The organism is Chloroflexota bacterium (assembly GCA_016875875.1).
In the GTDB taxonomy this organism is placed as follows: domain Bacteria; phylum Chloroflexota; class Dehalococcoidia; order GIF9; family UBA5629; genus 9FT-COMBO-48-23.
Map to the genome: position 1 here is coordinate 1 of VGOP01000006.1, position 57,671 is coordinate 57,671.

46 protein-coding genes and 1 tRNA gene (1 of these 47 running past the window's edge) are annotated in these 57,671 nt (G+C 48.4%); 27 read left to right on the top strand and 20 right to left on the bottom strand.

What is annotated here, in order from left to right; translation table 11 throughout:
- Together FJ023_05500 and FJ023_05505 are read left to right on the top strand one after the other, a co-directional pair.
- Positions 1-1,811, top strand: a 1,811-nt coding sequence (locus tag FJ023_05500) for a tetratricopeptide repeat protein (GenBank protein ID MBM4446792.1), incomplete at its 5' end; no start/stop codon positions are given.
- 285 nt (positions 1,812-2,096) lie between these two features.
- The gene (locus FJ023_05505) at positions 2,097-2,318 is read left to right on the top strand and encodes a hypothetical protein (GenBank protein MBM4446793.1); all 222 of its coding nucleotides are present in this window, start codon (positions 2,097-2,099) and stop codon (positions 2,316-2,318) included.
- 740 nt (positions 2,319-3,058) lie between these two features.
- Here FJ023_05505 and FJ023_05510 read toward each other — a convergent pair.
- The 6 genes from FJ023_05510 to FJ023_05535 all read right to left on the bottom strand — a co-directional run bounded on the left by FJ023_05510 (position 3,059) and on the right by FJ023_05535 (position 8,195).
- Positions 3,059-3,298: a TM2 domain-containing protein gene (locus FJ023_05510; GenBank protein ID MBM4446794.1), complete on the bottom strand. Its 240-nt coding sequence runs from the start codon at positions 3,296-3,298 to the stop codon at positions 3,059-3,061.
- A gap of 653 nt (positions 3,299-3,951) precedes the next feature.
- A complete protein-coding gene (locus FJ023_05515) occupies positions 3,952-4,419 on the bottom strand; it encodes a hypothetical protein (protein MBM4446795.1) in 468 nt (155 codons plus the stop codon).
- Positions 4,420-4,736: 317 nt separating this feature from the next.
- A complete protein-coding gene (locus tag FJ023_05520) occupies positions 4,737-5,243 on the bottom strand; it encodes a hypothetical protein (protein ID MBM4446796.1) in 507 nt (168 codons plus the stop codon).
- Positions 5,230-5,931, bottom strand: a complete 702-nt coding sequence (locus tag FJ023_05525) for an integrase (protein ID MBM4446797.1) — start codon at positions 5,929-5,931, stop codon at positions 5,230-5,232. The genes FJ023_05520 and FJ023_05525 overlap by 14 nt, the downstream gene beginning before the upstream one ends.
- 82 nt (positions 5,932-6,013) lie before the next feature.
- Positions 6,014-7,174 carry a ParB/RepB/Spo0J family partition protein gene (locus FJ023_05530; GenBank protein ID MBM4446798.1) on the bottom strand — a complete coding sequence of 387 codons (1,161 nt, stop codon included), beginning with the start codon at positions 7,172-7,174 and terminating at the stop codon, positions 6,014-6,016.
- Positions 7,175-7,184: 10 nt separating this feature from the next.
- A complete protein-coding gene (locus tag FJ023_05535) occupies positions 7,185-8,195 on the bottom strand; it encodes a hypothetical protein (GenBank protein ID MBM4446799.1) in 1,011 nt (336 codons plus the stop codon).
- A gap of 103 nt (positions 8,196-8,298) precedes the next feature.
- Between FJ023_05535 and FJ023_05540 the strand changes: the two genes are divergently transcribed.
- Positions 8,299-9,150 (top strand): hypothetical protein, encoded by an 852-nt coding sequence (locus FJ023_05540; GenBank protein ID MBM4446800.1) that lies wholly within the window; start codon positions 8,299-8,301, stop codon positions 9,148-9,150.
- A gap of 84 nt (positions 9,151-9,234) precedes the next feature.
- On the opposite strand, the gene FJ023_05545 is transcribed toward FJ023_05540, so the two are convergent.
- Complete coding sequence (locus FJ023_05545) at positions 9,235-10,170, bottom strand: recombinase XerD (GenBank protein MBM4446801.1); 936 nt, start codon at positions 10,168-10,170, stop codon at positions 9,235-9,237.
- A gap of 159 nt (positions 10,171-10,329) precedes the next feature.
- Here FJ023_05545 and FJ023_05550 point away from each other — a divergent pair.
- From FJ023_05550 to FJ023_05575, 6 genes are all read left to right on the top strand, one after another.
- Positions 10,330-10,404: transfer RNA gene (locus FJ023_05550), tRNA-Gly, on the top strand.
- Positions 10,405-10,617: 213 nt separating this feature from the next.
- The gene (locus FJ023_05555) at positions 10,618-11,583 is read left to right on the top strand and encodes a P1 family peptidase (GenBank protein MBM4446802.1); all 966 of its coding nucleotides are present in this window, start codon (positions 10,618-10,620) and stop codon (positions 11,581-11,583) included.
- Positions 11,580-12,449: a DUF2520 domain-containing protein gene (locus FJ023_05560; GenBank protein ID MBM4446803.1), complete on the top strand. Its 870-nt coding sequence runs from the start codon at positions 11,580-11,582 to the stop codon at positions 12,447-12,449. The genes FJ023_05555 and FJ023_05560 overlap by 4 nt, the downstream gene beginning before the upstream one ends.
- A gap of 20 nt (positions 12,450-12,469) precedes the next feature.
- On the top strand, positions 12,470-12,862 hold the full coding sequence (locus FJ023_05565) for an aspartate 1-decarboxylase (protein MBM4446804.1): 393 nt from the start codon (positions 12,470-12,472) through the stop codon (positions 12,860-12,862).
- A gap of 38 nt (positions 12,863-12,900) precedes the next feature.
- Complete coding sequence (gene panB, locus FJ023_05570; protein MBM4446805.1) at positions 12,901-13,734, top strand: 3-methyl-2-oxobutanoate hydroxymethyltransferase; 834 nt, start codon at positions 12,901-12,903, stop codon at positions 13,732-13,734.
- A gap of 6 nt (positions 13,735-13,740) precedes the next feature.
- Entirely contained in the window at positions 13,741-14,574 is an 834-nt protein-coding gene (locus tag FJ023_05575) for a pantoate--beta-alanine ligase (GenBank protein MBM4446806.1), read from the top strand.
- A gap of 2 nt (positions 14,575-14,576) precedes the next feature.
- On the opposite strand, the gene FJ023_05580 is transcribed toward FJ023_05575, so the two are convergent.
- On the bottom strand, positions 14,577-15,806 hold the full coding sequence (locus FJ023_05580; GenBank protein ID MBM4446807.1) for an MFS transporter: 1,230 nt from the start codon (positions 15,804-15,806) through the stop codon (positions 14,577-14,579).
- A 407-nt stretch (positions 15,807-16,213) separates the two neighbouring features.
- Here FJ023_05580 and FJ023_05585 point away from each other — a divergent pair, with 407 nt between their 5' ends.
- From FJ023_05585 to gltA, 10 genes are all read left to right on the top strand, one after another.
- Positions 16,214-17,554 carry a zinc ribbon domain-containing protein gene (locus FJ023_05585; GenBank protein ID MBM4446808.1) on the top strand — a complete coding sequence of 447 codons (1,341 nt, stop codon included), beginning with the start codon at positions 16,214-16,216 and terminating at the stop codon, positions 17,552-17,554.
- Positions 17,555-17,639: 85 nt separating this feature from the next.
- Positions 17,640-19,601 carry a DUF1080 domain-containing protein gene (locus FJ023_05590; protein MBM4446809.1) on the top strand — a complete coding sequence of 654 codons (1,962 nt, stop codon included), beginning with the start codon at positions 17,640-17,642 and terminating at the stop codon, positions 19,599-19,601.
- Between the two features lie 283 nt (positions 19,602-19,884).
- Positions 19,885-20,334, top strand: a complete 450-nt coding sequence (gene nuoE / locus FJ023_05595) for an NADH-quinone oxidoreductase subunit NuoE (protein MBM4446810.1) — start codon at positions 19,885-19,887, stop codon at positions 20,332-20,334.
- Positions 20,335-20,346: 12 nt separating this feature from the next.
- A complete protein-coding gene (gene nuoF, locus FJ023_05600) occupies positions 20,347-22,257 on the top strand; it encodes an NADH-quinone oxidoreductase subunit NuoF (GenBank protein MBM4446811.1) in 1,911 nt (636 codons plus the stop codon).
- A 38-nt stretch (positions 22,258-22,295) separates the two neighbouring features.
- Positions 22,296-24,968, top strand: coding sequence for a formate dehydrogenase subunit alpha (locus FJ023_05605; protein MBM4446812.1), 2,673 nt, complete (start codon positions 22,296-22,298; stop codon positions 24,966-24,968).
- Between the two features lie 30 nt (positions 24,969-24,998).
- Positions 24,999-25,484: an NADH-quinone oxidoreductase subunit NuoE gene (gene nuoE, locus FJ023_05610; protein MBM4446813.1), complete on the top strand. Its 486-nt coding sequence runs from the start codon at positions 24,999-25,001 to the stop codon at positions 25,482-25,484.
- Positions 25,484-27,343, top strand: coding sequence for an NADH-quinone oxidoreductase subunit NuoF (nuoF, locus tag FJ023_05615; protein MBM4446814.1), 1,860 nt, complete (start codon positions 25,484-25,486; stop codon positions 27,341-27,343). Before nuoE (FJ023_05610) ends, nuoF (FJ023_05615) begins: the two co-directional genes overlap by 1 nt.
- A 15-nt stretch (positions 27,344-27,358) precedes the next feature.
- On the top strand, positions 27,359-29,161 hold the full coding sequence (locus tag FJ023_05620) for an FAD-dependent oxidoreductase (protein MBM4446815.1): 1,803 nt from the start codon (positions 27,359-27,361) through the stop codon (positions 29,159-29,161).
- 252 nt (positions 29,162-29,413) lie between these two features.
- Positions 29,414-30,253 carry a sulfide/dihydroorotate dehydrogenase-like FAD/NAD-binding protein gene (locus FJ023_05625; protein ID MBM4446816.1) on the top strand — a complete coding sequence of 280 codons (840 nt, stop codon included), beginning with the start codon at positions 29,414-29,416 and terminating at the stop codon, positions 30,251-30,253.
- A 60-nt stretch (positions 30,254-30,313) separates the two neighbouring features.
- On the top strand, positions 30,314-31,690 hold the full coding sequence (gene gltA / locus FJ023_05630) for an NADPH-dependent glutamate synthase (protein ID MBM4446817.1): 1,377 nt from the start codon (positions 30,314-30,316) through the stop codon (positions 31,688-31,690).
- Positions 31,691-31,883: 193 nt separating this feature from the next.
- On the opposite strand, the gene FJ023_05635 is transcribed toward gltA, so the two are convergent.
- Complete coding sequence (locus tag FJ023_05635; protein ID MBM4446818.1) at positions 31,884-37,091, bottom strand: PAS domain S-box protein; 5,208 nt, start codon at positions 37,089-37,091, stop codon at positions 31,884-31,886.
- A 667-nt stretch (positions 37,092-37,758) separates the two neighbouring features.
- Between FJ023_05635 and FJ023_05640 the strand changes: the two genes are divergently transcribed.
- On the top strand, positions 37,759-39,132 hold the full coding sequence (locus FJ023_05640; GenBank protein ID MBM4446819.1) for a TrpB-like pyridoxal phosphate-dependent enzyme: 1,374 nt from the start codon (positions 37,759-37,761) through the stop codon (positions 39,130-39,132).
- 179 nt (positions 39,133-39,311) lie between these two features.
- Here FJ023_05640 and FJ023_05645 read toward each other — a convergent pair whose 3' ends face one another.
- Positions 39,312-40,085 carry an MBL fold metallo-hydrolase gene (locus FJ023_05645; protein ID MBM4446820.1) on the bottom strand — a complete coding sequence of 258 codons (774 nt, stop codon included), beginning with the start codon at positions 40,083-40,085 and terminating at the stop codon, positions 39,312-39,314.
- 179 nt (positions 40,086-40,264) lie between these two features.
- Here FJ023_05645 and FJ023_05650 point away from each other — a divergent pair, with 179 nt between their 5' ends.
- The gene (locus tag FJ023_05650) at positions 40,265-41,392 is read left to right on the top strand and encodes a PDZ domain-containing protein (protein ID MBM4446821.1); all 1,128 of its coding nucleotides are present in this window, start codon (positions 40,265-40,267) and stop codon (positions 41,390-41,392) included.
- A gap of 25 nt (positions 41,393-41,417) precedes the next feature.
- On the opposite strand, the gene FJ023_05655 is transcribed toward FJ023_05650, so the two are convergent.
- Genes FJ023_05655 through rpsF form a run of 10 tightly spaced genes read right to left on the bottom strand, consistent with a single transcriptional unit; the run spans position 41,418 to position 49,069 of the window.
- Positions 41,418-44,531 carry an isoleucine--tRNA ligase gene (locus tag FJ023_05655; protein MBM4446822.1) on the bottom strand — a complete coding sequence of 1,038 codons (3,114 nt, stop codon included), beginning with the start codon at positions 44,529-44,531 and terminating at the stop codon, positions 41,418-41,420.
- Positions 44,532-44,533: 2 nt separating this feature from the next.
- Entirely contained in the window at positions 44,534-45,181 is a 648-nt protein-coding gene (locus FJ023_05660) for a protein jag (protein MBM4446823.1), read from the bottom strand.
- The gene (locus tag FJ023_05665) at positions 45,178-46,053 is read right to left on the bottom strand and encodes a membrane protein insertase YidC (GenBank protein MBM4446824.1); all 876 of its coding nucleotides are present in this window, start codon (positions 46,051-46,053) and stop codon (positions 45,178-45,180) included. The genes FJ023_05660 and FJ023_05665 overlap by 4 nt, the downstream gene beginning before the upstream one ends.
- Before the next feature lie 8 nt (positions 46,054-46,061).
- On the bottom strand, positions 46,062-47,321 hold the full coding sequence (locus FJ023_05670) for a hypothetical protein (GenBank protein ID MBM4446825.1): 1,260 nt from the start codon (positions 47,319-47,321) through the stop codon (positions 46,062-46,064).
- Positions 47,305-47,514, bottom strand: coding sequence for a membrane protein insertion efficiency factor YidD (yidD, locus tag FJ023_05675; GenBank protein ID MBM4446826.1), 210 nt, complete (start codon positions 47,512-47,514; stop codon positions 47,305-47,307). Before yidD ends, FJ023_05670 begins: the two co-directional genes overlap by 17 nt.
- On the bottom strand, positions 47,486-47,845 hold the full coding sequence (rnpA, locus tag FJ023_05680; protein ID MBM4446827.1) for a ribonuclease P protein component: 360 nt from the start codon (positions 47,843-47,845) through the stop codon (positions 47,486-47,488). The genes yidD and rnpA overlap by 29 nt, the downstream gene beginning before the upstream one ends.
- Before the next feature lie 4 nt (positions 47,846-47,849).
- The gene (locus tag FJ023_05685; protein MBM4446828.1) at positions 47,850-47,990 is read right to left on the bottom strand and encodes a 50S ribosomal protein L34; all 141 of its coding nucleotides are present in this window, start codon (positions 47,988-47,990) and stop codon (positions 47,850-47,852) included.
- The gene (gene rpsR, locus FJ023_05690; protein MBM4446829.1) at positions 47,983-48,303 is read right to left on the bottom strand and encodes a 30S ribosomal protein S18; all 321 of its coding nucleotides are present in this window, start codon (positions 48,301-48,303) and stop codon (positions 47,983-47,985) included. Before rpsR ends, FJ023_05685 begins: the two co-directional genes overlap by 8 nt.
- A gap of 37 nt (positions 48,304-48,340) precedes the next feature.
- Positions 48,341-48,763 (bottom strand): single-stranded DNA-binding protein, encoded by a 423-nt coding sequence (locus FJ023_05695; GenBank protein MBM4446830.1) that lies wholly within the window; start codon positions 48,761-48,763, stop codon positions 48,341-48,343.
- A gap of 18 nt (positions 48,764-48,781) precedes the next feature.
- Positions 48,782-49,069, bottom strand: coding sequence for a 30S ribosomal protein S6 (gene rpsF / locus FJ023_05700; protein ID MBM4446831.1), 288 nt, complete (start codon positions 49,067-49,069; stop codon positions 48,782-48,784).
- A 138-nt stretch (positions 49,070-49,207) separates the two neighbouring features.
- On the opposite strand from rpsF, the gene ychF reads away from it, so the two are divergent.
- The 6 genes from ychF to FJ023_05730 all read left to right on the top strand — a co-directional run.
- The gene (ychF, locus tag FJ023_05705) at positions 49,208-50,308 is read left to right on the top strand and encodes a redox-regulated ATPase YchF (protein ID MBM4446832.1); all 1,101 of its coding nucleotides are present in this window, start codon (positions 49,208-49,210) and stop codon (positions 50,306-50,308) included.
- Positions 50,309-50,435: 127 nt separating this feature from the next.
- Positions 50,436-52,703, top strand: coding sequence for a phosphoenolpyruvate synthase (gene ppsA, locus FJ023_05710; protein ID MBM4446833.1), 2,268 nt, complete (start codon positions 50,436-50,438; stop codon positions 52,701-52,703).
- A 47-nt stretch (positions 52,704-52,750) separates the two neighbouring features.
- The gene (locus tag FJ023_05715; GenBank protein MBM4446834.1) at positions 52,751-53,776 is read left to right on the top strand and encodes a deoxyguanosinetriphosphate triphosphohydrolase; all 1,026 of its coding nucleotides are present in this window, start codon (positions 52,751-52,753) and stop codon (positions 53,774-53,776) included.
- 53 nt (positions 53,777-53,829) lie between these two features.
- Positions 53,830-55,710, top strand: a complete 1,881-nt coding sequence (locus FJ023_05720) for a DNA primase (protein ID MBM4446835.1) — start codon at positions 53,830-53,832, stop codon at positions 55,708-55,710.
- Positions 55,707-57,275: an RNA polymerase sigma factor RpoD gene (gene rpoD / locus FJ023_05725; protein ID MBM4446836.1), complete on the top strand. Its 1,569-nt coding sequence runs from the start codon at positions 55,707-55,709 to the stop codon at positions 57,273-57,275. Before FJ023_05720 ends, rpoD begins: the two co-directional genes overlap by 4 nt.
- 35 nt (positions 57,276-57,310) lie before the next feature.
- Positions 57,311-57,671, top strand: the 5' portion of a protein-coding gene (locus FJ023_05730; protein MBM4446837.1) for a hypothetical protein. It continues 242 nt past the right edge of the window; 361 of the gene's 603 nt are visible here — the first part of the coding sequence; the start codon lies at positions 57,311-57,313; its stop codon lies off the right edge, out of view.

Consider the following 57,671-nt stretch of genomic DNA (forward strand, 5'->3'; position numbering starts at 1 on the left):
TGGAGAAGACGGAGGGCGTCCCTTTCTTCATCGAGGAGTTCATAAAGTCGCTCAAAGACCTCAAGATAATCGAGAAAAAGGATAGTATCTACCGTCTACGCAAAGATATTCACGATGTAACCATACCCAGCACCATTCAGGATGTCATCATGGCCAGGGTTGACTCTCTGCCCGATGCCGCCAGAAGTGTGCTTCAGAGAGGCTCGGCCATCGAGAGGGAGTTCAGCTTCGAGCTGATAAAAAGGGTAACAGGTATATCAGAGAGGGAATTGTTGTCTCATCTGTCGGCGTTGAAGGATGCCGAGCTTATCTACGAGAGGGGGATATACCCGAAGTCAACCTACATCTTCAGGCATGCGCTGACCCGCGAGGTGGTGTACAACTCGATACTGGCGGCGAGGAAAAAGAAGCTTCACCTGGACATAGGCGATGCCATCGAGGAGATATATAAAGACAGCCCGGATGAGCATTACGAGGCGCTGGTCGCTCATTACATCGCAGGCGAGAACTACGAGAAGGGGGCTGACTATTGCCGGCTGGCGGCAAGGAAAGGTGAGCGTGCAGTCTCATTTGCCGACGCGATTGCCTACGGTGAGAAGAGAGTCGCCTGCCTTGAGAGGCTGCCGCGTACGGGAGACATGGAGAAGCAGATAATCGATACAAGGGCGACACTTGGAATGTATTACACAAGTGTGAACTATTGGGTTGAGGCAAAGGAAGCAGTCGAGCCGGTGGTTGAACTGGCTTTGAAGCGTGACTATAAAAGGGGGATCGGCAGAATATACAACATAATGGGTATGTATGAGTGTAATATTGAGGGTGATTTCGCCACTGGCTTAAAGTATCTGGAACAGGCACTGAAGATCGGCGAGGAGCTGAATGATCTTGTTAATGTAGTCTATACACGATATTGGCTGGGATGTGGTCTAGGATTAACTTGTGAGTTTGACCGTGCCCTTCCTCATTTTGAGAGAGGTTTGGAGATCAATACGGCGGCAAATAGTATCTGGGGAGTGGCAACATTTAAAAGCACTATAGCTTGGTTCAATTATGGTTTTCAAGGAAAGATTGACCTGGCATATCAGACCGGCCAGGAGGCGTTGAAGCTGGCCGAAGAGAGCGGTGATATAACTTCAAAACTAATCGCATACACCAGTCACGGTTACTCTTGTTATTACAAGGGCTTCCTGGATGAAGCCGAGGAGCACCTGCTGAAAGCAGTAGATTACTGCGACAGTGTTAACCTTTTTAACTGGGGTGGTCTTGCAAATTATGGCCTGGGTGAGGTCTATTTTGACAGGGGAGAATATGCGAAATGCCAGGAACTCTATCGTAGGGCAATTTCCTTGGCAGAAAGCCTTAGATTGGCACCCTCCTGGTTGATATACCGTAGAGTAGCTTTGGCCAGGGCTAAGGTGCTGAATAATGAGAAGGACGTTGATTTGGAATCTTTATATGTGCAGGCGGATATAAATTATACAAAATACTGGGATGGCATAATATCAAAACATATCGCAGAGATACTGCTAAATATCGATGATAAGCACATGTCTGAGGCGGAGGATTGGGTCAGGAAAGCCATTGAAACAGATAGCAATAACGGCACGATGTGGGAGTTAGGAAGGGCTCACGCCCTCTATGCCGAGCTGCTCAAAAGAAAGGGCGACCTGCCGGGAGCCAAAGATAAGCTGAGCAAAGCTATAGAAATCTATGGGGAATGCGGCGCTGACGGCTGGCTCAAAAAAGCACAAGAAGACCTGGCGCAGATTGAAAAGCCGACGCGCAAGCGCTCCCAGCGCTCTGGAAGATAAACCCTCGACAAGCTCGCCTATGCAACAATGTTCCTGAAAACGTCGTTTGTTGCACTTTCACTCATTTAGTGACCTCGGAGAGAATTCCTAACCACAGCTACACATTGATGATGATTCAAATCTCACTATGAGACAACGATACCTAGCTGCTAACTATCGGACCTATGACGCCAGTCGTAAGAGCAAGGCTGGAGACCTTTCCATCACCCCTCTAAATCTGCTCGATTTGGAAGTTGTCTTGCCGATGTAATTGTCCTACAATTTAACGGACTCGTTGGCGGACACATGAGGAATACGCTTCCCTTGCTGCTGTTAGTCATCGCCTTGGTGCTTATCGGGAACTTTGTCATACTTAGGCTTTACGGTGATACTCTGCAAAGCACACACCTGTTTATTGTCCGTGGCACGGTCTTCTATCCCGTAGCCTTGCTGAATCTTGTTCTTGGCATTTTACTGATCGCTTTTCTTGTTTGGGAATGGTTAACCCAGAGAAAAAGTCTTAAGTGACAAGCCTACGGTACTCAGCAGGAAGTAACGAAATAGTAACTTGAGATATTCGAAGAAACTGTTAATATAAGAAATATGATACGATCTGAAATACCACCTTTTATGCCTATGCCAGTGTTCTAATCCTGACGCCAGTTCGAAAACAATAAATCGTTAAGGAGCTAAATATCATATCTACTAAGGGAATCAGAAATCTATTTAAACATCCTTACACCAAGAATATTCTATCAGCTCTGGCGGTAGCGTTTTTTGGCTTTGTGCTGCTGAATCTTACCTTTCTATTCAACTATCTGGTATTTCAATTTATCGGTCTCTTTATACCGGATGACTTCGAGCCTGTACCCCGGTGGCTACCCATAGCGAGACATATTCTGTTCGTGATTATCATCGCTTTGATTTCGTGGATTATTTTCCGCACAAAGTTGCCAGTACTTATTAAGGCAATTTTTATGACGGTGCCAACGGCCGTAGTCCTTGTGACTATTGGGATACTGTTGTATTCCTTACCAGTCGTGCCATATATAGTCGGAGTTATATTGACTATAGGCGTTTTGTTTTATTTCTATCGTACCAAAAAACCGTGGCTTTACTATTACAGCGTAATCTTAGTAGCGATAACGCTGATGATTTTTACCCTCATGGGTGGAGAAATATGAACTACAAAGCAACAGTTGTCTAAAAAGTTCAGTAAAACGCCTTTTGCGTTTAGAAGGCTAGGGATTTCCTGTTGAACTCCCAGGTTAACTAATCTTACCAAATCTGTATGCAGCGATAGCCGCATCAACCAGATACCAAACTCCCATGCCTCCACATGTTATCAGCTTTAAGACACCCAATCCGATTTGTCCTTGGTAGAAACGGTCCAGACCAAAATAGCCAGCAAGGAAAGATATTACCAGGATGGTTAACTGGCGTTGCCATTCCTTCTTTATAGCCATCTTCAATACCTCCTTCGGTTTCTTCAATTTGAAGTCTACCATAGCTGGCGATAGGCACACAATCGCCTGGTTTGTGTAGGGTCGCGTGAGAAACTAATAATAGGCTGCAGCAGTCCGAGGCTGAAATATGGGGCTTTGGCGGTGGGAGATGAGGGGAATTGGATATCCCCGGTGGTTTGGAAGGCTTTCCTGGGGCTCGTGGTGAGCTCTGAGCTTTGCGAAGAATAGTAAGGGTCATGAAACTGGTCTTCGGAAAATAAAAAAAGGGCGTAGGTCTAAAGACCTACGCCCTTGTGAAAAAGGCACAAAAAAAGGCAAAAGAACCCCCTACACTTCAGAGGCTCTTTTGCCTGTGATTGTCTATAGTCAAACTATTCAGTTTTTTGGCAAGGCTTTCCCTTCAATTCGAGATAATTATTACTTTGTTTTTTGCTCTTGCTCTCTTATTGTCTCTTGCCTGTTTATCGGTAGCCTGCAACCGCTAGCACTACCGCTTGAGATAGTCTCAAAAAGCTAGAGACAAAACGAGTAGGCAAGGCAAGGCTGAAAGCCCAAAGCAAGCCTTGTCTCGAAAGTAGTTTTGCCTTATTCGGTTGTCCAGAGCCTTGCCGACCCGCAATCCGCTGGCATCGGTTAGATACTCCGCAAGAGGCTTTAGCCTCTCACTAATATAGTTCCAAAACCGAGCCAAAACGTTAGATAAAAGCTAGTTTTGCTTGATACTTTTTCCTTTGCTGGTATAGGTAGTTTCTCTCGTTATCGGCAAGAGGCAATCCGCTTACCTTTCTATAGGCTATCTTAATCAGTCTAGGCGGTGCTCTATACAGCCACAGTTTGGCATCAAGCCAAGCATCAACGTCTATCGCCTTATCATCGGCTAGCATCTGGCAAAGCTCTGTCTCGTTGCCTTCGCCATCATCTACAGTCCCGTTGAGACTGGTTATCTTCGGCAGTCTCATTATTTCCCGCCAGTATGCCATTACTGTATAGCTGGCTACTCTCACCATGCCGCCTTCAGTTAAGCTGTTGCCACTACCGTTATACTTTGCCTCGACTTCGGCAAGCCTTAAGATAATATCCTGCCTTAAGTCCTCTCTGTCCTCTGGCTTCGCCTTGTGTTGAAACTTCTCTGCAATCTTGCTATAGTTTGCCCAATCTAGCATAGTTGGCACTCCCTTCTGTGTTAGGTTTGCCCTAGCTCTGTTAACGCTGGCTAGGGCATTCTATTGGTCTCAAAGCAAGGCTCTGGACTTCAGCTATTCAGTTGTTAAGGTGCTTCGTATTTGACAACTTCATTATTGAACAATATGAGCTAATGTGCATTATTTAGATATAGCTACATTTATACATATATCATGGATGCGGAAGCTGGTCTCTGGCGTCAGTTACAGGTGCAACATGTGTCTTCGGCTATAGTCTGGTCTTAATGAAGTCCTACAGCCTTACTGAAGGTTTACGACGGCATTAGTAGGGTCTATGGTCATCTACCGTAGAGGGCAGCGTAAGGGTCAGCCCAGTCGCTTTCAGGGGCAGCCATGCCAGCACCCGTGAGGCGGTAGAACTTCCGTGGCTGACCTTGGGGATAGTAGTCTTGAAGGCTGGAATGCTCCTCAACTCCGCTCTCCTCGACATAACCCAACCGCTGCAAATTCGAGAAATAAGTAACGAATGAGTGATACCTGCAGCCGTGTGACTTCCAATGGATGCGTTCCATTTTCTTCTTGGCAATCCTTTCGATATTGTCGGGGCTTATGGCTCTCTTCTGCCGTTTTGCCTGTCGCTCCTCTTGCCTGGTAGCCCGATCCGTCGCGGTGAACTCAAGACGTGCCATCTTGTAATAGTGGAAGATGTCAGCCTGTGGAGCTCCAATCCCTGGGTCTATAGAGGGAGAACCAAAGGGCGCGTTACCCATGAGAAATTCCCGGATGAAAGTACCGCAGCCGAATGGCCTGAGGAAGCCGCCTCTCCTGGGCCTAAGAGGTAACATCTTCTGAATCCCTCTTCCAGAGCTTGTCGTACCACTCGCGGTGTTCCTGGCCGGCTACCTTGCGGTATTTAGCCGTAGTATTGAACGAGGCATGCCCCAGGTGTTCCTGAAGTAGTCTGAGGCCATCTCCAGAGTCATCCATTTTCATAGCCCGGATGGCGAAGGCGTCTCTGAGCCGGTGGGGGCTTACACCGCGTACTTCACCTGTCTCAGGATTTAGTAGAGGAGACAAGTCTGCCCTCTCAGCACAGTCTCTTATTATCTGCCAAGCACGATGGCGGTTTATACCGAAGATGAGCTTAACTCCGTCTCTGGTCACAGGGCCACCCCGTTTGATATAGTCCGTCAGCATCCTCACTGTCTCGGCATCAATGGGCAGAGTTCTTAAGCGTCTGTGCTCCAATTCCTTCTTAGTGGCTTCGTCTACCTTATTGCCGCACCCGGGGCAAAAACAGTGAGCTCTGCCCAGCCTGGTTCCACAGCTAGGGCAGAAAAGTCTGACGCGGCTCTTCAGGTGGATGATGGTAGCCAAGCCTGTGCCTAAATCTAAATCTTCAACTTTTAATGCCAAAGCCTCACTGATACGGCAAGCCAAACGATACAACAACCTGATGAGCAACTTGTCTCTGACAGATGATGCTGCTTGCTCTAAATGTGCAATATCTTTCGTACTTAAATAACTTTCCATCGATTGATTATCTATTCCGATTGCTTGTGATTAATTACCTACAATTCATTGAATCCTATCTGAATCCTATCTATGACTCGGCTTATTCGGGCCACCATCCTAGCCAGGTCTCCTTGTTACACTCGGTACATTTAATACATGCTGCGACTTTTCCTGTTGCTCCACAGTCACACGTGAATTCGCGTTGCAGGTCGGCGAGAGGGTCATGGTCAAGTTTCCACCTTGTCATGAAGGCTATGTGCAGGGCTTCGCTGCTGCACATAGCGCAAAACAAGATTGATGGTTTTATAAACCATTCTCCATCCTTTTTAGGATGCACGGCTTCGTCACCGATTCCTTCCGGAATGCTTTCTCGGCTCTCCCAACCCCAATATCCGCACCTGCCGTCATCTTCAAGGCACTCACATCCCTCATGTTTCTTAGCTCCGATTGCTCTGGCTACTATGATCAGGTCCTTGAGGTCCCGCCACTCGCTCGCCGACAGTGGTGATTTGCCTTTTCCAGAGTTAGGCGATGGGGTAACGGAATCAACAGGTGCGCGTACTCTAGTAGTCCGCAAGGATAGCTCGAAGGACCCATATTCCATCTGCTGTATGAGCTCATCGATTGTCACGTTCGGTTCTGCTTTGCTCAAGGTACACAAGCTTTTAAGAGCCCTACCACCCAGTTTCCCAGATGCCACCAGAGATAACACGGTGTCCTGATGGCTTGGTGGAAAGCTTGAAATCATGAGAGCTTCGTGCGGCCCTATGTGGCCAGCCTCTAATTGAGCACGCATGCTCACTGGAAGTAAAAGCAAGGCTAGCCTAGAGGAAATCGTACGTTGCGGAATCCCAGTTCGCCTTGACAGCTCTCTTTGTGACACCTCGTACTTGTCGATGTAAGTTTTGAAAGCCCGAGCCTGATCTAGAGGAGGAATATCCTCGCGCTGATAGTTTTCAGCTAACTGCATCTCAAGAGCTTTGCGATCATCGATATCTACTCTTACGATACAATCCACATACTGCAGGCCAGCTTCTATTGCAGCTCTCCAACGTCTCTCACCGACAACAATCAAATATTTACCGTTTTTCAGAGACCTTACAACAATTGGACCTATCTGACCTGTTTCAGCAATGCTTCGTGCCAATTCTTTAATCATTTCTGTATCTATGTTCTTCCGAGGCTGGTTTTTGTCGGGAACGATATCCGCCACATGCAATTTAACCAACTTACTATCCTGTGATTTAAATTCAATTTTCAATTGGCACCTCCTATTTCGTTTTAATGTCTAGGTTGTCCACCGGCGAACACCTTTTGTGGACTTCGCTAACGTCCGATTGGGCAAGGTTTACGTATCCCCTGAGCACATCTAAACTGCTGTGACCTGTTATCTGCTGGAGGCTAAAAATGTCGCCGCCGTTGCGGATCCAAAAAAGGCAAGCAGTATGCCTCAATGTATGTGGTGAACAACGAACACCAGTTATCCCAGCCTTTTTCCCGTAGTTCTTCATCCTCGATTCCACGCGATTTTTAGTCAAAGGCATGCCGTATCTAGTGAGAAATACACGATCATAAGAGGGTAAAGGTGGTTCCGGTCGATGTTTGTGAATGTATTTCCAAAGTAACTTCAGTACTTTAGTTCCGATGGGTACAATACGCTCTCTGCTTCCTTTTCCCATGACTTTGATGCATCTCCTGGTCATATCAATATCGCCTGGTCTAAGATTGGTGACCTCAGAAAGACGACACCCTGTATCTAATAAAAGGACGAGCAGTGTGTAGTCTCGGTAACCTTCGGATGTAGATACATCGATAGCGGCTAACAAATCCCAGATCTGCGCTTTCGTAAAACAGGGGATGACCTTCTTGGGAAACTTTGGAGCTTTTAATCCGTGGAATGGCGATTGCTCCACAAGCTCATCCGACACCCAACGGTTCCAAGCAGCCCTCAACGCCCGATAATAACAATTTATCGTTTGTGGACTCAGCGGCTTCTCTTGATGTGGTGTAAATCGATGACCGACATATCGATGGCATCCTTTCAGGTACAAGATGAAACCTCTAATCTCATTAGGACCAACATATTTTGCATCTATTGAAAGTTTATTAGCCTCCAAATACGCCTTCAATTTCTTGAGTACAAGTACGGTCAAATCTATACTCTTGCTACTCCTAGATTCAGCGGCTCCACAAAATATCTCGAACTGGATGAGACTATCGATCAAAGTGGCATTGGATCTCTGCCCATTCAGACTTCTATTGACATCTGGTTCTATTTTCATTATGCTCAAAATAACTGGTAAATTTTCAAGACAACTCCATTATGGGCCAAAGGATACAATTAGCTGTCGACGTTAAGCAGCGCTTAAAAAGGGTAGCCAGGAGATGCCAAAAATAACCCCCGACGAAAGATGGAGAAGGCACGTCTTAGAGCGATATACAGCCTTCGAGATGTCAGGTGAACTCATAGCTTTGCGTAACGAAGGACTCAAGATTCTGGGTCGAACATCTCTATATACTGGAGACGAATGGTTTCAAGATCGGCAAAAGAGGGATACATCGTCAGAGTACCCTAAATGGTGCGAAAAATGCGAGATGGTAGGAGCTCGATTCGGTCTCGCCCCCTGGACGGTACAGATGGCATGCCTAATCAAAGAATATTCCCCCGATAATAATTTGTTTATGGTTGAGTCTAACTGGCCACGAATCCGTGTCGTAACCGAAAATACCAATGAGCTATTTCTGAGTTGGCTCTGTTATGAAGCACGAAATCTTGGTCTTTATGTAATACAAAAGCACGGATCTTCAGAGACAACTATGATTGTTATAGATCTTGCGCCTCCGCTAGAACCACTGACCGATTCGTCGAGGCCACCACGCGACGCCGCCTTCCATATGAGAGTGGAGACTCCTGCTGAATATCCCCCGGAAGCTGCCAGTGATCTGCAAAGGGCAGCCTCAAATCTGGGGCGAGAGCTATCTCGGCGCTTGGGTTACCAGTCTCCACGGAGATTGAGATCATCAGAACTGATAACTACAGCAAAACAGCTCAAAGCTGACAAAAGCAAGTTAACGGAAGCAGAGAGTATCGAGGTCGTGGATAATCTTTATCCCAACCACGAAGAATCTGAAGAGCGAAAGCTGCTCAAACGTTGCAGATCACAAAAAAACCAGGTACGCCAGCGAATAGTAAAGCCGTATCAGCACAAAATCAAACCTAAAAATCCCCCCGCATAAGCATTCGGGGAACGTCGCAAATATTAATAACGTTCTCTGGCTCACGACTTGCTGCCCAGCGATTGTCACTTGGTAGCCTGATGTTCAAGTTCTTACAGAAGCAGTGAAAATCTTTTTGCAAGTAACAACCCCGTTGCCTGAAGGAGAAATATGAATGAGATTATCTACAGGACTTGCTGTGGCATGGGCATTCTGAACATCGACATCAGCGAGTTCACAGTAGCGTCGTGTCATCTCCAGGCTACTGTGCCCCAGAAGCCTCTGCAAGCTGAAGACGTCTCCCCCGTTCCTTAAGAAACTAATGGCAGCGGTATGACGAAAGGTATGCGGAGAACACCTCACTCCTAATATCTTTGCCTTTAATCCGTACTTCCTCATCCTGACCTCTACCCTGTTTTTACTCAAACGTCTGCCATCCGCCGTAAGAAACAAGAAATTCTCCCTGATCAGGGATGGTTCCGGTCGTACGTGGTTAATATAACGCCAGAGTACGCGTTGCACCCCTTTCCCGAAAGGAACCATCCTCTCCTTGTTTCCCTTGCCCATGACTCTCATCATCCTCTCTTCCAGACAGATATCGCCTAGTCTCAGAGTGGTCAGTTCGCTCAGCCTTATGCCCGTATCCAGAAACATAAGCACCATAGCATAGTCGCGATACCCTTCTCGGGTATCGACGGCGATGGCTTTTAAAAACTCTTGGAGTTGTGCATCCGAAAATGACCGTATTATCTTTCGGGAAGCCTTGGGAATCTTAACCTTGGTGAACGGTGTCTCACAAACAACTGTTTCCTCTTTTAACCAGGACCAGAAAGCACGAACGGATCTGATATAGCAATTAATGCTGTCATCAGACAGTCCGTTCTGGCATTGCCTCACAAAAGGATGGTTGCTATAGCGCCTCTTGCTCTGCAGATAAGTCACAAAGGTCCTCATCTCTTCAGCGCCGATATCTTCGACGGCGGTGGATTTTCGCTGTGATCGTAGAAACTGCTCCAGGTAGCTGACGCTGCTGGTCACCATGACAATGGTTTTATCGCTCTTGCCCTCTGCCCTGGCGCATAATCTATAACCTTCAATTAACTGTAAGATATCATGCCGCTCTTTTGCCAGATTTTTTAACGAAGCAGGAACCCCCCTTTGACGAAGCTGTTTTTTTGGTCTAAAATGAAGCTGTTTTTCGCGGGAGTAACTCAGTGGTAGAGTTCCTGCCTTCCAAGCAGGCTGTCGCGGGTTCGAGTCCCGTCTCCCGCTCCAAACTGCCAGCCTCACAACGAAGTATGACCTTTTAGTTATTGACAAAGCGGAGAGAATTCTCTATCATTATAATCGCCATTGACCATAGGGCAGTGAGCCTTTATTAAAACAAATAAAAAGGCCGCTTGGATCAGCGATGACCGAGACGGAAAATAGGGGTAGTGTTTATTGAGCCTTCTCGGCAATGCTGAGAAGGCTCTCTTTTTTAGGACGATGTATAACGCTATAACCGATATTCAGGGAATAAAGGTAGGACATTACACCGATAAGGACGCAGCTACTGGCTGCACCGTGATTCTGTGTGAGGCAGGAGCTGTTGCTGGGGCTGATGTGCGAGGCTCGGCACCAGGAACCAGGGAAACTGATCTGTTGCGACCGATGAATCTGGTGGAAAAAGTTCACGCTATTCTCCTCAGCGGCGGTAGCGCTTTTGGGCTGGATGCTGCCGGTGGCGTGATGCGACATCTCGAGGAACGAGGCATCGGCTATGAAACTCTGGTAGCTAAGGTGCCTATTGTGCCCACAGCCATTATTTTCGATTTGAGCATTGGTAAACCTAACGTCAGGCCGGGAATTGAAGAGGGCTATAAGGCTTGCCTGGCTGCTACTGACAAAGAAGTAGCTGAAGGCTGTGTCGGTGTCGGCACTGGCGCCACAGTAGGCAAAGCTTTAGGTATAGAAAGGGCTACCAAGAGCGGCTTGGGCACAGCCAGCTGCAAAATAAGCGGCGACATAATTGTCGCTGCCCTGGTAGTAGTCAATGCCGTGGGCGATATCATCAATCACAAAACAGGAGAAATCTTAGCTGGCCCTCGTAACGAAGTGAGTAATGGTTTCCTTAGCACCGTCGAACTGTTAACCGGGGGAGTTTATAGTTATAGAAGAGACCCTCTACCCACCAATACCACCTTGGGTGTGGTGGCTACCAACGCTAACTTGAATAAGGAGCAGGTGAATAAACTGGCACAGATGGCACAGGACGGCATAGCCCGGGCTATCAACCCCAGCCATACAATGCATGACGGCGATACCATGTTTGCTTTGTCTTTGGGTGACAAGATAAGCGATATCACCATTCTCGGCTCGGTGGCTGCCGAGGTGGTGTCTGAGGCCATAGTCCGGGCAGTACAGCAAGCAGAAACACTTGCCGGAATACCGGCAATTAAGGACGTGAAATGAGACCAAAGAATGCGCCGACAATTGGTTTTATAGGTGCCGGGACAACAGGTACGGCACTGGCTGTAAGGCTGGCGCAGCAAGGATACCAGGTAATTGCCGTATCCAGTCGGAGCTTGACCTCAGCAGAAAAGCTGGCTGGAAGGATAAACGGCTGCCAGGCTTACAAAGCAGTCCAAGAGGTAGCCGATGTCGCTCAGCTTGTTTTCATTACCACCCCAGACGACACCATTTCCAAGGTAGCTGCTGAGACCAAATGGCACAATGGACAAAGCGTGGTTCACTGCAGTGGCGCCCACTCCATTGACATTTTGGAACCAGCAAAACAGCTAGGAGCTAACGTAGGCTGTTTCCATCCCCTGCAGACTTTTGCCAGCGTTGACCAGGCAATAGAGAATATACCAGGTTCCACCTTCGCCATTGAAGCTGAAGAGCCACTATCGTCCACACTTAAGGAGATGGCTACCGTTTTAGAAGGAGATTGGGTAATCCTCAAGGCTGGTGATAAAGTGCTATACCATGCGGCAGCCGTCTTCGCCTGCAACTATCTGGTGACTCTGGTCAAACTAGCTACAGACTTATGGCAGACATTTGAGGTACCGTCAGCACAAGCAACCAAAGCCTTGATGCCTCTGCTACGGGGCACGTTAAGCAATATCGAAAACGTCGGCTTGCCAAACTGCCTCACCGGACCCATCGCCAGAGGCGACCTGGGCACTATAAGCAGACATCTAGAATCGTTAGAAAAACAAGCGCCATCACTGCTTAGCATCTACAAAGAGTTGGGGCTGCAGACCGTACCGATCGCACAGGCTAAAGGGAAAATAGATTCGAAAAGAGCAGAAGAGCTAAAAGCTTTACTGAGATAAAACAAAACGAGGAGACAAGAATGAGAACAATGCTCAAAAGCAAAATCCATCGGGCTCGGGTTACACAATGCAACGTCGATTACGAGGGCAGCATCACCATCGACAAGGACTTGATAGAAGCAGCCGACTTGCTCCCCTACGAAAAAGTTGATGTATTGAACATCAACAACGGTGCCAGATTCCATACTTACGTAATTGAAGGGAAAAGAGGTTCGGGAGAAATCTGTCTTAACGGTGCTGCCGCCAGACTCGTGACTAAGGGCGATATTGTTATTATCCTGTCTTACCATGTGGTTACTGATGATGAAGCTGTCACAGCCACTCCGAGACTGGTATATATAAATTCAGAAAATCGAATCGTTGACGCCAAAGGCACAAGAGACTGGACGAAAGATTTGTTATCAACGCTATAAAGGAACAGACTGTTTTCTAGTGCCGAGGAGGAGTGAAAATGCGAGTTAGTATTAACGAAATAAAGGAAATGAAATCAAAGAAAGAAAAGATAGTCATGCTCACCGCTTATGACTATTCCACCGCCAAACTGGTTGATGAGGCCAGCATACCATTGATTTTAGTCGGTGACAGTCTGGGCATGGTCATGCTGGGCTATGAATCAACCATTCCGGTAACAATGGACGAGATGATACACCACACCAAAGCCGTGGCCAGAGGCACCAAGCAAGCTCTGGTCATAGGTGACATGCCGTTTATGACCTATCACACAAATACTGCCGATGCCCTGCGCAACGCAGCACGATTCATTCAAGAGGGAGGAGCACAGGCGGTTAAACTGGAAGGTGGCGTGACTGTTGCCGAGACGGTAAAGCGAATTGTTGAATGCGGCATACCGGTCATGGGACACATCGGGCTAACTCCACAATCTGTACATCAACTGGGAGGGCATAAAGTGCAGGGCAAAACTCCCGAAGCTGCCGAGCGGTTGCTTAAAGATGCTAGAGCACTGGAACAAGCTGGCGCCTTCGCCGTTGTCCTCGAACTTGTGCCAGCACCGCTATCCAAGCTAATTACGCAGAAAATAGGCATTCCCACTATCGGCATCGGTGCCGGTCCTGACTGCGATGGCCAGGTGCAGGTAATCAGCGACATGCTTGGTCTGTTTTCCGACTTTGTGCCCAAGCATGCCAAGCAGTTTGCCCAGTTAGCCGGTTTTATCAAAACTGCCCTCGCTGATTATATGGCTGAAGTCAAAGCAGGTAAATTCCCTACCGCCGAACATAGCTCTACTATCGATGAGAGCCTGCTTGAAGAATTAGCACGCGCCTGAACGGCCATGCAAATAGCCAAAACCATCGCTGAGATGAAAGCCCTGAGGATGAAGAGCTTCGGCTCTGTAGGCTTCGTCCCCACCATGGGCTATCTTCACGAGGGACATCTGGCTTTAGTCAAGCAAGCTCGAGCTGAAAACTCAATCGTCGTAGCCAGCATTTTTGTCAATCCCACCCAATTCGGTCCCACCGAGGACTTCAAAGCTTATCCCCGCGACACAGAGCGCGACTTGGCTATGCTGAGGAAAGAGAGGGCAGACATCGTCTTCATGCCATCGGCTGAAGAGATGTATCCTGAATCGTTCAGCAGCTGGGTGGAGGTGGAAAAAATTACCGACCGACTTGAAGGCAGCTACCGTCCCGGGCATTTCAAGGGGGTGGCTACTGTAGTTGCCAAGCTATTTAATATCGTCGAGCCTACACAAGCCTATTTTGGCCAGAAAGATGCCCAGCAGGCATTAGTTATCAAGAAGATGGTAGCCGACCTCAACATGAATCTGGAAGTAATCGTAGCACCAACTGTTCGGGAGAGCGATGGGCTGGCTATGAGCAGCCGTAACATTTACCTAAACCTGCAAGAGCGACAAGCGGCTACCGTCCTGTTTAAGGCTCTTACCCTGGCTCGAAACCTGTGGGAAGAAGGCGAGAGAAACGCTGAGACTATACGTCAACAGATGACTTCTCTCATCAGCAAAGAGCCACTGGCTAAAATCGAGTATGTCAGCATTGCCGATGCCCAGACTCTGGAAGAACTATCAAAAATAGACGGACCGGCACTAGCTTCGCTGGCAGTTAGAGTCGGTAAGACCAGACTTATAGACAATATAGTGCTGGAATAAAATCACTCGCGAACCAGCGCTAGCAATCCAATCATCGCCAGGAATGCTAAGCCAGCTCCGAAATAGAAGGGCGCTGCCGGACTGATTGTCTGCCACAGCCATCCGGCTATGATACTGGCCGGTAAGAGAGTGATGCCAACTACACCATGAAAAAGACCATAGGCGGTGCCGCACCTGTCTTCAGGCACTAAGTCAGCGACAAAAGCTCGCGCTACACCTTCGGCAAGCCCATAGTAGACTCCATATAGGGCAAAAAGCAGCCATATATGCCACGAGGCAGATGTCACGGCGAAGCCAAGATAAACGAGAGCATAAATCAACCACCCAAGCACTATAATTCTACGTCTGCCCAACCTGTCTGACAGTATTCCAGCAGGTATGGAAACTGTTGCGTAGACGACATTAAACAGTATGAGCATCAAGAGTATATAGAGTACAGGGTTACCCAGGTTCTGTGCTCTCAGAATGAGAAAAGCATCGCTGGAATTGCCTAAAGTAAATAAAAACATTATGCCCAGAAAAAGCTTGAATCGATTATCAAAGCCAGTCTTCGTGTCCTGAGAGCTTTTTGGCAAACACTCAGAGTAGCTCTGCGGGCTTGAATTTTTCTTAGCCTCGCGAATAAAGAAAAAAATAAACAGCGACAGCACTGCCGGGATAATGCCAATCAGCACCAGCCACTGATAAGTGCCTCGAATCAGCTCCAGAGTACCACTCTGGAGAAAGAAGACGACAATGGCGGCAAAAACAAGCCCCATGGCAGCGCCGGAGGTATCCATAGCCCTATGAAATCCAAAGGCTTTGCCTCGCTGCTCAGCCGAAACAGAATCGGCTACCAGCGCATCACGTGGTGCCGTGCGTACACCCTTGCCGAAGCGGTCGGCAAATCTCACCCCCAACACCAGCCCCCAGTTTGTGGCTATATACATAAATGGTTTAGCCAGAGTAGACAACCCGTAACCGACAAAAGCTAAGAATTTACGTTTGCCCAGCCTGTCGCTGAGCCAGCCGCTGACAACTTTGAGCAAAGAGGCTGTGCTTTCAGCCACTCCCTCAATAAAGCCAATGACAACTGCAGCCGCTCCCAGTATATTGGCCAGAAACAAAGGAAGAAGTGTGAAAATCATCTCACTGCTGACATCAGTGAGAAAACTCACAAGCCCCAGGAAAAATATGTTTGGGTTAAGTCCAAAAATGCGTTTACGTTCCGTAAGTTGTTGCTGCTTCCTCATAAGACCATTAAGTATAGCACCCTTGTCAAGCACCTTACTATGCATGTCAGCAGCTTATTACTCAACCACTTTAAACCCCCAAGATTGCCACGTTTCGCTCGCAATGACAAGAGGGGGTATCATTACGATGAACGTTTTTTATTCTGTCATTGCGAGGAGTCCTTCCACGGAAGGACGACGTGGCAATCCCGGTGATGGGGAAAACAAGATATTGACACGCGGAATTTATCCTGAGCTATACGAGATTCTTCGCCCCGATTGCATCGGGGCTCAGAATGACACTGGGTGAAGTCTTGGCAAACCAACTACTATGGTCTATAATCTGTGCCAAGAGTCATGAAGAATGCTGACACCTCATTGTGAGTTGAAATCGGAACTCCAAACTAAAGCGCTGAGGAGGTGAGACCATGCCGTTCTGCAGGAAATGCGGACATGAAGTAGACAGTGATGACCAGTTCTGCTATGAATGTGGAGCCCCGGTGGGACCAACAGTCGGACAGGCAGACAAACGAGGCAAAGTCAAAGCTCCGAAAAAGCCCACCCCACAAGAAATCACGCCAGAGCCTCTTGCAACGAAGCAAGAAGTTGTGTCAACCCCAGGAAAACCACCAATCAAACCACAGAGAGAGACCGGCAAACGTAGAATCGGGTGGCCGGTTATGAAGCCCCAGCCAATAGTCCCAACTCAAACTGTGGCCGCAGAAGAGATACCAACAGAGGCACCGAAAAAAGCCGGCAAACTTAGAATCAGGTGGCCAATTATCCTAGGGGCAGCAGTGGCGGTTGTCGCCCTGGGAGTTGCTACTTGGTGGTTCGCCTTTTCCTCACCGGGAGAGCTGGTATTTAAAGACGACTTTAGCAACACCGACAATGGCTGGTTAGTAGAATCGGGCGACTGGGGAGGCATAGCGTATTCAAATGGCGAGCTCGCCATACACAGAAAAACGGCGTTATGGGCGTTTTCAACAAATGACAACGTAGGCGAGCAGACCGATTTCATCGTCGAGGTCGATGCCAGGAAGATACCCGAGGGAGAAGACAACACCGATTGCAGCATCCTCTTCCGATTTCAGGACAACAAGAACTTCTACGGCTTCTACGTCGCGCCAAGGGGCAATTACTCGGTGTGGAAAAAGGTGGGAGGCGAATGGACTAAGTTAATAGACTGGACAGAATCAGACTACATAAAAACCGGCACCTCCACTAACAAGCTTAAGGTGGTCTGCCAGGGACAAAAGATGGATTTCTACATCAACGGCCACAAGGTTGACACCACCAATGACGACACCTTCATTGAAGGTAAAATCGCCATTTCGGTGACCAGTGTAGAGTCAACGCCCGCCATCGAGTACCATTTCGACAATTTCAAGCTATACAAGATAGGATTAGCCACAATTGACAATTATCCCAATGTCACCTCCTTCTCTGTTCCTTCCACTTCGATCAAGCAAGGTGAAACTCTCACTTTCTCCTATAGCGTCTCAGATGATATTGGCTTAAAGCAGGTGGAATTATGGCGAGAGGATAGTACTGCTGGGGTGTCTTTCAGACCGATTAAGACGACCTCTGTCTCCGGTAAGAGTTATACCGGCTCCTTCTCCGATGCTCCATCTGCACCAGGTGCCTATTGGTATGGTCTACATGCGGTAGATACTAATAATGAGTGGAATTGCGAGAGAAATTCACGAACCGGTTTTTCACCAGGTGTCTATGGCCCGATACATGTGGTAGTAGAAGCATCTGAGTAATCTAATATCTAAAGAAATAATTATATGATGACCTTTCTGTTAGTTGAAATCGGAAATCAAAACTAAGCGCCGAGGAGGTGAGACCATGCCATTCTGTAAGAAATGTGGATATGAAATATACAGCGACGACCAGTTCTGTTATCGCTGTGGTGCCCCAATGGGACCGACACCCAAGCGAGTCAAAGCCAGGGCTCCGGCAAAGCCCCAGCCAATAACCCCCACTGAAACTGCGCCCGTACATGAGATACCGACCGAAGCACCGAAAAAAGCTGGCAAATTTAGACTTAGGTGGCTAGTTATATCAGTGGCAGCGGTAGTAGTTGTCGGCTTGGGAATTGCCGCTTGGTGGTGGTTTGCCGGCTCCGCCCCAGAAAAGCTGGTATTTAAGGACGACTTCGGCAACACTGGCAGCGGCTGGTGGGTGAGTTCAGGTGACTGGGGAAGCACAGGATATTCGAACGGCGAGTTGAAGATGCAGAGGAAAACCGCAGGCTGGGGGTATGCAGACAACGAAAATATAGGCCGGCAGACCGATTTCATCGTCGAAGTCGCTGCTAGGAAAATACCCGAGGGAGAAGACACCACCGATTGCAGCATCCTCTTCCGGCTTCAGGACAACAATAACCTCTACGGGTTCTACGTCCAGCCAAGGGGCAAGTACTCGGTGTGGAAAAGGGTGGAAGGCAAATGGACTGTATTGATAGACTGGGCCGAATCAGACTACATAAAAACCGGCACCTCCACAAACAAGCTTAAGGTGGTCTGCCAAGGACAAAAGATGGATTTCTACATCAACGGCCACAAGGTCAATACCATCAAGGACAACACCTTCGTCTCAGGCCAAATCGCCCTATCTGTGTACAGCGAAGAGTCCACCCCCACAACGGAATACCGTTTCGACAATTTCAGGGTCTACGCCCTCAAGACACCAGTCGAGAAAGAGCCGAGCGGAAAGCCGCTGTTCGAAGACGACTTCAGCAGCTCCAACAGCGGCTGGTGGGTTGGTTCAGGCGATTGGGGAGGCGTGGCATATTCGAATGGCGAGCTAGTCATGTACAGAAAAGAGGGAGGTAACTGGACATATACAACAAATGAAAACATAAGCCAACAGACCGATTTCGCCGTTGAAGTCGATGCTAGGAAGATACCCGAAGGCATGGATTTTAACTATTGTGGCATTCTTTTCCGGTTTCAAGATGCAGACAACTACTACGGGTTTTTTGTCAACAGCAAGGGCGAATACGATATAGGAAAGTCAGTTAGTGGACAATTCAGCAAGCTTAAAGACTGGACACGATCAGACTACATTAAGACCGGCACATCCACCAATAAGCTCAAGGTCGTCTGCAAGGGGACCACAATCGAGGTCTACGCCAACGGTCACAAACTTGCCACCGTTGAAGACAACAGCTTATCCGCAGGAGAAATCGCACTGGAAGTCTTTACCAACGAGTCCACCCCCACAACGGAATACCGTTTCGACAATCTCAAGCTGTATCCGGCAGGAGCACTGGGGGAAACGTCCGTCACTGAACCAACTGCCTCCGAGGCCACATCTGCCGAAGAAGCAGCATCTGAAGGCACTTCAACTGAATCCACCGGCGAATGGCTCCTATATTCAAGTGATGCCTTCGGATTCTCCGTTGAATATCCCTCATCCTGGTCGCTGAATACGTTTATGGAATTCCTAGGGACTGTCCTCATAACAGAGCCAGGCGGCAAAGCAGTTATCAGTACATCCGTCCTACCTGTAGGGAGCGTTATACTGGATGATCTTGTCAGTGGGATAACAGACTACCAAAAACAGAACGATTTCTACTATGAACTTATTTCCAACAACCCTGTAACTCACCAGGGAATTAGCGCCAGAATTGTAGAGTGCGTGTATCAAGAGGAGGCAGAAAAACCCAGGTACAGAAGCAGCCAGCTATTTACAATCGTCGATGGAATGAAATATAGCATCGAGCTGAGAGTGACGCCACCGGCAGACTACGGTTCCTACTCCCAGTTATTCCAGAAGGTTATGGCAAGCTTTCACGTTCCTTAGCTAGACCTCTTGCTGAAGCTTCTCACCGGCCCAAGAGAAAAGACGTTGGGGCTAAGGCTAAAGATGCGCTTTCGTTTAGCCACTTGCAGTCGCCTTTCCGCAAAATTGTAACCGTTTAGTATGGCACTTTTACCAAGTGCGCCGCTTGCGATCAACCTGTTAAAAAATTCACCCTTTCCTCTCCCATCAAGGGAGAAGGAAATTTAATATACCGCAGAGATTGACCACGAATGCTTTTTTTGCTAAACTACCGTTTTGGTTATTCAAGTCCGCGGAGAGCCAAGTGCCTGATGAACTAGCTAAGATAGTGGCTGAATACAAGGGGGAAAAGGGCGCATTAATTCCAATCCTACAAAAAGTCCAGGAAAAATTCGGTTATCTATCTGAAGAGGCAATTTCAGAGATAGCTAAATCATCACGAATGTCGGAAAGCGAAGTCTTTGGAGTTGCATCTTTTTATGCCCAATTTTATTTCACTCGCCGTGGCCAGCACACCGTGAAAGTCTGCTTAGGCACTGCATGTCATGTCCGCGGAGGTGAGAAAATTCTGGACGAAATCAAGAGGGAACTTGGTGTTGAATCCGGTGGCACAACAGAAGACTACAAATTCAGCTTAGAGAGAGTAGCCTGCTTCGGTTCCTGTGCTCTAGCTCCGGTATTGGTGATAAACAAAGATGTTTATGGACGGATGACAGTTGCCAAGTCAAAAGAGACTGTAAACAAATACCGATGAAGGCCTAGTGTCATGACTTTCGAGAAAATCCACAAACAAGCAGTCTCAGAGTGGGAAGCGCTGCAATCAAGTAGTAAGCCGCGGCTCTTGGTGGGTGCCGGTACCTGTGGTAGTGCCGCTGGAGCCATGGATGTTCTCAAAGTTATTAATGAAGAACTGGCACGACAAAACATAGAGGCTATTGTTATCCAGGTCGGCTGCATGGGGTTATGTTTCGCCGAACCGATGATGGGCATAGTTAAGCCGGGGCACCCACAAGTCATCTACGGCAATTTAACACCTGAGATTGCTACTCAGATTGTTAAGGACTACCTGGTAGCCGATAACCCTCGTGCTGATTTAGCTCTAGGTTACGCGGGTGACGGCAAGGCTGATGGCATTCCCAACTTGTTCGAACTACCAGTGCTCAAGCCACAGGTCCGCGTAGTTCTGCACAACTGCGGTTTCATCGACCCCGAGAACATAAACCACTACATCGCTAACGGTGGCTACAGTGGGCTGGTCAAGGCATTAAAGATGTCCCCAGAAGCAATAATTGAAGAGATTAAGAAGTCAGGCTTGCGTGGCAGAGGCGGCGCCGGTTTCTCAACAGGGCAGAAATGGGATTTCTGCCGGAAAGCACCGGGGAGAGAAAAATATATAATTTGCAATGCCGACGAAGGTGACCCGGGCGCCTTCATGAACCGCTCACTACTAGAAGGTGACCCTCATTCAGTCCTGGAGGGGATGGCTATCGGGGCTTACACCATAGGAGCCAACCAAGGCTATATTTACTGTCGTGCCGAATACCCATTAGCTCTGGAAAGACTGAGGCTAGCTCTACGGCAAATGGAAGAGTATGGCTTTATTGGAGATAACATACTTGGCTCCGGCTTCGATTTTCACCTAAAGATTAAAGAGGGAGCAGGGGCGTTTGTTTGCGGTGAAGAAACAGCTTTGATGGCCTCCATAGAAGGTAAGCGGGGAATGCCTCGGTCACGACCTCCCTTTCCAGCAATATCAGGATTGTGGGGCAAGCCGACAAATATTAATAATGTGGAAACCTGGGCAGACACAGCACGTATCTTGCAAAAAGGCAGCGAATGGTATGCCGGGTATGGCTCAGAAAAAAGCAAAGGAACGAAGACCTTTGCCCTTGTAGGAAAGGTTGAGCGCACCGGGCTTATCGAAGTACCCCTAGGCATCACCTTGCGTCAAATAATATACGAAATCGGCGGTGGAATACTCAAAGGCAAGGAGTTCAAAGCCGTGCAAACCGGCGGCCCTTCAGGAGGCTGCCTGCCACCATCAATGCTCGATTCACCTGTTGACTATGAATCGCTAGCTGCTGCCGGCTCAATCATGGGCTCAGGCGGCATGATTGTTGCCGACGAAGACACCTGCATGGTCGATCTGACAAAGTACTTCCTTAATTTCACACAGGCTGAATCCTGCGGTAAATGTCCACCCTGCCGGGTTGGTACACGGCAAATGCTGGGCATTCTGGACCGCATTACTCGAGGCGAAGGCAAACCCGAAGATATAGCGCAGCTTGAGAGGATAGCCATAACAGTGAAGCAAGGCTCACTCTGTGGCTTAGGTCAAACCGCCCCTAACCCGGTGCTGACCACCATCCGCTATTTCCGCAATGAATACGAGGCTCACATTAATGAGAAGCGCTGCCCGGCCCGGGTATGTAAGAATTTGATTTCGTTCTATATTTTGCCGGACAAATGTCAAGGTTGCATGATCTGCCTCAGAGCCTGTCCTGTGGAGGCAATCACTGGTGACAAAAGAATGATTCACATCATCGACCAGGATAAATGTATTAAATGCGGGACATGCACTGATGTCTGCCCACCACGCTTTGCTGCCATAACAAAGGTTTCAGGTGAGCAAATCGAAGTCCCTCAGCAGCCAGTACCTATCGAGGCATCTGCTTAACAGGAGCTAGTATGATTGTCGGCGAAGAGACTAGAATTATGAACCTGACTATAGACGAGCAGCAGGTCAATGTAAAGGAGGGTGCCACAGTACTTGAGGCAGCCCGACAGGCAGGAATATATATTCCAACATTGTGTTATCATCCCAGCCTTACTCCATACGGAGCCTGCCGCTTGTGCATCGTAGAGATTGAGAATTTGCGTGGTTTTCCCACGGCCTGTACTACGCCGGTAACTGAAGGCATGGTGGTAAGAACCAATACTCCACAGCTCCAGGAGCTTAGACGAAGTATCTTTGAACTTATTCTGGCAGAACATCCCAAGCAATGCCTTACCTGCTCTAAGAATTTGCGTTGCGAGCTACAAGAGATTGCCTCCCGCATTGGAGTGGAGGAGATTACTCTCTCCCCTATCCGCAAGGAGCTACCGGTTTACCAGGACAGCCCATTTTTCGACCGCGATTACAATCTTTGCATACTCTGCGGCCGTTGCGTCCGAGTATGTCAAGAGGTTAGAGGAGCTGGAGCAATTACCTTTACCTATCGAGGCAGCCAGGCATTAGTCGGCACTGCTTTTGACAAGACATTGGAAGACTCAGGATGTCAATTCTGCGGGGCTTGTGTTGATATCTGTCCCACCGGCGCCCTGATGGACCGCTACAGCAAGTGGCTGGGGCTACCTGAACGCTCAGTAATTACCACCTGCCCCTACTGTGGAGTTGGTTGCCAGTTAAGCCTCGAAGTAAATGGAGGCAAGGTTGTCCGTTCAGTACCCGTCCTGGAAAATTCAGTAAATCAAGGACAGGCCTGTGTCAAAGGGCGTTTTGGCATTGCTGAGTTTGTCCATCATACTGAACGCTTGACCACACCCTTAATACGAAAGAACGGTGAACTTGTTGAGGCAAGCTGGGATGAGGCCTTAGACTTAATAGCAGACAAGCTGGGCAGATACAAAGGAGACCAATTCGCCTTTATCGCCTCAGCTAAGTGCACCAATGAAGAAAACTATGTGGCACAAAAATTCACACGCATAGTAATGCAGACCAACAATGTGGACCACTGTGCCCGTCTCTGACATTCCCCCACGGTGGCCGGTCTGGCCGCCAGTTTCGGTAGCGGTGCTATGACCAACTCTATCAGCGAAATCAAAGATGCTGCCTGTATCTTAGTCATCGGCAGCAATACCAGCGCCGGTCATCCGGTTATTGCACTGGAAATAAAGAAGGCAGTGCGCGATGGTGGCAGACTTATCGTTGCCAATCCTCGAGAGATTGAGCTTTGCCGCTATGCTGATATATGGCTGAGACACCTTCCGGGCAGTGACGTTGCCCTGCTCATGGGCATGATGAAGGTTATTTCAGACGAAGAACTGGCTGAGCTACCCTTTATCAGCGAATGCTGTGACAATTTCGACAACTTCAAGGAATCGCTGAAGAATTTTGACCTTGACTTCGTAGAAAAGGCTACTGGTGTGCCACAAAACACTATAATCGAGGCAGCTCGATTATATGCCACGTGCAAACCGGCAACCATAATTTATGCCATGGGCATTACCCAGCACAGCCATGGTACTGACAACGTACTGGCAGTCGCTAACCTGGCTATGTTGACCGGCAATATGGGCAGGCCTTCAACCGGTGTAAATCCACTGCGGGGGCAGAACAATGTCCAGGGTGCCTGTGACATGGGCGCCTTGCCCAACGTTTACACCGGCTATCAAAGGGTTGACAATCCTGACATTCAAAAGAAGTTTGAAATCGCCTGGAGAAGTGACTTGAGTCCAACTCCGGGATTAACCTTAACAGAGATGCTCGATGCTGCTTGCGATGGGAAGATTAAAGCAATTTACGTAATGGGCGAGAATCCGATATTGAGCGATGCTGACGCCAACCACACTGAGAAGGCACTGAAAAAGCTAGAACTCTTAATAGTTCAAGACCTTTTCCTGACCGAGACCGCACGGCTGGCAGATGTAGTTTTGCCAGCAGTCAGCTTCGCCGAAAAGGATGGCACTTTCACCAATACCGAACGGCGCATACAACGAGTGAAAAAGGCAATCGAACCTGTAGGCAACTCCAAGCCTGACTGGTGGATTATATGCCAGCTGGCCAGGAGAATGGGTGCCCAGAATTTCGACTTCGAGAACCCATCTGAAGTGATGGAGGAAATCGCCAGATTGACGCCCAGCTATGGAGGCGTCAGCTACGAACGCCTGGAAGAATGTGGACTGCAATGGCCTTGTCCAACTAAAGACCACCCAGGGACACCTATATTGCACGTAGGTAGATTCGTCTGCGGCCTGGGAAAATTCACACCGCTGCAATATAAGCCACCTGCTGAGCTACCTGACAAAGAATATCCGCTCATGCTTACCACGGGGCGCAGCCTGTATCACTATCACACTGGCACCATGACACGGAAGATCACCGGCCTCAATGCCCTTGAACCAGAGGGGGTAGTAGAGATAAATCCGTCGAATGCTTCTTCCCTGAAAATTAAGGATGGCAATATAGTCAAAGTGGTTTCACGTCGCGGTGAATTAACAGCCAAGGCAAAAGTAACTGAGAAGTCACCACAAAATGTTGTTTACATGACCTTCCATTTCGCTGAGAGCGCAGTCAATCTACTGACTAACCCGGCATTAGACCCAATAGCCAAAATCCCAGAACTGAAAGTATGCGCCGTCAAAATTGAAAAAGCGCCCAAGAAATAAATACACGGAGCTGCCGGGATAATAAAGATTATGTCAACTGATTTAAGAAAACAAATGCGTGAGCTACTTGACCCTTTGCAGGGGCACAAAGTCATTCTAATACCAGCTCTCCAGGCTGTGCAAGAGAAATTTGGCTATTTGCCTGAAGCGGCCATGGAGGAAATCGGACGCGTGGCTGGCGTGTCGCCAAACGTGGTCTACGGAGTAGCCAGCTTCTACGCACAGTTCAGGACAACTCCCGTAGGCAAAAAACATGTTACAGTATGCCAGGGCACTGCATGCCACGTGCGCGGCGCCGCCCGAATTCTGGAAGCTATTGAACGTGCTCTGGATATTAAAGCAGGTGAAACAACCCCCGACCTAGGGTATAGCCTGGAAACAGTTGCCTGCATAGGAGCCTGCGCACTTGCCCCTACACTGAGAGTAAACGAGGACACCCATGGCAAGTTAACTACGAACGATATCGAAAAACTTTTCTCGAAAATTGCTAGACAAGAGGAGACTTCTGACTCGTAATGGAAGCAAAGCTAAATGGCGAATATACAATCCTTGTATGTCAAGGAACCGGCTGCGTATCTTCTAAATCTGACAGAATTACCCAGGCGCTCGAGAACCATATTAAGCAATCAGGACTGTCTAAAAACGTGCATGTAAAACTTACCGGGTGCCACGGTTTCTGCCAGCAAGGCCCTATCGTCATTGTTGAACCTGAAGGGATTTTTTATACCCAGGTCAAAGAAGAAGATGTGGCAGAAATCGTACAATCCCATATTGTAGACAGGAAATACGTAGAACGATTGTTTTATCATAACCCTGTCACCGACGAGGTTATTCCTCTATACAAGGATATCCCTTTTTACAGTCGGCAACACCGCCTAATACTGCGTAACTGCGGGCATATCAACCCTGAACAAATTGACGATTATCTGGCTACTGGCGGCTATGCAGCATTGAAAAAGGCTATTTCCGAAATGGAACACACCCAAATCATTGAGGAGATTAACCGTTCAGGACTGCGGGGAAGAGGTGGTGCCGGATTTCCCACAGGGAAGAAATGGGACGAGGCCCATAAAGCAAAAGAACAGCCCAAATATGTGGTATGTAATGCCGATGAGGGAGACCCGGGAGCATTTATGGACCGTTCTGTTCTAGAAGCCGACCCGCACTCTGTTATTGAAGGGATGGCTATCGCTGGCTATGCTATCGGCACATCTGAAGGCTATATATATGTCCGCGCTGAGTACCCATTGGCAGTGAAGCGGCTCCGCATTGCCATAGCACAAGCCAAGGAACGCAAACTACTAGGAAAAAATATCATGGGCAGCGGATTCAACTTCGACATCGAGATAATGCAGGGTGCTGGGGCTTTCGTTTGCGGCGAAGGCAGTGCCCTGATGTATTCAATAGAAGGCAAGCGAGGAATGCCCCGGGTAAGGCCGCCGCGGTCAGTGGCAGCAGGGCTGTGGGGCAAACCTACATCTCTGAATAACGTCAAAACATATGCCAGCGTACCCTTGATTATCAACAGGGGTGCAGACTGGTATAGAAGTATAGGCACCGAGGGCAGCAAAGGAACAGCAGTGTTTGCTCTCACCGGCAAGATAGCCAATAGCGGCCTGATTGAAGTACCAATGGGAGCTACTCTCCGCGAGGTCGTTTTTGACATTGGAGGTGGTGTCCAGGAGGGCAAGAAATTCAAAGCTGTTCAGACAGGCGGCCCGTCTGGTGGCTGTTTGCCTGAGAGTGCATTAGACCTAACGATCGACTTCGAGTCACTAACTAAGGCCGGTTCTATGATGGGGTCTGGAGGCATGGTGGTAATGGATACAGACACTTGCATGGTAGACCTGGCACGTTTTTTCCTCAACTTCTGCTGCAATGAATCATGTGGCAAGTGCGTGCCATGCCGAGAGGGACTGCCTCTAATGATTGACATCATGCACAAGATAACCCGAGGTGAAGGAGATTTACACGATATCGACCACCTGCTTGATTTAGGTGAGACAGTAACGAAGAGTGCCCTATGCGGATTGGGAACAACCGCCCCTAACCCTGTGCTGTCAAGTATTCGCTATTTCCGGGACGAGTGGGAGGCTCATGTCATCGACAAAAAGTGCCCGGCACTAGTGTGCAAGGCTCTTATAAATTTCTACGTACTCCCCGACAAATGCGCTGGCTGTGGTATCTGCCTCCGAGCCTGCCCTGTGGAGGCAATCAGCGGGGGCAAGAGGCTAGTCCACGTCATCGACCAGGAGAAATGCATCAAGTGTGCAACTTGCCTCGAGAAATGCCCTGAGCGCTTCAGCGCCATAGCCAAGGTGACAGGAGAGCAAATCGCCGTGCCCAAAGAGCCAGTACCGATAGGCACACCTTAAACATAGCGTGTAAAAATGGGTATTATTACTCTAACTATAGACGGTATAGAGGTCAGGACTACCGAGGGCAAAAGAATCCTGGAAGCAGCACTGGATGCTGGCATTTACATCCCTAATTTGTGTGCGCTGCGAGATATTAAACTGCCTTTCGGAGCCTGCCGTCTATGCCAGGTGCAAATAGAAGGCAGACGGAGCGCCATCACCGCCTGCAGCGAACCCGCAGTCAACGGCATGGTCATTCTGAGCAACACACCTGAAGTAAACAGCCTGCGCCAAAAAATTCTAGAAGTAATGCTGGCCAGGCATCCACATGACTGCCTAACCTGCTGGAGGAGGGAGAGATGCCAGCCATTCGATATATGCCTGCGCAATGTGGCAGTAACTGAGCGCTGTGTTACCTGCCCAAAAAACGGACGGTGTGAACTCCAGCAAGCAGTTGATTTCATCGGCCTTGATGGAATGCCTTTCCCCTACACCCCCAAAGGACTACCTGTCGAAAGGGACAATCCTTTCATTGTCCGCGACAACAATCTGTGTATTCTCTGTGGCCGTTGTATTAGGGTCGACCAGGAGATGTTGGGCTTCGAAGCTATAGCTTTCAATCTCCGCGGAGCCAGGACTTATATCGGCGGCGCATTCGGAAAACCCCTTATCGAGTCGGGATGCACCTTCTGCGGTTCCTGCGTAGAAGTTTGTCCGGTAGGAGCACTGATGGACCGCGGCGACGAATGGAATCGATGGCCTGACCGTGAGGCCGCTTCAATCCGCTGCAAATATGCCTGCCCTGTAATGTTAGATGTACCACGCTTCATACGTTTCATCAGGGAAGGAAAATATGCCGAAGCCGTGGCTGTTATCCGCGAAAATGTTCCTTTCGCTTCCATCTGTAGCCTTATTTGCGAGCATCCTTGCGAAATTGCCTGCCGCCGCCGCGATCTCGACCAGCCTGTTGCCATCAGAGCCTTAGAGCGCTTTGCCGTCGAACGTTCCGGCAAGGCTGAGCCTGTGAAAGGCTCAAAAGCTGCGGCCTCAGGCAAAAAGGTAGCCATCGTCGGATCAGGGCCTACGGGGCTTACCGCGGCCTATTACCTAGCCAAAAAAGGTGGACATGCCGTGACCATATTTGAAAGCTCCAGTCAGCCCGGTGGCATGATGCGAACATCGATACCTGAATATACACTGCCTCGAAATATCCTGGATGCAGAAATAGAAGCCCTGACAAAGCTGGGAGTTAAAATAAAAACTAAGTCCAAGGTAGAATCGGTTGACAAGCTAATTAAAGAAGGCTACGATGCCGTGCTTTTGGCTATCGGAGGCATGCCGGAAATCCCTGAACAATTTGGCGTTGAGGTCAACGAGGAAAATGCCATCCAGGTTGACACTGAAAACCTGATGACGAACAAAAAGGGCGTCTTTGCTGGGGGTGATACAGTGACTAAAAAATCGTCATTTATTGAAGCCGTGGCTGCCGGCAGGAAAGCAGCAATCTCCATTGATAGATACCTGGGTGGTAGCGGCGACATCAGCGAAGTCCTGGCACCTGTCATAGAAGGTGTACCCAGGGTAGGCAGAATTGACAATTTCGCTCAAAGAAAAAGGCAAGAGATGCCTACGGCAAAGCCAGCCAAGCAAATTGGCAACTTCACCCAAGTCGAGCTCGGGTTCAGCGATGGGCTAGGAAATGAAGAGGCAAAGCGATGCATGGGCTGCGATCTGAGATTTGCCGTGGCTCGCATGGTAGCTGGTCCAGAAGACAAAGTTAATAAGGCGGGTAGAGAGATTGAACCCTCCCTCTATTCGTCATCGCGAGGAGCGTAAGCGACATGACGCTCTCGATGATAGGAAGGCTGAATGTAGGGACAGACCTTCAGGTCTGTCCGTGGCATTACAGACATGCGTTTCGGACAGGTCTAAAGACCTGTCCCTACATGCTGTGTGATTGCCACGCTTCGCTCGCAATGACAGAAGGGAAAGGCTTGGAATGGGGAGGAATTAATAAGTATTTTATTCGATAATACAGTTTTGAATAAATCATGAATTGTTCCAATCGGTCTCATTCCGGGGGCGATTATGTATAAAATTGTGGCTAAAGAGAAGCTCTGTCCTGTAGTCGACTTCATGAAAATCGAGGCACCGGCAGTAGCCAAAAAGGCTAAAGCAGGCCAATTTGTCGTTGTCCGAGTTGATGAGGTTGGCGAACGCATCCCGCTTACCCTAGCCGATTGGGATGATAAAGAGGGCACTGTTACCCTTGTAGCCATGCAGGTAGGAACCACTACCTATAAACTAGCCAAACTCAACACCGGTGACCAAATATTAGATTTGATTGGCCCTCTAGGATTATCTTCAGAAATAGATAATTTCGGCACTGTGGTCTGTGTTGGCGGTGGCGTTGGCGTAGCTCCTGTATATCCGATAGCCAGAGCGCTAAAGCAAGCCGGAAACAAGGTTATCACCATAATGGGCGCACGAAGCAAAGACCTGCTTTTCTGGGAAGACCGCCTGAGAAGCGTCAGCCACGAGCTGATAGTCACCACCGATGATGGCTCCTACGCCCGCAAGGGAGTGGTCACCGAGCCCTTGAAGGAAATATTGGAGAAAAACAAACAAATCAGCCGTGTCATTGCCATCGGCCCGGCTATAATGATGAAATTCTGCTCTTTAACCACCAAGCCTTTTGGCGTCACCACCCTTGTTAGCCTCAACTCGATTATGGTCGATGGCACCGGCATGTGCGGCTGCTGCCGCGCTTCTGTAGAGGGTAGCACCAAGTTCGTCTGCGTTGACGGCCCGGAATTCGATGGGCACCAGGTTGACTGGGACCTTGTGTTCAACCGCCAGCGGATTTACTGTGATGAAGAAAGGCAATCACTGGAACTGTGGAAAACCCACCAGTGTCAGCATTCTTAAAATCGGAGAGTAAAGGTGGAGGAAAAAGCCAAACCAAAGCTCGATTTGAATAGAGTGGCTATGCCCCGCCAAGACCCGAAAGCCAGGGCAAGAAACTTCAATGAGGTGGCGCTGGGCTATACTCACGACATGGCACTTCAGGAAGCCAACCGCTGTATTCAATGCCCCAAGCGTCCCTGTGCTGACGGCTGTCCGGTTAATGTAGACATCCCCGAATTCATCAAGGCAATACGAGACAATGATATGGCCGAGTCGGTGAGGATAATGAAGGGCAAAAATGCCCTACCAGGCATCTGCGGACGGGTCTGCCCACAGGAGACACAATGCGAGGAGGTATGCACACTATCCAAGAAAGGCGCACCAATAGCCATCGGCAGGCTGGAACGATATGTGGCTGACTGGGAACGGGAACATAGCGCAGAGCTGGCTACATCTCCCAACCTACTACCATCGACAGGCAAGAAGGTGGCTGTAATCGGCTCAGGGCCTGCGGGACTGACCTGCGCCGCCGACCTAGTTAAATTCGGACACAAAGTGACCATCTTCGAGGCGCTACATGTTGCCGGCGGAGTGTTGATGTACGGTATACCCGAGTTCAGGCTACCCAAAGCCATTGTCCAGGGTGAGGTAGATTATGTCAAGTCACTGGGGGTAGAAGTCAGGCTTGACTCGGTGATGGGCAAACTGGCCACTGTGGATGAGCTACTGGAGAGCAACTATGATGCCGTCTTCCTGGGCACCGGTGCCGGGTTGCCCATGTTCCTGGATATACCCGGCGAGAATTTCAACGGCGTCTATTCAGCCAACGAATTCCTCACCCGTGTGAACTTGATGAAAGCCTATCTCTTCCCCGAGTACGATACCCCAATAAAGATAGGAAAGAAAGTAGCCGTTGTCGGCGGTGGTAATGTAGCTATGGACTCTGCCCGCTGTGCTTTGAGACTGGGCGCAGATGAAGTTTACATCATATACCGACGGTCTCGGGTTGAGATGCCAGCAAGACATGAGGAGGTGGAAAACGCCGAGGAGGAAGGGATTATCTTTAAGCTCCTCACCAATCCGAAACGATTTATAGGCAATGACCAGGGCTGGGTAACGGCAATGGAGTGCTACGGAATGGAACTCGGTGAGCCTGATGCCAGCGGCAGACGCCGCCCCATCATTAAGGAAGGCAGCGAGTTCACCATTGAGGTTGATGTAGCCGTTGTGGCGCTGGGAACTACTCCCAACCCTCTGATTCCATCTACCACAAAGGGACTGGAGACGAGGAAAAACGGCACTGTGATGGCTAATGAGGAAACGGGCAAGACAGTAAAGGACAGGGTCTGGGCGGGAGGTGATGTCGTCACCGGCGCCGCCACCGTTATCAGCGCCATGGGTGCTGGCAAGCGAGCTGCCGCCTCAATAGATGCCCATCTAAAAAGCACCAAGTCCTAAGCACCAAATTTCAAATAGTCGAACTTGGGAATTTGCTTCTATTTTCACTACGGATGTAGGTTGGAGCGCAGATGCTCCAACCTACCCAAGAAGGTCATCGCGAGGAGCAATGGCAACGTGGCGATCTCAGCAAAAGGCAGACGCTGGTTGCCAGGCAGAGATTGCTTCGCTGCGCTCGCAATGACGGATTTGTTTAGGATTTAGGACTTCGAATTTTAGATTTGGCAGTGCCTTTCGGGCGGGGTGTGGCCAATAGGCGCTTTATCTCCGTGCTCAACTTCTTAACATCAAACGGCTTGTGAATATATGGAACTCCTGTCCTGGCAATAAAGGCTTCAGTATCCACCCCTATAACATCACCGGTGATGAAGACTACCCGTTGCGCCAAGGACTCAGCTATCTCCTTAATACGCTCATACAGCTCGCTACCGCTCATTCCGGGCAACTTGATGTCCAGCAGTATGAGGTTATACCTGTTACTCTTAATCCTATTCAAGGCGTCCTTGCCATCGTCCGTGGCCTCCACCTCATGCCCCTCCTCAGTCAGAACCTGGCTTAACAGGCGCCTTACCACCGGCTCATCATCCACCACCAGTATCTTGCCTTTAGCTGCCTTTTTCGGTTCGCGGGCTGGCTTGACTTGCCTGGGACGTTTCTCCTCAGTAACTATGGGCAATTCCACGATGAAGGTAGCCCCCTTGTCCAGCTTGCTTTCAGCCCATATCCTGCCACCGTGCTCGGTTACTATGCCGTGGCAGATGCTCAAGCCAAGCCCCGTCCCCTTGCCTATCTCTCTGGTGGTAAAGAAGGGGTCGAATATCCTATCCAGGTTCTCCTCAGCTATACCAAGCCCATCGTCTTTGAATGATATACGGATAGCATTACCTAACTGCTCTGTCTTGATTATGAGCTTCCCTTTACCACGGGCCAATTTCATCTCCATCTCGGCATTTATAATCAAATTTAGGAACACCTGCTGGAGCTGGCCAGGGTCGGCAAAAGTTAAAGGCAGGTCGGAAACAAGCTTGGTGGTGACCTTTATATTACTCGTCCCTAACTCATAGGCACGCAGGCGTAAGACAACCTCGATAACCTGGTTAATATCGACAACCGTACGCTCCGGCCTAGTCTGGCGAGCGAAAGTAAGTAGACCCTTTACAATACCAGCTACTCGCTTAGCCCCGTCATGGATAACCTCTAAATCACTCCTGATGTGCTCAGGAACATCTTCTTGCATCAGCAACTCGGAATAACCGATAACGCCGGTAAGCGGGTTATTTATTTCGTGGGCAATGCCGGCTGCCATCTCACCCACAGAAGCCAGGCGGCTAGCGAGCTGAGCCTTTTGCTCAAATTCCCTCCTCTCCTCTTCAGCCTTTTTTCGTTCACTGATGTCCCGCATGACTCCCAGAATACCGATAGCTCGACCAGCCGGGTCACGCATGAAGTTCATTTTCAGCTCTACCCATAAGGTGGAGCCGTCACGACGAAGTATCTCCACTTCCAGTGTCCGTGACCTGGTCGGGTCCAGTGGTGTGACGTTTGCCATGACCAATTCCTCAGCAAAAGTCTTCATGGCGAGCTCTTGGGAAGACAACGTCAGAAGCTGGCCAATTGACATTGACATAACCTCTTCAGCGGTGCGGCCTCCAAGATATTTAACAGACGGACTGACATAGATGAACCGTAAATCCATATCCATAGCCCAGATAACATCTCTCACGTTTTCAGCCAGCAAGCGGTAACGCACTTCACTTGCCCGCAGTGCCTCTTCAGCTTTTTCCCGCTCAGTGATATCTTCACCAGAGCTAAGAGTACCAATAATTTTGCCCACTGCATCCTTTAAAATGACATTATGCCAGGCGATGATTCTCTCCCCCCCGTTTCTGTTCAAGACAGGATTCTCAAAATACTCAACAGGTTCAACTTCTCCAGCCATCAATTTATTGAAAACCGCTTTTACTTCATCCCTGACTCTTTCGGGAATTAATGTGTCAAACCAATTCTTGCCAATTATCTCTTCCTGTTTGTACCCCAAAATCTGGCAACCCTTCCTGTTTATTAAACTAACTCTGCCATCAGCATCGTTGGCTATAAACATAACCCCAGCAACATCAAGATACCGTTGTGCCCTATCTTTCTCCTGCTGCAATTGCTCCTCAAACTTCTTGCGCTGTTTCTCCCGCTCTATAGATTCAATGCCGAAAGAGACATTGGCTGCCATACGGTCGAGCAATGTGGCCTCCTGCTCGGTGAAGAAATTCGTCTCAGCAGCATAAAAGCTGAGAGCGCCGATAACCTTAGCCCCGAGCCGCAACGGAAAAGAGGCACTAGAACGATAGCCACGTTTGGCGGCTTCAACACGCCAGGGATGCATACGCGGGTCCTGCTCCCAATCGTTGCAGATATCATATCTGCCCTCTCGAATAGCAGTGCCCGTGGGACCACGACCATCCGGAACGTCGTCAATAGATATTTTGACCCTCTTTAGATATCTATCCTCAAATCCGTGATAGGCAACCGGCTTCACTACATGAGTATCAAGGTCAACTAAGCCAACCCACACCATCCGAAACCCACCATCATCAACAGCAATGCGGCATATCTCCTGACAAAGCTTCTCTACCTCGTGAATGCGGACAACGGCTTCATTGGTACTACCCAACACAGCATACAGTCTGCCAAGACGAGCAGCTTTTTCCTCGGCTTGCTTTCTTACAGTAATGTCGCGGGAATTCACGACAATGCCACGTATAGCAGGATGTTCAAGAAGGTTACGCCCGACCACATCGACAATACGCCATGAACCGTCTCCATGCTGCCCTCGCACCTCCATATTGACTGTATCCTCGGGATTCCTCAAAATATAATCGAATCTTTCACCAATAAGAGCTATATCATCAGGATGAACATTCTTGAAAATATCACTACCAATTTCGTCAATTGGATCGCGTCCCCAGATATTTTTATAGTTAGGACTCTGATATTTCACAGTTCCAAGAGAATCGATAATAGCAACGACATCTAACGAATTTTCAATGAGTGCCCGGAAATGTTCTTCACTCTGTCGCAGCATCTGCTCCGCTTGCTTGCGCTCGGTAATGTCCTGATAAATAACCTGGAATTGCTTTTCACCATCCCACAGCACTTTTCCGCGGGACACCAATAGATTTCGAACTTGTCCATCTTTACGCACAGTGCTGATCTCGTAATTGGGGGAAACATATTCTCCTCGTTTCCTCTTCTCTTTCCTTTCCCTGTGCTCCTCATAGCTCTCAGGAGTGTAACGCTGTCTTCTAGGCACGGCTTCCAGTTCCTCAAGACTACTGTAGCCATAGATATCGAGCAAAGCCTGGTTGGCGTAAAGCGTCTTTCCATCTTCACTGACAATGCGTATGCCCAAAGGCGAGTTTTCTATTGAGTCGCGGAAGTTCTGCTCTGAGAGGCGTAGAGATTCTTCAGCCCGCTTGCGCTCAGTAATGTCCAACACTGTGAATGTAACACCTCGGCCAGGGTCTGCGGGGTCCATGGGCGCGCTGCTCAGGATGACATCGATTACCGTTCCGTCTTTATGCCTGAAACGCGTCTCCACCGTACCGGCTCCCCACTCAGCGATCTGGCGATACTTTTCCCTCCCAACAAACTCATAGTCCGCATCACTTGCATAAACCATCCGCGCAGACTTGTTAATGAGCTCGTCGCTGGTGTAGCCGGTCATCTCACAGAATCGCTGATTAACTTCCATCAGCACGCGGTTAACCACCACACCAATACCTATCGGTGCGGCGCGGAAGATGCTCCGCAGCATCTCCTCTGCCCGCTTGCGCTCGGTGATGTCACGGACAACAGCTTGCATTGCCGGCTTGCCCTGGTAAAACAGAGGAGCTGCCCTCACCTCAACATCAACCTCTGTGCCATCGAGCTGGACGAATTTTTCTTCGAGAGCGGGAGCCACTATTCCTGTTTCCATTGACTTTCGCATTCGCTCGGCGACAATTTCACAATAGTCCGGGTGGATTACGTCCATCACTGGTTTGCCGATGATTTGGTCGGGGCTTGATGCGCCAAACAACTTCAATCCGGCACTATTTACGAAGACATGCTTGCCTTCGCTGGCAACAAAAATGGCCTCGGGAGATAGCTCTACCAGAAAGCGATACCGCTCCTCGCTCTCTCTCAATGCATCCTCCACCTGCTTGCGTTCGGTGATATCTCTCTGCATCGAGATAGAGTGGAGCAGCTTCCCCCCTGCATCCCTGACGGCATGAGCGCTTAACAGGACAGTTCGCTCTGCACCTTCTTTGGTGATTATGCTTAATTCCTCGTTTTCGAGCTTTCCAGCTTCCTTCCACTTTGCAAATAATCTTCTGGCCTTTGGGCGAGAGCCAGGCACATAGACCATGTCAATAAGCGGTTTTCCGATGACCTCTTCTTTTGTATAACCAAGCGTCTCCAGGGCAACTTCGTTTATATCCAGAATTTCGCCATCTGGCGAAACTATATAGCAGTACACAGGGGCGTCTTCGAAGAATGTCCTGAACCTCTCTTCACTCCTCCGTAGTTCCTCCCCAGCCCGCTTGCGCTCGGTGATGTCCTGACATATCGTCTGAATGAACTCCCTATCCCCAATAGTGGTCAGCCTGGCACTCAGAAGAACATCGTAGGGAGTGCCATCTTTACGCCTGAGTTGCGTCGGATAATCAACAACACCACCATGTTGCCTGACTTCTTGCAACAACGCCTGTCTATCTGCCTTATTAACATACGTATCAGCCAGATTAATCTTAGTGAACTCCTCAGCCGAGTAGCCGGTGATGGTCTCCATGGCCTTATTAAGGCTTATCACCTTACCATCAGTCGAGGCAAAACCGATTCCAAACGGGGCATTATCGAATACATGGCGGTACCATAGCTCACTTTCCTCTAGTGCCTCTTCCAACTTTTTGCGCTCGGTGATATCCTTAACATAAACACAAAGGCCGTCCTTCGTGGGATAAGCACTGATATCAAAAACGAAATCTCTGCCACCAATAGCAAAGTTATTAATGAAATGTTGCGCCTCTTTCGTTTTCATCGCCCGTCGGTACGCATCCGCAGCTATTCTGGTGGCTTCGTCATCCGGGAAAATGTCAGTGAGACGTTTACCCAGCGCGTCTTTAGCTGAGATGCCAGTAAGTTCTTCGCTGGCTTTGTTCCAATACGTGTACCTCAGCTTTTCGTCCATGGCGAAAAAGACATCGGTGATGCTTTCGGCAATTTCCTTGTATTTCGCCTCGCTTTCCCTCAAAGCTTCTGCCATCTTCTTGCGCTCGGCTGCTGAGACCTCCAGTTCGGCAATCCGCCGGCGCAATTGCCCCAGCTCATCGATGAGCTGCTCTTTGGTCTTTTTCACGTCCTTCATCTCCCACCTCCTAAAAATAGATTGGCGTTATTCGTGGTTACAATAGGAAACCTTGTTATACACCTCATTTCTACTATGTTCCACACAATATGTCAAGTCAAGGAGGGTAAACGACCATGAGATTGCTTCGCTTCGCTCGCAATCCCATTTTAAGTTCCCCCTTTGACAAAAAGGGATTAAGGTGAAGGAACCTTCATACAAAACTTGACAAATCCCAAGCAAACACTTACAATACCTCCCAATCTAATACGGCAAAGGCTGTGAACAGGACTAGTAGGTCTTTAAGCGAGGCTACAGAGAGTCAGAGCAGGTGAAAGCTGACGCCGGCGCAAAAGGTGAATGGACCTGGGAGCCGCAAACCGAAAGGTTGGTCTAACTAACACGAGTAGGCTTTGACGCAAAGGGTAGCGTTATCATAACCCGGGGTATCGCCCAAGCAATTTAGGGCCGTACCTGAATGAGATGGTCGCTAGACCAACAAGGGTGGCACCGCGAAGTTAAGCCTCTCGCCCCTTAGGCGAGAGGCTTTCTGTTTTTAAAGAGCTTACGAAGGAGGTTTAGGAATGACACCAATATCGTGGATATGGCCCTAGAGGGCCGAGGACAAGTTTTTAATCAGCCCAAACGCGCTTCTCTATTGCCCAAAAAACTTTAAAAGGAGGAAAAAATGAAAGGAAAAGAAACCAAAATCTTATTAACCGAAAAGGAAATGCCGACATCGTGGTACAATATCTTGCCTGACCTGCCCAAGCCATTACCCCCACTGTTGCACCCGGGCACCAAGGAGCCTACAATCCTGCCTCCCCCACTTTTCCCGAAGGGTTTACAAGACCAGGAGTTCAGCAAAGAGCACTCTATAGAAATCCCCGATGAGGTGCTGGATATCTACAAGCTGTGGCGGCCAACTCCCATAATCCGAGCTTATCGCCTGGAGAAAGCGCTGGATACACCAGCTAAAATCTTCTATAAATACGAGGGGGTAAGTCCGGCTGGCAGTCATAAGCTAAACACTGCTGTGGCCCAAGCCTACTATGGCAAGAAAGATGGCATCAAGCGCTTCGCTACTGAGACCGGCGCTGGCCAGTGGGGCAGCGCTCTAGCGCTGGGCTGCGCTTTCTTTGGCCTGGAGCTCAAGGTTTATATGGTCAAGGTGAGCTATAACCAGAAGCCGTACCGTCGTATACTGATGGAGACCTGGGGGGCTAAATGTGTACCCAGCCCCAGTAAGGACACTGAAATAGGGCGCAAAATCCTGGCTGAAGACCCCAATTCGCCAGGGAGCTTAGCCATCGCCATTAGCGAGGCTATAGAGGACGCTTTTGGCCGCGAAGATACCTACTACTCCATAGGCAGCGTCATCAACTCCGTTTTGCTACACCAGACCATAATCGGGCAAGAAGCCAAGAAGCAGATGGAGAAAGCAGACGTTTATCCTGATATCATCGTCGGCTGTATCGGTGGCGGTAGCAACTTCGCCGGTATGTTCCTGCCCTTCGTCAAGGATAAAATCGAAGGCAAGCAGCCAAAACTGCGCATCATAAACGTGGAACCGACGGCTTGCCCCAGCGTGACCAAAGGGCCTTATACCTGGGACTTCGGTGATGTATGCGGAATGGCGCCAATTGCAAAAATGTACACCCTAGGCCATACCTTCATACCACCGGGGATTCATGCCGGCGGGCTTCGCTATCACGGCATGGCACCGATAATCTGCCACCTCCACAAGCTAGGATTTGTCGAAGCTAAGGCAGTACCCCAGGTGGCAACCTTCCAGGCTGGTGTGCAGTTTGCCAGAACTGAGGGCATCATACCAGCGCCAGAACCGAACCATGGCATCAGGGTAGCCATAGATGAGGCCCTGGCTTGCAAGAAGTCTGGTGAGTCCAAGACCATACTCATCGCCCTGAGCGGACATGGTCACTTTGACCTAGCGGCTTATGACGAGTTTCTCACCGGAAAGCTGCAGGATTACGACTATCCCGAGGAAAAGGTAAAGGAAGCCTTAGCCCACCTGCCCAAGGTAGAGTACGTAGAAGCATAGCATACTTCTAAAGAATTGTTCACATCTCCCCCTCCTCCAATCCTCACTGGTGGAGGGAGATGTGAATCCAAAATTCTAAATCCTAAGCACCAAATCACAAATAAATTCAAATATCTAAACTCAAAATTTCAATTTGGTTAGGATTCTGAATTTGGCGGGGACGTGATAAGGGTGCTGGGCTAGAGGGTGATCTTCATATCTTCGTAGCCAATATCTATACCGATTCCCAACTGTTGAGCTATCTCTTTAACTTCCTGCTCAACTTCCTTCTGAAACTGGGGCGGAATATGAATAACGACAACACGCGGTAAATATCCCTTCGTTTCACGGAACTGTATAAGTTCGTCTTTGAGAAGCCCGGCTGACAGATGTCCGACGCTTCTAAGAAAGTCTTGAGTCTTGTTGATGCCGGAGACCTCAATCATGAGCAACTGTGGCGATACGTGCTGCCAACAAGCTGCCAACCCCGGCCCGGTATCACCAGTGTAGAACAAGCTTTTGCCATTCTTAAATGTGACCTGAAATCCGAGGGAAGGCACTGCATGCTGTACTGGTACAGGCAACACATCATAGCCCTGAATATTCTGCCCCTGAAACGGCTCAATAACCTTCAGCCTGAGAAAAGGTTTCTCCTTAGATGGCCATTTAGAAAAGTCGGCGTACATCTTGCCGTCGAGAAGACAGGAATTAACGATGTCTAGAGTATGGCTCAAGGCATAGATATCGACCGACGACAGGAACGTAGCACCGTTAGCTCCCAGAGTGACCAAATCCCGGCTATGATCGAAGTGATGATGAGTAAGTAGAACCGCCCTCACCTTCTGCTGTTCTGACAGCGAGAGGCTCGAGGTAAGACCACCAGCATCCAAAGCTAAGATACCGTCGATGAGAAAGGATACCATCCGCTGTCCTTCAGCCTCACTACTATGAGCACCCAGAATTCGTACCTCCATTTTTCGCGCCTCCGACTTACAGATTTGCCTTGAGCCCGAGCAACTGTTGCACAGGTCTATTAACTTGTTAGCCAACCACACATTATGACCAAGCCAGCTATAAGAATCAAGTTTGTTTTTGCCACAAATAAAGCTCTGTGATAAAATTTGGCACACTTTCAATCGCAGGGAGACTATGAATGAAATATATCCTTATTGCCCTTTTGGTGTTAAGCTTGGTAATAAGCACAGCCGGTTGCTTAGTGCCTCTGCCCATCAATCCAGCACCATCAACACCGAAGGCTGAACCGCCGGCCACTTACACACCCGGGCCACCAATAGACACCGGTTGGACACCACCTAGCACAACAACCGAGGCTCCAACACTGCCCAGCATTGCCGACGTAGTAGAGGAAGTTTACCCGTCGGTGGTAGCCATAAGCACTGAAGTCGTGACTCTGGATATCTTCCGCACGCCACAGACGCAGAAAGGCGCTGGTTCAGGCTGGATTATAGACAAAGACGGCATCATCGTGACCAATAACCATGTGGTCGAAGGAGCCAAGAAGGTAACAGTAGAATTGAGCGATGGCAGAACCTTTGAGGCAACCCCCAAAAACGTACATACAGACCAGTTAACAGACCTAGCAGTCATTAAAATCGATGCTACCAACCTTCCAGCCGCCAGTGTGGGCGCCTCTACACGGCTCAGAGTTGGAGATTGGGTAGTAGCCATCGGCAATCCCCTAGGCCAGGGAATAAGAGCTAAAGAAGGCACTGTCAGTGGCCTGAAAGTGTCTTTAGATGTAGACCAAGGTCAGACTCTGGATGACCTTATTGAAACCTCGGCGGCCATTAACCCAGGTAACAGCGGCGGGCCTTTGGTTAATATGAAGGGAGAGGTCATCGGCATCACCAGCGCCAAAATCGCTGCAGTTGGAGTTGAAGGCCTAGGATATGCCATAAGCACCAAAGCTGCCATACCAATCATTGAGCAGTTGATCAAACAGGGTTACGTGACCCGTCCCTGGCTTGGAGTCACCCTGTATACCGTTGACCAATATGTCGCCATGGTAAACCGTTTACCCGTCAGCAAAGGCGTGGTTGTTGCCTATGTAAAGCCAGGCAGTCCAGCAGCAAAGGCAGGTTTGCAACAGCTTGATGTAATCATTCGCTTCAAAGACAAAGAGGTAACTACGGCTGAGGAACTAATAAGCGCCATACACGATTCAAAAGTTGGAGATGAAGTCGAGATAACCTTCGTCAGAGGTCAAGATACAAATACAACCTCTGCCCACTTGATACAAAGTCCGTCACCGGGCAGCTAGAACGACTAACTCCTACAACAGCCTCTCAAGCTGCTTTTTCGACGCCGAGTAAGATTTCGTAATTGGAAATACGAAACTTCTCAGTATAACTTCCGCTGGGAGGTACTGATGAAATCAGCTCCCGGGACAACGTTTCCTGCTTAATATAGTCGGCAAATTTGGTCATAACCAGTTGAATTGAATCACCGCCTTCATAATAGGTGAAGATATGGTCGGCAATATCCAGACCCGCTGAGCGGCGCATGGTCTGTAAACGCCGTACCACCTCACGGGCGATCCCCTCAGCTTCTAACTCTGGCGACAATTCAGTAGCTACTGCCACCCAGTAGTCCCCCTCCACAGCAGAAACATAACCAGACTTATCAGCAAGCTCTTCTCCACCATAAAATTCCACTTCTTTTACATTGAGTTCGTCTAATATCTGATAGGTTAGCTTTTGCAGAGCCTTCTTTTCGCTGGCTGACCCTACCTTAACCAATGCCTTGGACAGAGGCTGGCGCACTTTTATGCCAGCTTTAGCCCTAGCAGCACGTCCGAGACTACATGCCGTCATGGCCAAGCGTGTAGCTTCAACGAGTTTTTCATCTACCTGAGACGGGTCAGCGACAGGAAAATCAGCCAGATGCACGCTTTCCACAGCTTCAGGTTCAACCGAGCAAACCAGATTCCTGTAAATCTCTTCAGCGACAAACGGTGTAAAAGGAGCCAGAAGTTTGGACAAGGTGACCAAACAGTGATATAGCGTCGAATAAGCAGCCAGCTTATCTGCATCGCTCTGACTTTTCCAGAAACGGCGACGGCTCCGCCTCACATACCAGTTGGAAAGCTCGCCAACAAAGGTCTCAAGCTTCCGTCCGGCTGACGTAGGGTCGTAATTATCCAAAGCTCCATCTACATCAGCTATAAGCTGATTGAGCCTGGAAAGAATCCATCTGTCTAAGTCGGAAAGCGATGATGTACCTGCTGCTTTGGGATCAAAGCGGTCAATATTGGCATAGATAGCAAAAAAGGAGTAGGTATTCCAGAGGGTAAGCAGAAAATTGCGCAACGCTTCGGCCACGGTGTCACTGGAAAAGCGGCGGACATTGCCCGCCGGGGCAGCCGTAAATAAATACCAGCGTAAAGCATCAGCCCCATAGCTATCAAGCACCGACCACGGGTCAACCACATTGCCCTTGGCCTTGCTCATCTTTTCACCCTCGGCATCGAGGATATGCCCCAGGCAGATAACATTCTTAAAGCAAGGTCGGTCAAAAAGCAGGGTGGATATGGCATGCAAGCTGTAAAACCAGCCGCGAGTCTGGTCAACCGCTTCAGAAATGTAGTCGGCAGGGAAACTCAGGTCAAAAACATTCTGATCTTCGAAAGGATAATGCCACTGGGCAAAAGGCATAGCCCCCGAGTCAAACCAACAATCAATCACCTCAGTTTGCCGCTTCATCTTACCGTCACACTTGAAGCAGGAGAAAGTAATGTCATCAACAAAAGGACGATGCAGGTCTAATGGCTCAACCAGGCCTTCGAGATCCGGCTTCGCCTTCAATTCCTCGAGGCTACCAATACACTCATAACTGTCGCATTTGGAACAACCCCAGATGTTCAATGGTGTGCCCCAATAGCGCTCCCTAGAGAAAGCCCAGTCAACGTTATTCTCCAACCAATCACCGAAGCGACCATATTTGATATGCTCAGGATACCAGTTGATCTTGTTATTACCAGAAAGAAGCGCATCCTTCTTGGCCGAAGTCCTGATGTACCAGGTTCTTTTGGCATAGTACAGGAGTGGCGCCTCACAACGCCAGCAAAACGGATAAGTGTGTGTTATTTGCTCGCTGCGGTAAAGCAACCCTCTCGATTTGAGGTCTTCAAGGACAAGAGGGTCGGCATCTTTGACGAATTTTCCTGCAAAAGGATAAGTGCCAATTACATTGCCATTCAAATCTACAGGTTGGACAAAGTCGAGATCATTATCTTCTCCCGCTTCAAAGTCAACTTCACCGAAGGCCGGAGCAATATGGACAACGCCAGTGCCATCTTCCATAGAGACAAAATCATCCGCTATAACCGGGTAGTTAAAAAGGTCAAGTTGTTTCCATTTGATATTAGATGAAGGTTCCCCATCCGTTTCCTTCACATCCATTCTGCCTATAGTTACTCCAAAGTCCCACGGGTTGAATAGTGGTTCATATCTCAGATCAATCAAGTCACTTCCCCTGACCTTAGCAACAATAGGAACATTACCCAGCCCTAACTGCTCTAAACGGGCGCAAGCCAAAATGAGATACTCGTTATCAATTTCCACAAACGCATATTCTGCATCATCAGCAACCGCAAGTGCAGTGTTGCCAGGCAGTGTCCAGGGAGTAGTCGTCCATGCCAGCAAGTAAACAGGCCTATCCCCGGTAAGATCAAGAAGCCACTTCACAAAATCGGCTTCCCTATCGCCATAACCCTTTCGTAGCCGGTCGATAAACCCCGTGCTTCTATACAGTGATTTTGCAACCTTGAACTTTATGTAAACTGAAGGGTCCTCAGCATCATCTCTATAGCCCAGAGCCACCTCATGAGAGCTAAGCGATGTGCCACATCTAGGACAATGTGGAGTAACCCTGTAGCCTTGGTAAATCAAGCCTTTATCCCACAATTGCTTCAGTGCCCACCAGCAAGATTCAATATAGGTATTTTCGAGGGTTCTATAAGCGTGCTCTAAATCAAGCCAGAAGCCGATACGCTCAGTCATAGCTTCCCATTCTTTAAGATAGCTGAACACGCTCTCTCGGCAAAGCGTATTGAATTTAGCCACTCCATATTCTTCAATCTGGGCTTTGCCAGAAAAACCCAGCATCTTCTCTATCTCTAGCTCCACCGGAAGCCCATGAGTGTCCCAACCTCCCTTACGCGGAGCATAGTAGCCCTTCATTGTCTTGTATCGGGGAATGATGTCCTTGAACACTCGCGACAGCACATGATGGATTCCCGGGCTGCCATTGGCTGTCGGTGGTCCCTCATACAGGGTGAATTGTATTGCACCACGCCGGGTCTCTAGGCTTTTTTCAAAGATTTGGTGCTCTTTCCAGAAACTGAGGGTGGCTTTTTCTAACTGGGGGAAATTGACCTTGCTGTTTACCGGTCGGAACATGCCTAATGCTTCTTCAACATAATAGCTACTTTTCGCATCTCACCCTCGCCTATGCTCTGGGTAGTAACATCCGGATGATCAGTCAAAGCTAAATGAATAATGCGACGCTCATCTGCAGGCATAGGCTCAAGAGTTATCAAACGCCGGTTCCTTTTCACCTGCTCTGCTAAACGCAAAGCCAAGTTCTGTAATGACTCGTAGCGACGCTTCTTATAACCAGCAACATCAACATTTATCGGTACCCACGCCTTCAGCTTTTCAGCGACTATCAGTCTGACAATATACTGTAGAGAAGCCAGAGTCTGACCACGACGACCAATCAAAACACCGAGGTCATCGCCTTCAATATTCAGTGTCACCGGCAATTCACCATTAGCTGATTGGGTGACAGAGACGTCAGCCGCTATTCCCATGAATTTAATCAGCGCCTCCATGACCTCCTTGGCCAAATTAACTACATCGGCCTTCTCACCATCCACAGGCAGAAGACTTACCTTAATCCTGGCCTCCTCAGCACCCATTCCCAAAACTCCCGACCTACCTTTCTTCAATATCTCCACCTCCACCCGGTCTTCACCTACGCCCAATTGTTCCAGGGCCATATGAATAGCTTCGTCAACTGTTTTAGCACTTACCTCTAATTCTTTCATCTTCCAAAAAGACCTCTCTTCTTCTCTCCAGCTGCCTTCTTTATCGCCTTGGACTCTTCAGCCGCTTTCTGTACTATCTTGGATGGTTGTTCAGTTGGTGCTATTTTCCGGACCGGCACGGGTTTTTGATCCGGCACTGGCTTTGGAGCCGAAGGAGTCCTCAAATAGCCCCAGCCACCACCAACGAAATACTGGATTACTATGCCAATCACATTCGAAACCACCCAGTACAGAGCCAAGCCACTCGGGAAAGACAGAGTGAAAAATCCAAACATCAGTGGCATCATCATTGTAGTCATGCTGGTCATAGACTGCTGTCGTGGGTCAGTAGCTGGTGCCGTCACCATCTTCTGCTGTATCCACATTGTGCCACCTACAAGTATAGCCAAGATGAGATTAGGGTCGGGTCGTGATAATTTTAGCCAGAGGAAATGTTCGTTCAGCGGGATCGCTTGACTTACCATCGCCCAAGGATAAAGATGCTGCGACAAGTTCAATAAGTTCTCTGGTGTAGCTGCCAAGGCCTGCATAATAGACTGGTACAGAGCGATCCATATAGGCAACTGAATAAGCATAGGCCAAAGACAGCCCAGGGGGTTTATCCCGGCTTCCTTATACAGCTTCATCATCTCCTGTTGCAATTTTTGCTGGTTTTTGGCGTACTTCTTCTGAAGCTCCTGAATCCTTGGTTGTAGTGTTTGCATGGCCTTAGTTGACTGAGTCTGCCGTACAGTAAGCGGGAACAACGCTAGACGAACAACGACCGTAAGAACGATAATCGCCCACCCAAAGCTGCCACCTAACACAGTGCACAGAGCAATTAAGCTATTGAGTACGGGTTCCAAGATAATAGTATTCCACAGTTCAGCCATAATTAACTCTACTTAATATCAGAATAACAAAATTCCCAGATCTTATCTCCACTCTGTACATCCACACCATAGACACAGCGATGACTGGCATGGACATAAATCGTGTTTTCTTCAGTATAAAGGGGGGCCATTACCGAGCTGCCAATAGACACAGGCCGCTCTAATTCTCCACTATCAGCCTTAAGTATGTACACCACACCTGACTTTGATGCTACTACAAGAAGATTATTCACCAGCACGGGCGTGGACACAATCTGGTCATCAGCAGTAAATCGCCACAGCTCCTTACCAGTGCTGGCATGAATGGCATAGATGTTATGGTCAAGGCAACCAGCATAAACCACATCATCTTTAACTACCGGTGTTGACCAGAACCAATTATCTGCCTCAAACTTCCACTTCTCACTACCATCAGCGCTAGCAACAGAATAAAGATAACGGTCAAAGGTGCCGAAGTAGATATTATCTCCAGAAATTACTGGCGATGAAGCAATAGCTGCTGGCAACTCAACTTTCCACAACAGGCTACCATCTGCGCTCGACACCGCAAAAAGCTTCCGCTCATAATTGCTAACATAAACAACATCATCTTCAAATGCTGGAGATGTCCATATCTTGCTCCCAGTGTCAAATGGTGCCCATCTTTCGTTCCCCTTCTCGTCTAATGCATAGAGTTTACCATCAGAGCTGCCAACATAAAGAGTGTCTTCAACCACTATCGGGCTACCAACAACAGCTCCAATGAATTTATTTTCTTTTCGTGGATAAAACCATTCTCCCTCATTCCATGCCGGGATGCCTTCTTCATCATAGCCAGGAGCCACCCTATTTATAGCCATCACTTTGCCACTATCACCAACGTAGGTGGCAACATAAACTAGATTACCAGCAACTACTGGCGTGCCATAAACAGTCGCCAGCTGTGCCGTCGGAACACAACCCAGAGGGCCACACATTCCGCCTGGAGCAGCCGGTCCTTTGACAGGAAGAACCCACTCCCCTTCGCTTGGGAAAGGCAGTCCTTGACTTCGAGCCGAAGTGTTTACTGCCAAAATTCTGCCATCCATTGTCCCAAAGTAAAGAATACCATCATGACCTGCAAATCCAGACCATCCTTGATATGCTGGCCCAGTACAACCAGGGACAAGCAAGCTTAGAGCAATAAGCGAGAATATCAGACTTAATCTCTTTGTTTTGATTTTTAAGAAACCGGTCATCTCATTCACAATTAACAGCAAAAAATTAAGGAATCTATGGTACTGGGTCATAGCCACCGCTAGACCATGGGTGGCAACGAGCTAAACGTTTGGCTGCAATCCAGCTTCCTTTGATAAGCCCGTATCTCTCAATCGCTTGGTAAGCATAATGCGAACACGTAGGAGCAAATCGGCAAGCAGATGGAGTAACCTGTGACACCGTAGACTGATACAGCTTAATTGACTCCAGCACGAACCATTTCATTTTCATTCATTAGGTGAGCTCTTAATAGCAGCTTCCCTATAGATCTCTTGAGTTCATGATAGTCAGCAGTCACTGCAGCCTGCCGGGCAATAAACACTATATCCCACCCCGGTTTTAGCGATGTCACACGTACAACTTCCCTGAGCATCCGACGTACCCTATTGCGCACAACCGCCTTACCAATCTCCTTAGTCACTGAAAGTCCGTACCGGCTAAACTCAAGCTCATTAGGTAACGCTTTTATCACTATAAGGTTACCTACCCAAGCTTTACCCGATTTATAAACGGTCAAATACTGGGCTCTCTTTGTTAAAGCCCCTATTTTTGCCATGCTTCTAAACTGGCGTTAATTCCCAGCGGCCCTTGAGCCGCCTTGACTTCAATACCTTCCGCCCTCCTCGCGTTGCCATCCTAGCCCGGAAGCCATGCTTACGCTTTCGTGAGATTTTCTTAGGCTGGTATGTTCTCTTAGGCATTTTTCTTTTCCTGAGGAGCCATGCTTCTATTTTCAGGAATCCTACTAGGGCTGATATGATCCGGAGTGTAAGGCAATAAGGCCAAGTAGCGAGCCCTCTTTATCGCCAATGACAAGCGTCGCTGGTGCTTGGCACAAGCGCCTGTCCGACGGCGTGGCTGGATTCTAGCCCGGTCGGAAATATAGCGCCGCAATCTGGAGATATCTTTATAATCTATTTCAGCCTTGTCGGCGCAAAAGGGGCAAACTTTGGGCTTGAAAACAAAACGACGCCCCTTTTCTCTTGTCTCTTTAATCCCCTCACCTTCCTCCATATTTTAAATCTATGCCTCCTTATTAAAAGATAAACTACTAGAAAGGTAGATCGTCAGGCGCTACCTCTTCCTCAGTAGCTTCCACAGCAGCTTCCACAGGGCCTTCCTCCCCAGGGAGCGGGGCTACCGCCTGCCTATCAAGGAACAGCACTCTATTAGCTATCACCTCAGCAGTGACACGCCTCTGCCCATCTCGTCCTTCCCAAGAGCGAGTCCGTAGGCTGCCCTCGACATAAACTCGCTGTCCTTTAGTCAAAAACTGATTACAACTCTCAGCCTGTTTTTTCCAAGCAACTATCGTGAACCACTCTGTCTCCTGTCTTCGCTCCCCTTCAGATGTCGTGTAGGCTCGACTCGTGGCAACACGGAACGAAGTTACTGGATTGCCACTCGATGTGAAACGCATCTCCGGGTCAGTCCCCACATTCCCAATGAGCATGATCCTGTTTAGACTCGCCATCGCCAGACTCCTTACACCTTAATCCACCAATTTTATTAAGAGATGACGTAAAATTTTCCCTGAAAGCCGAAGATTCGCTTCTAGCTCCTTAGTCAAAGCCGGCTTCAATTTGAGCTTAGTCAACACGTAATTGCCCTCTGTGGACCGCTTTATAGGATAAGCCAGCTGTTTCCTCCCCCACTGATTTACCTCATCTACACTTCCACCGGTTTTATTGACTAGCTCGCCCAGCTTGGTGATAAAGTCAGGTACTTCCTCATCAGCTACTTCAGGACTGATTATAAGCACCATTTCATAGCTATGCATTCAGATTACCCTCGAAATTCAAAAGTGGGCACATTATAGCACATCAACGAAAATAGCAACAAGCTCACGAACCAACCTGAGCATTTCTTGCATTTTAATCGCATCTGGCTTATATTTCTGTTAGACAAAGGAGACATTTTGGAAATTTGCATCATCGGGCTGCCCAAAAGCGGCAAGACAACGATTTTCAATGCCTTGACCAAGGGAAAGGTTGACACTAAAACCTATACCACAACTGCCTTGACTCCAAACTTCGGGGTATCTAAAGTACCAGAACCTAGATTGCAATTTCTGGATAGAATATTCCATCCAAAGAAGATAACACCGACTGAGGTCAAATATGTTGATATTGCCGGTGTAGGCAAAGGTTCCGGCAAGGATGAGGGAATAAGCGGCCAATTCCTGAACTACCTGAGTAACGCAGATGCACTACTCCATGTGGTCCGAGCCTTTGAAGACGAAAACATGCCGCACATAGACGGCAGCCTAAATCCAAAACGCGACATAGCTAGCATGAACCTAGAGCTTGTCTTCTCTGATTTAGCCATAATTGAAAGAAGGCTAAAGCGACTTGAAGATTCTTTAAAAGGCGCTAAGCCATCAGAACGCGACCAGCTCCTGAGAGAACAAGCCCTGCTTCAAAAGATTAAGTCACAATTAGAAAAAGATATACCCATCTGGCAGCAAAGCTTAACCGGTGAGGAAATCAGAAGCTTGGCCAATTACCAGTTCCTTACTGCCAAACATATACTGATAGTCATCAACATCGGAGAGAACCAGTTGGCACAGGCCTCCACTCTCGAATCTGAGATACGCTCAGCCTATTCTCACTCCCAATTTGAAGTAGCTGCCTTATGTGGTAAGTTAGAAATGGAACTAGCCCAACTAAGCGACGATGAAGCTACAGAATTTCGCAATGCTCTTGGCCTGACGGAACCAGCAGTTGACCGCATCGTCAGACTTTCCTATCAACTTCTGGGACTGATCTCTTTCTTCACCACCGTCTCCGAGGAATTAAAAGCCTGGACAATCCCTAGAGGGACAATAGCCTTAAAAGCCGCCGGGAAAATCCACTCTGACATCGAAAAGGGGTTTATTCGGGCTGAAGTCGTCAGTTTTCACGATTTGGATAGATGCGGTAGTCTAGCTGAAGCCCGAAAACACGGCTTGCTCAGGCTCGAAGGTAAGAATCACATCGTGCAAGACGGAGATATAATAACCTTTCTATTTAACATCTAGGAGGGGTCGCTCTCGCTCAAAATGTCATTAGTCTAGTAACTTGTAATGTGCGGCCACCGTCTTCAACATCCTTATTTTAGATGGTATAATAGTCCCACAGAGAGCGACTCACACAACAAGGAGGGGCATGAAACAAGGGACAAAGGTTATCGCTTGGTTTGACGAAGTAACAAAGGATGACATTCCTCTAGTAGGTGGTAAGGGGGCAAACTTAGGTGAGATGGTTCATGCTAAGATACCGGTGCCACCAGGTTTTATCGTCACTGCAGACGCCTATTTCAAATTCTTGAAAATAAGCAAGCTTACAGACGAAATCCGCCGATACCTCGAAGGCGTAAATGTTAACGATAGCAAAAAGCTTCAAGAAACATCCAACCTCATCAAGGATAAAATTTCCAGTGTACCTATGCCGCCCGACGTGGTAAAGGAGATTAAAGACGCTTATCGTAAACTAGGACAAGGACTGGTAGCAGTCCGTTCTTCAGCCACAGCCGAAGATTTGCCCGAGGCTTCCTTCGCCGGCCAACAACGCACCTATCTCAACATTCAAGGAGAAGATGAGGTAGTGACAGCAATACAAGGCTGCTGGGGTTCACTGTTTGAATCCAGAGCTATATTCTACAGACAGCAGCACGGTTTTGACCACTTCCAGGTGGGTATTGCCGTACCAGTGCAAATAATGGTGCAATCGGAGGCATCAGGAGTCCTATTCACTGTAGAGCCCCTTAGTAACGACACAATGAAGATCCTAATCGAAGCAATTTACGGACTGGGTGAAGCTATTGTGTCTGGTGACGTCACTCCCGACCAGTATCTTCTGGATAAGGGAAAGGTTAAGATCCTTGACAAAAAAGTCCACAAGCAGGAATGGCAACTGGTAAAGAATACAAAAGCACCGATAGGCGAACTAGAGCCGAACATCAAGGTCCATGTCACACCATCAAAGCAAACTCTACAAAAGATAACCGACGAAGATATAGTTGCCTTAGCTAAATTGGGCAAGCTGATTGAGGATTTATACAAAACTCCACAGGACATCGAGTGGGCAAAACAAGGAACACAGCTATTCATCCTTCAAACTCGGCCTGTGACCACTTTGAAACCAAAAGCGGATATTAAGGCACTTCCTAAAATAGCAGCTCAGGCAATTTTAACCGGCGTTGCAGCGAGTCCAGGGATAGCCGTTGGCACGGTCAGAATTGTGCCCGAGGCTTCACACATAGATAAAGTTCAAGATGGTGATGTTCTGGTCGCTGAAATGACAACCCCAGATTTTGTGCCGGCGATGAAACGAGCTGCGGCTATAGTCACCGACCGTGGCGGTCGAACTGCTCACGCCGCCATCGTCAGCCGCGAGCTAGGCGTCCCTTGCGTCGTGGGCACAGAGGTGGCAACTAAAGTTCTAAGTGATGGCCAAGTAATCACTGTAGATGGCTCCCAGGGAGAAGTCTATGCTGGCAAAGTAGCCGAGCCAACAAGAGCTGCCCCCAAAGTCATTACTCAGGAACGGATTAAAACAAAAACCCGGGTCTATGTAAATCTGGCTGAGCCTGAATTAGCTGAGGTTGTGGCGAAAAGGAATGTAGATGGAGTTGGCCTGCTCCGAGCCGAATTCATCATCGCACAAATCGGCGGACATCCACGATACATGCTGCATGAGGGAAAGGGAGACCAATTTACGGAAATGCTGACTCGGGGCATTACCACATTCACCAAAGCTTTCCACCCTCGCCCGGTAGTTTTTCGGACTACCGATTTCAAAACCAACGAGTACAGAAACCTGCGCGGCGGGGACAAATACGAGGAATTTGAGGAGAACCCCATGATTGGGTACCGTGGCTGCTCCCGATATACACGGGAAACCGAGGTCTTCAGGCTCGAGATAGAGGCTATCAAAAGGGTGTGTCAGTACTATGACAACCTATATGTTATGATTCCTTTCGTCCGCTTCGTAGACGAAATCGCGAGGATAAAAAGGTTCTTCGTAGCTGAGGGATTGTACCAGTTTCCCAATTTTAAATTGTGGATGATGGTTGAAGTGCCATCAAACATCTTTCTCATAGACCAATTCATAGACGCCGGCATCGACGGTGTCTCCATCGGCTCCAACGATTTAACTCAACTGATTTTAGGGATAGACAGAGACAATCCCAAACTAGCACCGCAATTTGATGAGAGAAACGAGGCAGTGCTCATGGCCATAGAAAAGGTCGTTAAAGTTTCAACTCAAAAAGGCATCACCTCTTCCATTTGCGGACAAGCACCCTCAGTCTACCCAGAACTTACCGAGAACCTGGTAAAATGGGGGATCACCTCAGTTTCGGTAAGCCCTGACATGATAGATGAAACAAGGCGTATAATAGCTGCTGTTGAAACGAAACTTGGCCAGTCGTAGCACTGTGGCAGAGCGGAGAAGCAAAAGCTTAAGTTTTGATGGTCAACCTGAACATTCGGCAGCGGATAGAGGAATCTGAAAACAGCCTCTCCCCTTATGCATCAAAAAGCAGGCTCAGCCGAGGCAGACTCAAATGGGAGGAACCTTGCTCGATACGAACAGATTTTCAGCGAGACCGCGACCGCATCATCTACTCCAACGCCTTCCGCCGTCTCAAGCACAAGACCCAGGTCTTTATCGCCCCTTCGGGTGACCATTATGTAACGCGGCTGACACATACTTTAGAAGTCTCCCAGATTGCCCGGACTATATCAAGAGCGCTAAACCTTAACGAGGACTTAACCGAGGCTATCGCTTTGGGACATGATTTGGGTCATACCCCATTCGGTCATGTGGGTGAGCAGGTTCTAAACGAGCTCTTCCCCAGCGGGTTCAAGCATAACGAGCAGAGTCTAAGAGTAGTCGATTTACTGGAAAAAGATGGGCAAGGACTGAACCTGACCTGGGAAGTCAGGGATGGCATCTTAAATCATTCCAAGAGCGGGATTGAGATACTTGGGGAGGGATGGACAGAAGTTAGTACTATCGAAGGACAAATAGTCAAGATGGCTGACACTGTTGCTTATGTCAACCACGATGTTGCCGATGCCGTAAGAGCTGGTGTTATAGCTGAAAACAAGCTGCCAGCTTCCGCAGTAAAACGCCTTGGCAGCACTTCTCGCCAACGAATTAACGCGCTCGTATGCGATATTGTCAACTATTCTCTGGCATCAATGGACAATGCAAGTTTGAAAAAACCAATTATCGGAATGAATGCTGAGATTTTAGAAGTCACCAATAGCTTGCGTGAGTTTCTCTTTGACAAAGTGTATAATCCCAGTCTAGCCAGTAAAGACTCATCAAAAGCGAGGAAGGTAATACGTCGTCTATATTCATATTTCCTGAAACACGAAGAGCAGTTGCCTAAAGAATACACATTGCGCGATGACACTGTGGAAAGAAAGGTTACTGATTACATCGCCGGGATGACAGATCAGTATGCATTAAGGATGGCCAAAGAAATCGCATGCTGAGCAGAGCTGTCAAATTCAATCAGAACCTTGAAGCAAGTGATTGAGTTCCTAAAATGAGCGTAATTGATGATGTAAAGCAGAGACTGGACATTGTGCAACTTGTCCATGAATATACGGATTTAAAAAAATCGGGACGGAATTATAAGGCCTTATGTCCATTTCATTCTGAAAAGACGCCCTCCTTTTTTGTATTTCCCGAGCGGCAGAGCTGGCATTGCTTCGGAGCCTGCGGTACCGGTGGCGATGTTTTTTCCTTCATTATGAAGAAAGAGGGGATTGACTTCGGACAAGCGCTACAACTTTTAGCCAACAAGGCCGGCGTTTCCTTAGTTGCTCTGACAACTCCGGAGAGGCAGACTCAAAATAAAGAGAGGGAAAAGTTATTCGAAATCAACGAAGCCACCGCCGAATATTACCACCACCTGTTGTTGAATGCCTCGGCGGGCAAGGCAGCAAGAGATTATATAGCTAAACGAGGATTATCAGCTGAGACAATTAAGAATTTCCAGTTAGGCTTCGCACCAGAAGGATGGGATACCATAAAGCAGTATTTGAAGGGCAAAGGATATGGGGAAGCAGACTTGCTGGCTGCTGGTTTGCTAGTAGCGCGGGATGATGGAAGCAACTACGACCGATTTCGCGATCGTTTAATATTTCCTATTAGAAACATCCAGGGTAAAGTTATAGGCTTTGGTGGTAGGGCATTAGACGATTCTCTACCTAAATATCTTAACTCTCCTCAAACACCGGTTTTCGACAAAAGCAGCAGCCTTTATGGGATTGACCGAGCCAATACAGCCATTCGTCAAAAAGATTTAGCTATAATCACTGAAGGCTACATGGATGTTCTGACAGCTCACCAGTACGGGTATCAGAACGTAGTTGCCTTCTCAGGTACATCTATAGTTGACAAACAGGTAGCTATTTCCAAAATCTTGAGCAGGAATTTAATACTGGCTCTCGATGCCGATGCTGCGGGAGAAGAAGCCATCTCACGAAGCGGTGAGATGGTCGATAAGATGCTGCCAGCACCACTAGGGTTATATGGGTGGGTAAAATATGAAGATGCTCACAGAACTGCTGAAGTGAAAATTCTTATATTACCCAAAGGCAAAGACCTGGATGACGTAATCAAAGACGTAATCAAAAAAGACGCTTCACAATGGCAAAAGCTGATAACGGATGCCAAACCGATGATTGACTTCATCTTCGAAAGTGTAACTTCTAAATTTGACTTAGAAAGTGCCAGGGGTAAATCTTCGGCCGTAGAAAAACTTCTGCCGCTGCTTTTCGAGATGAAAGACCCTTTGCGGCAAGCTCACTATGTGGAAAGGCTCGCCCGGTTATTGAAGATTGATGAGCACGACCTGCGCGACGCATGGAAGAAATTCAGAGCCGACGAACAGAAACGAAGAGCAACCAAAAACATGAGAGCTTACACGCCTGTAGTTCCCGCCATCACTTCATCCAGTCCCCTGGAGCAATATTGCTTAGCTTTATTGCTTCAATATCCAGAACTTAAAAGTGAAGCCAAAGAACTATCACCCAACCACTTCGAAAACACCGAAAACCGAGAGCTGTTTGTAAAATGGCAACAAAGTGATGACCTAGCCTCTCTTAAGAATAGTATCGATAGCACTCTTCAAGAGCATTTGGAAAGTCTTCTGGCTAAGACATTACCACCCCCTTTTCTCAAGGAGAATGAGGCAGAACGGCGTGAGACGTTTAATGACTGTATCAATCTATTGCAGAAGAACATGCTTAAAAACCTAGAAGCCAAAAAACAAGAGCTCTTTATAGAAGCTCAGACGGGTGGGACAGCAGCACATTTGGCTAAGGTAGACGAGCAAGGCATAGAAGTCAGTGAGCAGCTTAAAGAGGTCTTCAACAAGTTAGACCACCGCCGACGACTATCAAGGAGCGACGGGCAATGACTTCAAATAGAGATGACGAGCTTCTGTCCTATTTCCCCAGGAAAGGCAGGAGAGGATTTGACTCCGAGGATATTCTTGGCATGGACGACAACTCACCTATCCGCCAGAACAACACTTGGGACACTTTCGACAAATACGAGTCAGAGGAAGAAACTGGCAAAATCGCCTTTCCATGGGACAGCGAAGAGGCTGCTGAACTTGAATACGAATTGGCAGGTAAAGAAGAAAAAGCGGATAAAGCCGCACTTGGCATTGAGATAGAGCATGTTGAGCACGAAGCAATCGATGACCCAGTTCGTATGTATCTCCACGAGATTGGCAAAGTTTCACTACTCACTGCGGATGATGAGAAGGCATTAGCCAGTAAAATAGAGGAAGCCAAATATTTGGAAAATATTGAAGAGCTTTATTTCCAGCGCCACGGCGAATATCCATCAACGGTTGATTCAATAATTTATTTGCTCCGTCATTTACTTGCATCGCAGCCCTTAATAAACATTCTGACCAAGCAACTTAAGCTTGCTACTACAGATAGCTTCATCAAAAGGATTCGCGACCCTAAGCTGCGATCTGCCATCGATAGCATGATTAACCAAGAACTAGAGGAGGCTATTGCCAAGGCCAGTGATAAAAGTGCCCCAGAAGTTGAACAAGGCCTGATAGATTTTTCCACAGATAGCCGACTCCTGCCAACAGAATTATTCAAGATTATAGGAGAGGAAACTACCTGGAAAGAGTTAGAATCTCTGGTTGCCGAGCCAGTCAATTCCGAATTCCTCTCTAGACTTCACGCACATACCCAGCAATTCAAAGTCTATTTAAATAAAGTCAAAAGAGCAGCAAGGAAATCAGAAAGGCACCTTACCGAAGCAAATCTACGCCTAGTGGTCAGCGTTGCCAAGAAATATGTAGGCCACGGGATGCCACTCCTTGACCTTATCCAAGAGGGGAATATCGGGCTAGTTCGCGCTGTGGAGAAATTTGAATATAGAAAAGGTTATAAATTCAGCACTTATGCTACCTGGTGGATTAGACAAGCTATCACCCGAGCTATAGCTGACCAAGCCCGCACCATTCGTATACCGGTGCATATGGTAGAAACTATAAACAGATTATTGAAAGTCAATCGACGCTTGGCTCAGGAATATGGGCGCGAACCAAGCTACGAGGAAATCGGTAAAGGCATGGAAATATCTTCAGACAGAGTGAGAGAAATCCTAAAGTTGTCTCAAATGCCGATATCCCTAGAGATGCCTATTGGCGAGGAGGAAGACAGTCACCTCGGCGATTTCATTGAAGACCGGGCCACCTTACCACCAGCCGATGCCGCTTCCCAAGAACTACTTAAGGCACAACTAAATAAAATACTCTCTGAACTTACTGACAGAGAGAGAAGGGTAATACTACTCAGATTCGGTTTAGAAGATGGGCGAGCTCGAACTTTAGAGGAGGTCGGCAAGGAGTTTAATGTTACCCGAGAACGAATCCGCCAAATCGAGGCCAAGGCACTCCGAAAGCTACGTCATCCCAGCCGAAGCCGAAAGCTGAAAGACTATCTGGAATAAATCAACGTAATATCCCAGCTGCTAGGAGGAATTAGATGAGACTGATTAAAGGATTCATTATGGTCATCGGCATAATCGCAATTATGGTCATGTTTGCCCTGATTATGGGTTATTATCTTTACTCGCTTTCTCCTTGGATCCAAGAAAGAACAATACCAGTGGCGGTAAGTGCCGATGCGGTTGAAAGTTTTGACCAGAAGCTTGATTCCCTCGATACCCAAATCAAAGCAGCAATCGATGATAGAGAAAAAAGAGAATTGAGCCTGGTAATTACTGAAAAGGAAGCTAATTCCAAGCTGGTTCAAATGCTGGCTGAAGGTGAATTGCCATTAAAACGGATTCTAATTAACTTCGGTGATGGCTATTTTCTAAGCTACGCAGTAGTGGATGCACCTG

Excerpts from the sequence above, each read along its gene's own strand:
- FJ023_05505 (MBM4446793.1), top strand. The coding sequence starts at position 2,097 with ATGAGGAATACGCTTCCCTTGCTGCTGTTAGTCATCGCCTTGGTGCTT.
- FJ023_05510 (MBM4446794.1), bottom strand. The coding sequence starts at position 3,298 with ATGGTAGACTTCAAATTGAAGAAACCGAAGGAGGTATTGAAGATGGCT.
- FJ023_05515 (MBM4446795.1), bottom strand. The coding sequence starts at position 4,419 with ATGCTAGATTGGGCAAACTATAGCAAGATTGCAGAGAAGTTTCAACAC.
- FJ023_05520 (MBM4446796.1), bottom strand. The coding sequence starts at position 5,243 with ATGTTACCTCTTAGGCCCAGGAGAGGCGGCTTCCTCAGGCCATTCGGC.
- FJ023_05525 (MBM4446797.1), bottom strand. The coding sequence starts at position 5,931 with ATGGAAAGTTATTTAAGTACGAAAGATATTGCACATTTAGAGCAAGCA.
- FJ023_05535 (MBM4446799.1), bottom strand. The coding sequence starts at position 8,195 with ATGAAAATAGAACCAGATGTCAATAGAAGTCTGAATGGGCAGAGATCC.
- FJ023_05540 (MBM4446800.1), top strand. The coding sequence starts at position 8,299 with ATGCCAAAAATAACCCCCGACGAAAGATGGAGAAGGCACGTCTTAGAG.
- FJ023_05545 (MBM4446801.1), bottom strand. The coding sequence starts at position 10,170 with ATGGTGACCAGCAGCGTCAGCTACCTGGAGCAGTTTCTACGATCACAG.
- FJ023_05555 (MBM4446802.1), top strand. The coding sequence starts at position 10,618 with ATGTATAACGCTATAACCGATATTCAGGGAATAAAGGTAGGACATTAC.
- FJ023_05560 (MBM4446803.1), top strand. The coding sequence starts at position 11,580 with ATGAGACCAAAGAATGCGCCGACAATTGGTTTTATAGGTGCCGGGACA.
- FJ023_05565 (MBM4446804.1), top strand. The coding sequence starts at position 12,470 with ATGAGAACAATGCTCAAAAGCAAAATCCATCGGGCTCGGGTTACACAA.
- panB (MBM4446805.1), top strand. The coding sequence starts at position 12,901 with ATGCGAGTTAGTATTAACGAAATAAAGGAAATGAAATCAAAGAAAGAA.
- FJ023_05575 (MBM4446806.1), top strand. The coding sequence starts at position 13,741 with ATGCAAATAGCCAAAACCATCGCTGAGATGAAAGCCCTGAGGATGAAG.
- FJ023_05580 (MBM4446807.1), bottom strand. The coding sequence starts at position 15,806 with ATGAGGAAGCAGCAACAACTTACGGAACGTAAACGCATTTTTGGACTT.
- FJ023_05585 (MBM4446808.1), top strand. The coding sequence starts at position 16,214 with ATGCCGTTCTGCAGGAAATGCGGACATGAAGTAGACAGTGATGACCAG.
- FJ023_05590 (MBM4446809.1), top strand. The coding sequence starts at position 17,640 with ATGCCATTCTGTAAGAAATGTGGATATGAAATATACAGCGACGACCAG.
- nuoF (MBM4446811.1), top strand. The coding sequence starts at position 20,347 with ATGACTTTCGAGAAAATCCACAAACAAGCAGTCTCAGAGTGGGAAGCG.
- nuoE (MBM4446813.1), top strand. The coding sequence starts at position 24,999 with ATGTCAACTGATTTAAGAAAACAAATGCGTGAGCTACTTGACCCTTTG.
- nuoF (MBM4446814.1), top strand. The coding sequence starts at position 25,484 with ATGGAAGCAAAGCTAAATGGCGAATATACAATCCTTGTATGTCAAGGA.
- FJ023_05620 (MBM4446815.1), top strand. The coding sequence starts at position 27,359 with ATGGGTATTATTACTCTAACTATAGACGGTATAGAGGTCAGGACTACC.
- FJ023_05625 (MBM4446816.1), top strand. The coding sequence starts at position 29,414 with ATGTATAAAATTGTGGCTAAAGAGAAGCTCTGTCCTGTAGTCGACTTC.
- gltA (MBM4446817.1), top strand. The coding sequence starts at position 30,314 with ATGCCCCGCCAAGACCCGAAAGCCAGGGCAAGAAACTTCAATGAGGTG.
- FJ023_05635 (MBM4446818.1), bottom strand. The coding sequence starts at position 37,091 with ATGAAGGACGTGAAAAAGACCAAAGAGCAGCTCATCGATGAGCTGGGG.
- FJ023_05640 (MBM4446819.1), top strand. The coding sequence starts at position 37,759 with ATGAAAGGAAAAGAAACCAAAATCTTATTAACCGAAAAGGAAATGCCG.
- FJ023_05645 (MBM4446820.1), bottom strand. The coding sequence starts at position 40,085 with ATGGAGGTACGAATTCTGGGTGCTCATAGTAGTGAGGCTGAAGGACAG.
- FJ023_05650 (MBM4446821.1), top strand. The coding sequence starts at position 40,265 with ATGAAATATATCCTTATTGCCCTTTTGGTGTTAAGCTTGGTAATAAGC.
- FJ023_05655 (MBM4446822.1), bottom strand. The coding sequence starts at position 44,531 with ATGTTCCGACCGGTAAACAGCAAGGTCAATTTCCCCCAGTTAGAAAAA.
- FJ023_05660 (MBM4446823.1), bottom strand. The coding sequence starts at position 45,181 with ATGAAAGAATTAGAGGTAAGTGCTAAAACAGTTGACGAAGCTATTCAT.
- FJ023_05665 (MBM4446824.1), bottom strand. The coding sequence starts at position 46,053 with ATGGCTGAACTGTGGAATACTATTATCTTGGAACCCGTACTCAATAGC.
- FJ023_05670 (MBM4446825.1), bottom strand. The coding sequence starts at position 47,321 with ATGACCCAGTACCATAGATTCCTTAATTTTTTGCTGTTAATTGTGAAT.
- yidD (MBM4446826.1), bottom strand. The coding sequence starts at position 47,514 with ATGAAATGGTTCGTGCTGGAGTCAATTAAGCTGTATCAGTCTACGGTG.
- rnpA (MBM4446827.1), bottom strand. The coding sequence starts at position 47,845 with ATGGCAAAAATAGGGGCTTTAACAAAGAGAGCCCAGTATTTGACCGTT.
- FJ023_05685 (MBM4446828.1), bottom strand. The coding sequence starts at position 47,990 with ATGCCTAAGAGAACATACCAGCCTAAGAAAATCTCACGAAAGCGTAAG.
- rpsR (MBM4446829.1), bottom strand. The coding sequence starts at position 48,303 with ATGGAGGAAGGTGAGGGGATTAAAGAGACAAGAGAAAAGGGGCGTCGT.
- FJ023_05695 (MBM4446830.1), bottom strand. The coding sequence starts at position 48,763 with ATGGCGAGTCTAAACAGGATCATGCTCATTGGGAATGTGGGGACTGAC.
- rpsF (MBM4446831.1), bottom strand. The coding sequence starts at position 49,069 with ATGCATAGCTATGAAATGGTGCTTATAATCAGTCCTGAAGTAGCTGAT.
- ppsA (MBM4446833.1), top strand. The coding sequence starts at position 50,436 with ATGAAACAAGGGACAAAGGTTATCGCTTGGTTTGACGAAGTAACAAAG.
- FJ023_05720 (MBM4446835.1), top strand. The coding sequence starts at position 53,830 with ATGAGCGTAATTGATGATGTAAAGCAGAGACTGGACATTGTGCAACTT.
- rpoD (MBM4446836.1), top strand. The coding sequence starts at position 55,707 with ATGACTTCAAATAGAGATGACGAGCTTCTGTCCTATTTCCCCAGGAAA.